At 64.2% G+C, this 57,671-nt stretch carries 38 protein-coding genes (1 of these 38 running past the window's edge); 25 read left to right on the forward strand and 13 right to left on the reverse strand.

Annotated elements, in window-relative coordinates; translation table 11 throughout:
- Window positions 1–73: 73 nt before the first annotated feature.
- A complete protein-coding gene (locus G0P99_RS23000) occupies window positions 74–3,478 on the reverse strand; it encodes an indolepyruvate ferredoxin oxidoreductase family protein (RefSeq protein ID WP_164132834.1) in 3,405 nt (1,134 codons plus the stop codon).
- A gap of 139 nt (window positions 3,479–3,617) precedes the next feature.
- On the opposite strand from G0P99_RS23000, the gene G0P99_RS23005 reads away from it, so the two are divergent.
- The 4 genes from G0P99_RS23005 to G0P99_RS23020 all read left to right on the forward strand — a co-directional run bounded on the left by G0P99_RS23005 (window position 3,618) and on the right by G0P99_RS23020 (window position 13,351).
- The gene (locus G0P99_RS23005) at window positions 3,618–4,076 is read left to right on the forward strand and encodes an Lrp/AsnC family transcriptional regulator (RefSeq protein WP_203583225.1); all 459 of its coding nucleotides are present in this window, start codon (window positions 3,618–3,620) and stop codon (window positions 4,074–4,076) included.
- Window positions 4,077–4,326: 250 nt separating this feature from the next.
- The gene (locus G0P99_RS23010; protein ID WP_164132835.1) at window positions 4,327–6,603 is read left to right on the forward strand and encodes a FecR domain-containing protein; all 2,277 of its coding nucleotides are present in this window, start codon (window positions 4,327–4,329) and stop codon (window positions 6,601–6,603) included.
- A 47-nt stretch (window positions 6,604–6,650) separates the two neighbouring features.
- The gene (locus tag G0P99_RS23015) at window positions 6,651–11,507 is read left to right on the forward strand and encodes a PKD domain-containing protein (protein ID WP_164132836.1); all 4,857 of its coding nucleotides are present in this window, start codon (window positions 6,651–6,653) and stop codon (window positions 11,505–11,507) included.
- 86 nt (window positions 11,508–11,593) lie between these two features.
- Entirely contained in the window at window positions 11,594–13,351 is a 1,758-nt protein-coding gene (locus G0P99_RS23020; protein WP_164132837.1) for an adenylate/guanylate cyclase domain-containing protein, read from the forward strand.
- Window positions 13,352–13,480: 129 nt separating this feature from the next.
- On the opposite strand, the gene G0P99_RS23025 is transcribed toward G0P99_RS23020, so the two are convergent.
- Entirely contained in the window at window positions 13,481–13,861 is a 381-nt protein-coding gene (locus G0P99_RS23025; RefSeq protein WP_203583237.1) for a DUF3307 domain-containing protein, read from the reverse strand.
- A 226-nt stretch (window positions 13,862–14,087) separates the two neighbouring features.
- Here G0P99_RS23025 and G0P99_RS23030 point away from each other — a divergent pair, with 226 nt between their 5' ends.
- The gene (locus G0P99_RS23030; protein ID WP_203583226.1) at window positions 14,088–17,084 is read left to right on the forward strand and encodes a cyclic nucleotide-binding domain-containing protein; all 2,997 of its coding nucleotides are present in this window, start codon (window positions 14,088–14,090) and stop codon (window positions 17,082–17,084) included.
- Between the two features lie 17 nt (window positions 17,085–17,101).
- Here the strand turns inward: G0P99_RS23030 and G0P99_RS23035 are convergent, their stop codons facing one another.
- Together G0P99_RS23035 and G0P99_RS23040 are read right to left on the reverse strand one after the other, a co-directional pair.
- Entirely contained in the window at window positions 17,102–18,259 is a 1,158-nt protein-coding gene (locus G0P99_RS23035) for an acyl-CoA dehydrogenase family protein (protein ID WP_164132838.1), read from the reverse strand.
- Window positions 18,256–18,885 (reverse strand): TetR/AcrR family transcriptional regulator, encoded by a 630-nt coding sequence (locus G0P99_RS23040; RefSeq protein ID WP_164132839.1) that lies wholly within the window; start codon window positions 18,883–18,885, stop codon window positions 18,256–18,258. Before G0P99_RS23040 ends, G0P99_RS23035 begins: the two co-directional genes overlap by 4 nt.
- Window positions 18,886–18,977: 92 nt before the next feature.
- Here G0P99_RS23040 and G0P99_RS23045 point away from each other — a divergent pair, with 92 nt between their 5' ends.
- The 7 genes from G0P99_RS23045 (at window position 18,978) to G0P99_RS23075 (ending at window position 28,355) form a co-directional block, all read left to right on the forward strand.
- Window positions 18,978–20,762 carry an acyclic terpene utilization AtuA family protein gene (locus G0P99_RS23045; RefSeq protein WP_203583227.1) on the forward strand — a complete coding sequence of 595 codons (1,785 nt, stop codon included), beginning with the start codon at window positions 18,978–18,980 and terminating at the stop codon, window positions 20,760–20,762.
- A gap of 13 nt (window positions 20,763–20,775) precedes the next feature.
- Window positions 20,776–22,395, forward strand: a complete 1,620-nt coding sequence (locus G0P99_RS23050) for an acyl-CoA carboxylase subunit beta (protein WP_164132840.1) — start codon at window positions 20,776–20,778, stop codon at window positions 22,393–22,395.
- Window positions 22,395–23,189: an enoyl-CoA hydratase/isomerase family protein gene (locus G0P99_RS23055; RefSeq protein WP_164132841.1), complete on the forward strand. Its 795-nt coding sequence runs from the start codon at window positions 22,395–22,397 to the stop codon at window positions 23,187–23,189. The genes G0P99_RS23050 and G0P99_RS23055 overlap by 1 nt, the downstream gene beginning before the upstream one ends.
- Window positions 23,190–23,193: 4 nt before the next feature.
- Window positions 23,194–25,176: a biotin carboxylase N-terminal domain-containing protein gene (locus G0P99_RS23060; protein ID WP_164132842.1), complete on the forward strand. Its 1,983-nt coding sequence runs from the start codon at window positions 23,194–23,196 to the stop codon at window positions 25,174–25,176.
- Window positions 25,173–26,300, forward strand: a complete 1,128-nt coding sequence (locus G0P99_RS23065; RefSeq protein ID WP_164132843.1) for a nitronate monooxygenase family protein — start codon at window positions 25,173–25,175, stop codon at window positions 26,298–26,300. The genes G0P99_RS23060 and G0P99_RS23065 overlap by 4 nt, the downstream gene beginning before the upstream one ends.
- A 2-nt stretch (window positions 26,301–26,302) precedes the next feature.
- Window positions 26,303–27,094 carry a TIGR03084 family metal-binding protein gene (locus tag G0P99_RS23070; RefSeq protein ID WP_164132844.1) on the forward strand — a complete coding sequence of 264 codons (792 nt, stop codon included), beginning with the start codon at window positions 26,303–26,305 and terminating at the stop codon, window positions 27,092–27,094.
- Window positions 27,095–27,197: 103 nt separating this feature from the next.
- Complete coding sequence (locus G0P99_RS23075; protein ID WP_164132845.1) at window positions 27,198–28,355, forward strand: acyl-CoA dehydrogenase family protein; 1,158 nt, start codon at window positions 27,198–27,200, stop codon at window positions 28,353–28,355.
- A 182-nt stretch (window positions 28,356–28,537) separates the two neighbouring features.
- On the opposite strand, the gene G0P99_RS23080 is transcribed toward G0P99_RS23075, so the two are convergent.
- Window positions 28,538–29,419, reverse strand: coding sequence for a LysR substrate-binding domain-containing protein (locus tag G0P99_RS23080; protein ID WP_164132846.1), 882 nt, complete (start codon window positions 29,417–29,419; stop codon window positions 28,538–28,540).
- An 82-nt stretch (window positions 29,420–29,501) separates the two neighbouring features.
- On the opposite strand from G0P99_RS23080, the gene G0P99_RS23085 reads away from it, so the two are divergent.
- Genes G0P99_RS23085 through G0P99_RS23100 form a run of 4 tightly spaced genes read left to right on the forward strand, consistent with a single transcriptional unit; the run spans window position 29,502 to window position 35,280 of the window.
- Window positions 29,502–30,680, forward strand: coding sequence for a pyridoxal phosphate-dependent aminotransferase (locus tag G0P99_RS23085; protein ID WP_370462869.1), 1,179 nt, complete (start codon window positions 29,502–29,504; stop codon window positions 30,678–30,680).
- 39 nt (window positions 30,681–30,719) lie between these two features.
- A complete protein-coding gene (locus tag G0P99_RS23090) occupies window positions 30,720–32,912 on the forward strand; it encodes a dehydrogenase E1 component subunit alpha/beta (protein ID WP_164132847.1) in 2,193 nt (730 codons plus the stop codon).
- On the forward strand, window positions 32,909–33,946 hold the full coding sequence (locus G0P99_RS23095) for an ACP S-malonyltransferase (protein WP_164132848.1): 1,038 nt from the start codon (window positions 32,909–32,911) through the stop codon (window positions 33,944–33,946). Before G0P99_RS23090 ends, G0P99_RS23095 begins: the two co-directional genes overlap by 4 nt.
- 47 nt (window positions 33,947–33,993) lie before the next feature.
- Window positions 33,994–35,280, forward strand: coding sequence for an FAD-binding oxidoreductase (locus tag G0P99_RS23100; protein ID WP_164132849.1), 1,287 nt, complete (start codon window positions 33,994–33,996; stop codon window positions 35,278–35,280).
- A gap of 8 nt (window positions 35,281–35,288) precedes the next feature.
- Here the strand turns inward: G0P99_RS23100 and G0P99_RS23105 are convergent, their stop codons facing one another.
- Window positions 35,289–35,993 (reverse strand): SDR family oxidoreductase, encoded by a 705-nt coding sequence (locus G0P99_RS23105; protein ID WP_164132850.1) that lies wholly within the window; start codon window positions 35,991–35,993, stop codon window positions 35,289–35,291.
- 86 nt (window positions 35,994–36,079) lie between these two features.
- The gene (locus G0P99_RS23110) at window positions 36,080–36,982 is read right to left on the reverse strand and encodes a LysR family transcriptional regulator (protein WP_164132851.1); all 903 of its coding nucleotides are present in this window, start codon (window positions 36,980–36,982) and stop codon (window positions 36,080–36,082) included.
- 74 nt (window positions 36,983–37,056) lie between these two features.
- On the opposite strand from G0P99_RS23110, the gene G0P99_RS23115 reads away from it, so the two are divergent.
- Window positions 37,057–40,275, forward strand: a complete 3,219-nt coding sequence (locus G0P99_RS23115) for a reductive dehalogenase (protein WP_164132852.1) — start codon at window positions 37,057–37,059, stop codon at window positions 40,273–40,275.
- A gap of 3 nt (window positions 40,276–40,278) precedes the next feature.
- Here G0P99_RS23115 and G0P99_RS23120 read toward each other — a convergent pair whose 3' ends face one another.
- From G0P99_RS23120 to G0P99_RS23145, 6 genes are all read right to left on the reverse strand, one after another.
- Window positions 40,279–41,640 (reverse strand): MmgE/PrpD family protein, encoded by a 1,362-nt coding sequence (locus G0P99_RS23120; protein WP_164132853.1) that lies wholly within the window; start codon window positions 41,638–41,640, stop codon window positions 40,279–40,281.
- Window positions 41,641–41,750: 110 nt separating this feature from the next.
- Window positions 41,751–42,599, reverse strand: coding sequence for an agmatinase (gene speB / locus G0P99_RS23125; RefSeq protein WP_164132854.1), 849 nt, complete (start codon window positions 42,597–42,599; stop codon window positions 41,751–41,753).
- The gene (gene nspC / locus G0P99_RS23130; RefSeq protein ID WP_164132855.1) at window positions 42,596–43,765 is read right to left on the reverse strand and encodes a carboxynorspermidine decarboxylase; all 1,170 of its coding nucleotides are present in this window, start codon (window positions 43,763–43,765) and stop codon (window positions 42,596–42,598) included. The genes speB and nspC overlap by 4 nt, the downstream gene beginning before the upstream one ends.
- A 105-nt stretch (window positions 43,766–43,870) precedes the next feature.
- Entirely contained in the window at window positions 43,871–45,082 is a 1,212-nt protein-coding gene (locus G0P99_RS23135; protein ID WP_164132856.1) for a saccharopine dehydrogenase family protein, read from the reverse strand.
- 25 nt (window positions 45,083–45,107) lie between these two features.
- Window positions 45,108–46,997 carry a biosynthetic arginine decarboxylase gene (gene speA / locus G0P99_RS23140; RefSeq protein WP_164132857.1) on the reverse strand — a complete coding sequence of 630 codons (1,890 nt, stop codon included), beginning with the start codon at window positions 46,995–46,997 and terminating at the stop codon, window positions 45,108–45,110.
- 232 nt (window positions 46,998–47,229) lie between these two features.
- Complete coding sequence (locus tag G0P99_RS23145) at window positions 47,230–47,898, reverse strand: GntR family transcriptional regulator (RefSeq protein WP_164132858.1); 669 nt, start codon at window positions 47,896–47,898, stop codon at window positions 47,230–47,232.
- Window positions 47,899–48,050: 152 nt separating this feature from the next.
- Here G0P99_RS23145 and G0P99_RS23150 point away from each other — a divergent pair, with 152 nt between their 5' ends.
- From G0P99_RS23150 to G0P99_RS23185, 8 genes are all read left to right on the forward strand, one after another.
- Window positions 48,051–49,001, forward strand: a complete 951-nt coding sequence (locus tag G0P99_RS23150) for a dihydrodipicolinate synthase family protein (RefSeq protein WP_164132859.1) — start codon at window positions 48,051–48,053, stop codon at window positions 48,999–49,001.
- A gap of 10 nt (window positions 49,002–49,011) precedes the next feature.
- On the forward strand, window positions 49,012–50,442 hold the full coding sequence (locus G0P99_RS23155) for an aldehyde dehydrogenase family protein (RefSeq protein WP_164132860.1): 1,431 nt from the start codon (window positions 49,012–49,014) through the stop codon (window positions 50,440–50,442).
- Window positions 50,439–51,683 (forward strand): FAD-binding oxidoreductase, encoded by a 1,245-nt coding sequence (locus tag G0P99_RS23160; RefSeq protein ID WP_164132861.1) that lies wholly within the window; start codon window positions 50,439–50,441, stop codon window positions 51,681–51,683. Before G0P99_RS23155 ends, G0P99_RS23160 begins: the two co-directional genes overlap by 4 nt.
- 6 nt (window positions 51,684–51,689) lie before the next feature.
- Window positions 51,690–52,691: a 4-hydroxyproline epimerase gene (locus G0P99_RS23165; protein ID WP_164132862.1), complete on the forward strand. Its 1,002-nt coding sequence runs from the start codon at window positions 51,690–51,692 to the stop codon at window positions 52,689–52,691.
- Between the two features lie 13 nt (window positions 52,692–52,704).
- On the forward strand, window positions 52,705–54,393 hold the full coding sequence (locus G0P99_RS23170) for an aconitase X (RefSeq protein WP_164132863.1): 1,689 nt from the start codon (window positions 52,705–52,707) through the stop codon (window positions 54,391–54,393).
- On the forward strand, window positions 54,393–55,418 hold the full coding sequence (locus G0P99_RS23175; RefSeq protein ID WP_164132864.1) for a proline racemase family protein: 1,026 nt from the start codon (window positions 54,393–54,395) through the stop codon (window positions 55,416–55,418). Before G0P99_RS23170 ends, G0P99_RS23175 begins: the two co-directional genes overlap by 1 nt.
- A gap of 157 nt (window positions 55,419–55,575) precedes the next feature.
- Window positions 55,576–57,309, forward strand: a complete 1,734-nt coding sequence (locus G0P99_RS23180) for an ABC transporter substrate-binding protein (protein ID WP_164132865.1) — start codon at window positions 55,576–55,578, stop codon at window positions 57,307–57,309.
- A 112-nt stretch (window positions 57,310–57,421) separates the two neighbouring features.
- Window positions 57,422–57,671, forward strand: partial view of an ABC transporter ATP-binding protein gene (locus G0P99_RS23185; protein WP_164132866.1) — the 5' end (the start) only. 815 nt of this gene lie beyond the right edge of the window; the window shows 250 of its 1,065 coding nt (coding positions 1–250); it begins with the start codon at window positions 57,422–57,424; its stop codon lies beyond the right edge, outside the window.

Genomic DNA, 57,671 nt, shown 5'->3' on the forward strand with positions numbered 1-57,671 from the left:
CGTTACTGCTTCTTTCTGGTGGAAAACACTCCGGGGGGTCTGGGGGGCTGGCCCCCCAGCGGTCAGTGCGGGATCAGCGGGTGCCTAGCAGGCGGGCCGCCTCGGCTCTCGCGCGCTGGGCCGAGGCGATGCGCACGGGGCCGTAGCCGCGGATCTCGTCGGCGGATTCGAGTGCCGCAAGCGCCGTTTCGGGGTCTGTACAAAACGGCACATTCGCCATCAGATCGCTGTACCAAACGGTCAATTCGCGGTGCAATCTGGCCTCGGCGTGATAGCCGAACGGATTGAACCGCGACCCGCGCAGTCCCTTCATCCGCGCAAGTCCCCGCAAGACAGGCGTCATCCAAGGACCAAACGCACGCTTTGCCGGCCGCCCGCGCGCATCGGTTTTCCGGCTCAGAAGCGGCGGCGCCATGTGGTATTTCACCGTGAAATCGCCGTCGAATTTGTCGGCCAGTTCGCGGGTAAACAGATCGGCGGTCATCAGCCGGGCCACTTCGAATTCATCCTTGTAAGCCAACAGCTTGAAGAGGTTTCTTGCGGCCGCGTGCAGCATCTCCTCGCTGGCCTGCGGCATCGCCGCGCGAAAGCTTTGCAACTGGTCGGTGTAGCGCTTGGCATAGGCCGCGTCCTGATACTCGGCCAGAAACGCGGCCCGGCGGGCAACCATTTGATCATAAGTCTCTTTTTCCGACTCAGCCTCGCCGTATCCGTCCAGTCGCGTTGGGTCCGAGGCCATCGCCCGACCCACCGCAAAAGCCAGGCGGTTCTTTTCCACCGCCACGCCATTGAGCAGGATCGCCTGACCCAGAGCGGTCAGGCTGACGGGCACCAACCCCTGCTGCCAGGCGTAGCCCAGCATCATGACATTGGCGAAAACCGCGTCGCCCAGGAGTGTTTCCGCTGCCTCGTTGGCATTGAAACCATTGACATTTTCTGACCCGACCACGGCGGAAATTGCCGTCTCGCGCGTGTCGATCTTCAATTGTGCGTCGCGATGCAGCACCAGATCGCCGGTCGGCATCTCGGCCCGGTTCAGCACAATCTTTGTGCCGTTGCGGTAATGCGCCGAGGCCTTGGGCGCGGAGCTGACCACCATGTCACAGCCGATCACCGCATCCGCGCCACCGGTGTCGATACGCACCTGATTGAGCGCGTCCGGGCGGGCGCCCAGACGTATGTAACTGAGAACAGTGCCGAATTTCTGCGCAAACCCGGTGAAATCCAGCACAGATGCGCCCAGCCCTTCGAGATGGGCGGCCATGGTGATCAGCGCGCCCACGGTAACAACGCCGGTGCCGCCGACCCCGGTGACCAGCAGGTCAAAAGGGTCGGACAGCGCGGGCAGGGTGGGCATGGGCAGGCCGCTTTCCAACTGCTCCAGATCCAGTTTGACCGCGCGCTTGCGCCGGGTGGCGCCCTCGACGGTGACGAAGCTGGGGCAGAATCCGTTCAGGCAGGAGAAATCCTTGTTGCAGGAGCTGAGGTTGATCTTGCGCTTGCGGCCCAGCGGGGTCTCGCGTGGCTCGACGCTGAGACAGTTCGAAGCGACCGAGCAGTCGCCGCAGCCCTCGCAGACCAGATCGTTGATCCAGGCAAAGCGCTTGGGGTCTTCGATCTTGCCACGCTTGCGGCGGCGGCGCTTTTCGGTGGCACAGGTCTGTTCGTAGATCAGCACGGTGACGCCCTTGATCTCGCGCAGCTCTTTTTGCACCGGCATCAGCTCGGCCCGGTCGTGGAACGTGGTGCCGGCGGGGAAATCGGCGCGCGAGAATTTCTCGATGTCGTCCGAGACCAGCGCGATGCGCGCGACCCCCTCGGCGCGGCAGGTCTGGGCGATGCCCGAGACGCTGACCGGCCCGTCGACCGGCTGGCCGCCGGTCATCGCAACCGCATCGTTATAGAGGATCTTGTAGGTGATGTTGGTGCCTGCCGCGACAGCCTGCCGGATCGCGAGCGAGCCGGAGTGATACCAGGTGCCTTCGCCCAGGTTCTGGAAAATATGCTTGCCGCCGTTGAACTTGGACGCCACCACATGCGGCACACCCTCGCCGCCCATCTGGGCGTATCCGTCGGTGTCGCGGTTCATCCAACTGGCCATCACGTGACAGCCGATGCCGCTGTTGGCGCGCGAGCCTTCGGGCACCTTGGTCGAGGTATTGTGCGGACATCCCGAGCAGAAATAGGGGGTGCGGGTGGCACCCGGCACCGCGATCACGGGGGGCGGCGTTTCGGTCAGCGCGCGGGCGCGGGAGGGCAGGTTCTCCTCAGGGAAGAACGCATCCAGACGCGCGGCCACCACGGGGGCCAGCATCAGCGGGCTCAGCTCGCCGGTCCAGGGGATCAGCGGCTCGCCTTGTTCGTCGTATTTGCCGACCATCCGGTGCGGTTTGTCGCCCGGCCAGTCATAGAAATACTCCTTGAACTGGCTCTCGATGATGCCGCGCTTTTCCTCGACCACCAGCACCTCCTGCTTGCCGCGCACAAAGCGCAGGGCGTTGCGGCGGGCCAGCGGCCAGACCATGCCGACCTTGTAGATGTCGATGCCAAGCGCGCGGCATTTGGCCTCTTCCAGACCCAAGAGGCGCAGCGCCTCCATCAGGTCGAGATGCCCCTTGCCGGTGGTGACAAAGCCGAAGCGGGCGTTGGGAAGGTCATAGATGCGCCGGTCGATCGGGTTTTCCTCGGCAAAGGCGCGCACGGCGCGCAGCTTGGCTTGGATGCGGATCTCGATCTCGGGGCTGGGCAGGTCGGCGCGTCGGACGTGCAGGCCACCGGCGGGTAGGTCGATCTGCGGCAGGGTGAACTGACGATCCGGGCGCAGCTCGACCGAGCGGCCGCTTTCCACTGTTTCGCTGATCGCCTTGAACCCGACCCAGGTGCCCGAGAAGCGCGACAGCGCCAGGCCATATTCGCCGAATTCCAGGTATTCCTCGACTGAGGCGGGGTTCAGCGTTGGCATGAACCAGGCCATGAAAGCCACGTCGGACTGGTGTGGCATCGAGCTGGAGACGCAGCCGTGGTCGTCGCCCGCCACCACCAGCACACCGCCCTTGGGTGCGCTGCCATAGGCGTTGCCGTGTTTCAGCGCATCGCCCGAGCGGTCCACCCCCGGCCCCTTGCCGTACCACATCGAGAAGATGCCCTCGTGCTGGCAATCGGGGTCCAGCACCGCCTGTTGTGCCCCCAGAACGGCGGTGGCGCCCAGATCCTCGTTCACCGCGGGCATGAAGGTGATGCGATCCTGCTCCAGCCGTGCCTTGGCGCGCCACATTTCCAGATCCAGTCCGCCCAGCGGCGAGCCCCGGTATCCCGAGACGAAGCCCGCGGTGTTCAGCCCGGCGGCGCGGTCGCGGCGGGCCTGATCCATCATGATCCGCACCAGCGCCTGGGTTCCGGTCAAAAACACCCGGCCGGTGATCTGGTCGTAACGGTCCTCCAGCGCATAGCTGCGCAGGGCGGGGGCGGGATGGGTCATCGCGAAATCCTGAAAGAGAGAGGCAAGCGGTAGAATAAGCCCGTCATTTTGAAAATTCTTGCCAGAATGAACTGCATACTCTCGACATGATGGTTATTTTTTCCGATTATTAGCTGAAAATCGAAGGGAATAACCAATTTTGCATCTGGATGACCGGGATCGCCGCATTCTGACCCTGTTGCAACAGGACAGCCGAATCTCGAATTCCGACCTTGCCGAAGCGGTCGGCATGTCAGCCTCGGCGCTTTGGCGCAGGGTTCGCGCATTGGAAGATACGGGGGTGATCGAACGTTATGGCGCGGTGGTGAACACGGCCGAAATGGGGTTGACCTTTGAGGCGATTGTTCACGTTCACCTGACCCGTCACGACCCGGACCGCATCGTAGAGTTCATCCGCGCGATAGACACCTGTCCAGAGGTACAGGATTGTTATGCCACGACGGGGCAGGCCGACTATCACCTGCGGGTCCTGTGCCGTGATCTTGCGGCCTATAACGTGTTTCTCGAAGGGTTTCTGTTCCGGTTGTCTGCGGTGGCGAGCGCGCAGACGAATGTCGTCTTGAGGACCGTCAAACGGAACCGGCCGGTCGCCGTCTGAAACGTTTATCGTTTCTAATCTCACAACAGATTTTGGAATCCGAATGAATTGAGGTACTATAGACGTATATTTTTTGAAAACTTTGAGCAGGGGTCGATTTTTGCTTGAGTGACGAGGGGGTCCGATCCGAGCATAGTTAACGACGCCTGAACAAAAGGCTCCGCGAGGGGGCGGACAAGGAATGGCACAGACCCGATTATCGGCGCGTCTCACAGTGGGAATGCGGCGGATTATCATCGGTATTGTTTTGATGATGCCAACGGCCGTGGTTTCGGCAACTCAGACCGATGCGCTCGACGCACCGATGGAAATCGTGACTTTTGGTCCCGATGACACCATTCGTGGCGTGGTCGAAAAATATCTGCGCGATCCGGACCTTTGGCCGACCATTCTGGCCCTGAACGGCATTGCGTCGCCCGCCGACCTGCGCCCGGGCGCCAAGTTGCAGCTGCCGGTGCGCCAGGTGTTCGCGGCGGACGAAGCGCTTTTGGGGTCGCTTCAGGCGATTCAAAAGGCAAACTCCGAAGGCGCACGCATTTTTGCCCCCGTCGAGATCGGCGAGGCGATCCGCAACCGGGATGAGGCGGTGCAGCAGCGCGAGGTCGGCGAATGGCGCCAGGTCGTCAGCTTTGCCGACGTTGCCACAGTCATTGCCCTGGAGGCGCTGGATATTTCCATCGCCCAACGGGATCGCTCGGCCGAAGCGGTCGTGTCGGATGTTCAGGGTGATGTCGAAGGGCGTGCGCCGATCGAACCAAGCTGGTCGGATCGTGAACTGAACGACGTGCTGGTCGAATTCGAGCGGGTCAGAACCCTGTCGTCGAGCACGACGCAGATCACGTTTCGCGACCTGAGCCGTCTGCGTCTGAACCCGAATTCCAACGCCACGATCCAGCGGATGCGTTCCGATCCCCTGACCGGGGGCGAGGTGACCAAGGTGTCGCTGGCAGAGGGCGATTTCTATGCGCTCCTGAACCAGCTGTCCGAAAAGACCACATTCGAAATCGAGGTTCCGGGGATCGCGACCAAGACGAACTCGGCCGATTTCTGGATCAAGAACGACCAGTCGGGGGCGCGGTTCGTGAACTACGATCAACCCGGGCTGGAGATCGAGGAGAACGGACGCAAGATCGACGTCGGTCAGGGAGAGGGTGTGGTGATCACCGGGGCGGGCGCGCAGCGGGCAACAGTGCTCAACAGCCCGCGGCTAAGCACGCCGGACCTGGGGGCGATCCTCTACACCCGAACCGCCGATCTGGACTGGGACAGTTTTGATGGGGCCGAGGCCTATTGGCTTGAGATCGCCGCCGATCCCGGTTTCAACCAGATGCAGGTGTCCGAATGGGGCATTCGCGATACCGCGTTTCAGGTCGAGCTTGCGCCTGCCCGGTACCATTGGCGCGTTGCGGCCCTGGATCGGCTGGGGTTGCCGGGGGCCTGGAGCACGCCGCGCGATTTCACCGTGCGTCTGGACGATACACCGCCTTTCCTTACGCTGCTGTCACCCGCGCCCGATGCAATGGTGACGGAACCCAAGATCGAGGTTCTTGGTGCGACCGAGCTTGATGCTGCGCTGATCCTGAACGGAAAGCCGTTGCAACAGGCGGCGGATGGCAGCTTTGTCCTCCAGGTATCGCTGGTACCGGGGCGCAATACGCTGAGCGTCTTTGCGACCGATCCGGCAGGGAACACCAGCACCCGTAGCCAGACCGTGATCTATCGGCCGGCCGCATCCGTCGAAATCACTCTGGCCGAGGATATCCCCCGGGTCGGCGCGGCGCTGGCGACGCGGTCGGATCAGCTGTCGGTCAATGCGCGCACGACAGCCGAACCGGGGGCGCCGGTCGCGGTACGCGACGCCGAGAGCAACGAGATTCTGCGGACCGGTGTCGAACCCGGAGGGCGGATCAGCTTTACCGTTCCGGTCGGGGCGCAGGAGACAGCCTTTCGTATCGAGATTCTGGCACCGGATGGCTCGGTCGAGGGCTCGACCGAGTTCGCGGCGCTGCGCGACCAGGTGCCGCCAGAGCTTGCCCTGGACGTTCCACCACCGCGTGCAACGGCCGAAACGCTGATGGATCTGACCGGCGACGCCGGGGATGCGCAGTCGCTGACCTTCAACGGTACCGCCGTGCCCCTCACCGAGGGCCGGTTTGATCTGTCGGTCACGCTGACTCCTGGGGTAAACGCGTTCGAACTGGTTGCGGCCGATGCCGTGGGCAACGTTACGGTCCGGCGGCTCGAGACGCTTCTGGACATCGAGCCGCCGGTGATCCTGGAGGTTGCCGTCACCCGGCCGCAGGGCGAGGACGGACCGATCACAATCGAAGCTCGGGCCGAGGATGCGTCAGGCTTGCGTCAGGCCGCGCCTTTCGTGCTGCGGGTCGATGCGGACGAGATCGAAGGGTTCTTGAGATGCGACGCGGCGACCGGTGTCTGCCGGACATCCCTGCCGCCTCAGGCAGGTGAGTTGGACCTGATCGAACTGATGATCGAAGACTACGCTGGCAACGCCGCGTTTCAATGAAATACGGCCGGTTTGGGGGCGCCGGATCGGCTATGGAGGGAAGGAACATGGGAGTGGTACGGAACGGAGCAGCGGTGACGCTGGCAGTTGTCTTGTCGGCCATTTCAACGAGCGTTCCCGCGCAGGTTGAGACCACCGAGGGGCTGCTTGTGGTCTATGGCCCCCAGGCCCCAAGCCGGGAGGGGGACACCGATCGCCGCGAGCAGGTGTTCTTTTCCTTGCCTGCGGGGCTGAAGGACCGGGTCTACGTTCGGGTCTTCGATCCCGAGACCGGCGGATCGGGCGATTTCACCTATGGTGGCGCGGGCGACTCGGAAACCACGTTTCGCCTGTTTGGAGGCGAGGGCGCCTTTAGCCGCGCCGACCGCCCGGAACCCATCAGCGACGGCGCGCGCGAACCGCGCCTGATCCCTTATGACCCGGTGACGCAACCGGGAACGATCATCCGCGAGGAGACCTGGGGCAGCGACAAGTCCACCGATGGCCGCTGGGTTTCGCTGGCGGCGGTTCGGGCCAATCAGGGCGAGGTCGTCGGCGACCGCGCCTATTTCCGGATCGACGTGCAGGGCAGCCGGGGTAACGACGGCAATAGCTTCTCCCTTGGGGTCAGCCTGGCCCGGGATCGGGACCGGGCGCCCGAGGGGCTGGAGATGTTCTCGTATCGCCCGACCGTCCGGTGGTCGGCTGGCAGCCCGGCCACACAGGTCTGGTTCCAGGCCCCGGCGCCGGGGGCATTGACAGTGCAGACATTCGACGGCGCCAATGGCGAGCTGGCGCTTGTGACCGACTATCGCGATCTGCCCTTGCGCATATCGGGACAGGATTTCTGGACCTCGGACGAGGTGGAGACCGATGAAACCAACCTGGCTGTCAGCCTGCTGGGCGGGTTCGAGACGCCAAACGACGTGACCCTGGCCGTTTTCGACGCCGAAGGCCGGCCTTTGCCGCTGTCGATGCCGCCGACACGCGCTCCGGAACCGCCACGTCCGACCGCGGTCGGAACCGGCCAGCCGCTGGCCGATTGCCGCTCGGTCGCTTTCGACGCCAGCGCCTCGACCGGGCTCACTCCGCTTGCCTATCTGTGGGACTTTGGCGACGGTAACCGCTCGACCGAACCGGTGATCGCGCATCGCTATGCCAATCCGGGGCGTTACGTGGCGCGGCTGAGCCTGTTGGAGCCGGGCAACCGGCCCGGGCGCGGCGACCGGATCGAGGTGCCGGTTCATGTGCGCAACGCCCCCGCAGCGGTTCCCGGCAGCGATATCGTGGTTGCGCCGGGACAGGTGGTGGAGTTCGACGGATCTGCCTCGCAACCCTCGGACAGCCCGATCACCGCGTTCCGCTGGACCTTTGGGGATGGCGGCGTGGCACAGGGGCCGCGCGCGCAGCATGTGTATGCGCAACCGGGCCAGTATCGCGCGGTTTTGCGGGTTCAGGACGAGGCGCAGCATCCCTGCAACTTTGGCACTGCCGTGCGTCGGGTTGTGGTCAACTTCCCCCCGGTCGCCGAGGCGGGCACGGATCAGACCGCGATCATCGGCCAGTCGGTGACCCTGTCGGGTGCGGCCAGCTATGACGTGGATGGCGCCATCGTGAATTATCGCTGGAGCATGGGGGACGGCACCGTGCTGGAGGGCGAAACGGTCACCCACCGCTACACCAGTTCGGGCAGCTATCAGGTTCTGCTGACGGTGACCGATGACAGCGGGGTGATCAACAAGATCGCCACCGATGGCATGCGGGTCGAGGTCAACGCCCCGCCCGAGCCGAGTTTCTCGATCCCCTCCCGTCCGGTGTCGGTGTCCGAGGTCGCGGTACTTGACGCCTCCGCCTCGATCGACGCGGACGGTCAGATCCTCAGCTATATCTGGGACTTTGGCGATGGGGCGATGGGCGAAGGTCCCATCGCCAGCTATGCCTGGACCCGGTCGGGCGAGTTTTCCGTCACGCTGACGGTCGAGGATGACAGCGGCACCGCCTCGGCGCTGCAATCGGTCACCCGGATCGTGCGGGTCGACGCCGCCCCGGTCGCGGATGCGGGGCCGGACCAGTACGTCACCGCAAGCGATGTGCGCTTCGACGGCGGCGGATCGGTCGATCCGGATGGCAAGGTGACGGAATGGCTGTGGGAGTTTGGCGATGGTGCGACGGCCAGCGGTCAGGGCGTGAGCCATGCCTATCTGCGACCGGGCCGGTACGAGGTCGCGCTTACAGTGCGGGACAACAGCGGTGCGCCGCTGAATACACATCGCGACACGATGTGGTTGACCATCAACACAACACCCATCGCGGATGCGGGACCGACCCAGACGGTGGCGCCGGGCGAGGAGTTTGTTCTGTCCGGGCGCGCCTCTGTCGATCCCGATGGCGAGATTTCCGACTATGTCTGGAGCTTCCCGGATGGCCAGCAGAAGCCCGGTCAGCGGGTTGCGCATGTGTTCGACGCACCCGGTCTTTATCCTGTCCGCCTGACGGTGGCCGACAATTTTGTCGGCGGCCCGGCCCAGGACGAGGCCGAAGTCCTGATTACCGTCAACGAGGCCCCGGTGGCCGTTGCCGGGCGTGATCTGCTGGTCGCCCCGGGTGAAACGGTGGTGTTCGATGCCGGGCAGAGCTTTGACCCCGACGGGCGGTTGACCTCGTTCCGGTGGGAGTTCGAAGACCTCGGCGCACCGCTGGAGGCCAGGATGGTCGAGCGTGCCTATGACTCGCCTGGTGTCTGGAGCGCCCAGTTGGTGGTTGCCGATGACAGCGGCGTGCTGAATTCCACGGCGACCGACGATCTGACGATCCGGGTGAACCATGCACCGGTCGCCGAGGCGGGACAGCCTGTGGTCACGGATCAGCTGTATGTGACCTTTGACGGATCGGGGTCTAGCGATGGCGACGGCGATCCGCTGGTGCATCGCTGGGATTTTGGCGATGGCTCGCCCCCGGTTCTGGGTGAAACCGTGACCCATGTTTATGCGCGTCCGGGGATTTTCCCCGTCACGCTCCGGGTCGATGATGGGACCGGCCTGTCCAACGCCCGTTCGATCGATGCCACCACGGTCACCATCAAATCGCGTCCGCTGGCCGTGGCCGGTGGCAACCGCGAGGTCTGCTCGGGCGAGCCGATCCTGTTTGACGCGTCGGGCAGTTCCGATCCCGACGGCGGGTTGCTGGCCTATGAGTGGAGTTTCGGCGACGGGTCGGAATCCGACCTGATCAACCCGACCAAGACCTATGAGTTCCCGGGCGTTTATCCGGTGACGCTGAGAGTACGCAACGAGACAGGCACCGAATATGGCACCGCCGTCGATCGAATTGCCGCGCTGGTGCGCGAAGGTCCGATCGCCGATGCCGGACCGGACCGGACGGTTTGTTCCAACAGCCAGGTTCGGTTCGACGGGTCCGGCTCGACCGACGCGGATGGCGCGGTCAACGCCTTTGCCTGGACCTTCGGCGATGGCGGCAACGGCAGCGGTGCGACACCGCAGCACGTATTCAAGACGCCGGGGACATATTCGGTCACTCTGACGATCACCGGTGATGCACGTGGCGCATGTAGCCCCCTGGATACGGACACTGCGGAAATCACGGTGGTCGCTGCGCCGGAACTGAGCATTCTGGGCAAGGGTCGCGCCGCGGCCGGTATGCCCGCGACCTTCTCGGCCGGTCTCGACAAGCTGGGTGGCGCCGAAGCCACCGGATTTTCGTGGTCGACGTCGGATGGCGGCAGCTATGAAGGCCGGGACATCTCGCATGTGTTTGCGGAGCCGGGAGATTATCTGGTGACGCTGCGGACCAGCCTGTCCGGCGGAACTGAGGCGTGCCGCGAATTGGAAGTTCAACGCAGGATCATCGTGAACGCGGCACCCGACCCCAAGATTCAGGCACCTGAACGGGTGTCGGTCGGACAATCCGTGCGCTTTGATGGGGGCGAGACAGCCGATAGCGACGGTGCGATCTCGGACTTCAGCTGGGATTTCGGCGATGGTGGCCGCGCACAGGGGGTGCAATCGGTTCACATCTTCGAAACCCCCGGAAGCTTTGACGTGACGCTGACGGTGACCGATGACGCAGGTGTTGGCAACAGCGTGCAGACAGCGGTTCACCGGGTTCTGGTTGCCCCATCCCCGGTTGCGGGACTTGAAGCGCGCGGCGCGGTCTGTCCCGGTGTCACCTTGCCTTGGGCGGTTGGGCCGGGGGCCGAGACGGCGGTCGCCTGGGCTTTTGGCGACGGCACGGTGATGGAGGGAGAAGAGGTTCAGCACGGGTTCGCGAAACCGGGCCTGATGCCGGTGCAGGTCACGCTCGACGACGGGCTCGGGCTGCCGGGCAGCCGCCGCGCCGAGGAAATCTATGTGCGGGTGAACGCGCAGCCGACAGCGCTGGCCGGGCCGGATCGGGTGGTGTGCCCGGGCGAGACCGTCTTGTTCGATGCCGGTGGGTCCGGGGACTTGGACGGCGACCTGACCAAGTGGATCTGGAAGTTCTCGGATGGAGTCACGCTTGAAGGCGCGCGGGTTGAACGGGCCTTTGACGGGGCTGCCGACCTAACCGTGGAGCTGAGCGTGCAGGACAACAGCGGTGCGCAGGGGTGTGACGTTGGGACCGACACCGCGCGGGTGCTGGTGAATGGCACACCGGTTGTGGACGCGGGGCCGGACCTGGAGGTGCCGGTTGGGGCGGCGCATGACGTGGTGCGGTTCGATGCAACCGGCGCAACCGACCCGGACGGGCACGGGCTGCGGCTGAGCTGGTCATTTGGTGATGGCGCCGAGGCGACCGGCGCCATTGCTCGCCACCGCTTTGCCAATCCCGGTACCTATACCGTGACCGTGCGGGCGCAGGACAGCACCGGGCTGGTTTGCGGCATAGGCCGCGACACGGCAACCATCACCGCCGTGCCGCGAGAGTGAGCGCGGTGCGCCCCGGAAAACGTCCGGGGCGTACCGCTGCCTGATTTGGCGCGACTGTTAACAGGTATTGCGATAGGCTGCGCAAAATGAGATTCCCGCTGCGCCTGAAATTCTTTGTGTTTGCAGTCCTGCTGGCCGTGGGTCCGCTGGCCTTGGTGGGGCAGAACCTCACCCAACTCAGCCGCGATGAACTCAAAAGCGCCGCCAACGAGGATTTGACAACGGTCGCGGCCGAGTTGCGCGGAACCTTCGACAATACGTTTCAGGGCCGGTGGTTGACGCCGCTGATGGTGATCCGCAACGCGGTCGACAGTGCTGAACTGGGCGTGCCGCAGAAGATTTCGCTGCTGACGCTGGGTTTGCAGGAACTCGGCCAGGTGGCGGCCCTGCAATTGTCGGTCGAAGGGTCCGACCTGCCGATCATGGTAACCAATGAGGGGTTTGCGAACAAACTGGTGGTGGCCGGGCTGGACCCGGTACAGGTGCTGGCCACGCCACCCGATCTGATCAAGGCGATCGCTGAGACCGGGCAATTCGGCCGCCCGGTCATCTCGCGACTGGAGGCCACAGGTGATTGGATGGCCACCCTGGCTCTGCCGCTCAACAGCAAGATCGCTGGCCGTCAGGTCACGATGGCCGCCAAGATCGACCTGTCTCTGCTGTCTGAGACCGTTCAAAGACATCCCTTCGCACAGCGCGGCGAGATCACGGTGGTGGATCAGGCCGGGCGCAGGGTTCTGACCGATACGCCTGAGCTTTTGATCCAGCGCGGGATCGTTGCTTCGACCCTTCCGCTGATCGTCGCCGGGGCACGGGCGGATGCGCTGGAACCCTATGTGCGTCCTGATGGAACCGCGATGCTGGGGGCCTATGCCTTTCCCGACTGGTTCCCCTGGGCCGTGATCACCGAACTGAGCGAAGACAATGCCTATGCTGTCGTCAATGCGATTACCCGCCAGATCCTGATGGTGGGCCTGATCGGTTTCGCGGCCGCGACCGCTGGTGCGCTGATCTTTGCCCGTCGGCTGAGCCGGCCGATCCTGCGGATCGGGCAGGTGGCACAAAAGGTCGGCGAAGGCGATTTCGGCGCCCGGGTCGAGGATGTGCGGTCGCGCGACGAGATCGGGGACCTTGCCCAGCGGTTCAACCGGATGATCGCACATCTGGGCGAACGGGTCGAATTGATGAAGTTCGTCTCTCACAGCACCATGTCAGCCATCCAGAGCGCCGAGCGGACAGGCATGGAGCGTGGCGGTCGCCGCCGTCGCGTATCGGTGATCTTTACCGATATCCGGGGCTATACCGAATTCTCCGAGCGGGTGCCGCCAGAGACGGTGATCGAAGTGTTGAACAGCTATTTCGATGTGCAGACCGAGCTTGTCGAACGTTTCAAGGGCGATGTCGACAAGTTCGTGGGAGATGCCCTGGTCGCCGTGTTCGAAGGCGAGGGGATGGAAGGTCGCGCGGTGGAATGCTCGGTCGGTATCGCCGAAGCCATGGTGCAGTTGCTGGAACAGCATCCCGAACACGGTTTGCATGTGGGGATCGGGGTCGCCTCGGGCGAGGTCGTCATGGGGGCGATGGGCGCCCGAGACCGGATGGATTTCACGGTGCTGGGGTCGACGGTCAACCTGTCGGCACGGCTGTGTTCCAAGGCGGCGCCGGATCAGGTGCTGGTCGATCGCGAAACCCGGGACGCCGCCGGGCTGGACGGTTTTGTCTATGATCCGCTGGAGCCGATTGCACTGAAAGGCTATGCCGCCCCTGTGCCGGCCTTTGCCGCGCGGCGGATTGCGGTTCTGGCTGAGGCGACTGCAAACCCAACGCCCGCCCAAATCGACTGAAGACTTTCTTGAGGTGCAGTGTGGCGCGAGGGCAGGTTGAACCCGAGCGGGTTACATTCCACGGTTGCCCGGTCGTTGGGCGCTGAACTATCCGGATGCCGGTTGAGCGATCCAATTCATGGCGCAGGGTCAATACGCGAAACTGGTCCAGGCCCAAGCCATGAAGATATAGGTCAACTGGTGCAGGAACTGGTCAAATCCCATCGCATGCCAGTATTTTGCCTGATTGGGCTGCAACGCTTTTCGGTCTGAATAGAAGCCCTTACCGAAATCAATATGGAAATGCGCAATCCACTCCAGGGCGACAATCACCCCGATGAAACCCAGCGGCGCCCCCATGATGACAAAAACGATAATTGATCCCAGCGCATGCACCGATGCGTGTTGTGCCCGGCCCATATGCCAGTAGCTGCACCGCCCGGCCAGCATCTTGGGCGTTTGCAGGAAGAAGTCGGCGAACATGTGCTTTACCTGCAAAAGGCAAAGCAACAGCAAAACAGTGCCGATCATTACTGGCAACAGACCTTCCTCCTTTTCATCCCCGGGGAGAAGCTTAGCGCAATATTCCCGCGCTGCAAAATGAACTCGTTCACATTCCAAGCTGCTTTTTTCGCCGTGAAATCCGTTGCAAGTCGATGAGCGGGCGCGCTAGCCTTGGGAACGCTCGCGGCGGCCGCGCACTGCCGAGACAAATTTTTTGCGACGCTTTCTGGGGGGCGGAGCCATAGAACGTACATTGTTTCAATTTATCTGGAAGCACTCGAAGCGCGACCAACTGATTCTGTTGGCCGTGACATCGACCTTGTTTCCACTTTTGTATCTGACGCTGGAACTGCCCAAACGGATCATCAACGATGCCATTGGCGCGGCGTCTTCGACGATCGAGGTCTGGGGCTATACCTTCGATCAGGTTACCTATCTGGCCATCCTCTGCGCGGCATTCCTGATATCGGTGTTGGCCCACGGGCTGATGAAGATGAAGATCAACACGATGAAAGGCGTGATGTCCGAACGGATGCTGCGCCGTTTCCGGTATCTGTTGATCACACGGATTCTAAGGTTCCCTCAGCCCTATTTCGAACGTGTCAGTCAGGGTGAACTGGTGTCGATGGTCACCGCCGAGAGCGAGCCAATGGGCGGGTTGATGGGGGATATGATCAGCCAGCCGGTCCTTCAGGCCGGCCAGATGATCACCATTTTGTCGTTCCTCTTCCTGCAAAGCTTCTGGTTCGGGTTGGCGGCCGTTGCGCTGATCCCGTTGCAGGCCTGGCTGATTCCGCGCATGCAACGACAGATCAACCTGCTCAACAAGAAACGCATACAAGAGGTCCGGATCCTGGCCGCCCAGATCGGTGAAAACGCCTCGGGTGCCGCAACGCTCCGGGCCAATGCCGGTTGGCCGTGGCGGATGAGCATGCTCAGCTATCAGCTGGGTCGTCTCTATCTGATCCGCTTCGATATTTACCAAAAGAAGTTCTTCATGAAGTTCGTGAACAACTTCATTGGCCAACTCACGCCGTTCTTCTTCTATTCGATCGGCGGCTTTCTTGTTCTCCAGGGGCAAGTGTCGCTTGGGGCTCTCGTCGCCGCGCTGGCCGCTTACAAGGATCTTTCGAGCCCGTGGAAGGAATTGCTGGCCTATTACAATCAGGCGCAGGACATGTCCTTGCGCTGGGATGTCATCCTGGATCGGTTTGCCCCGCCGGGAATGGTGGACGAAGACAAGTTCACCGGCTTTCCCGAAGAGCGCCCGCGCCTGACGGGGGATATCGTGCTCGACAAGGTTTCCGTTCGCGATGGGGACGGGAACCTTGTGCTCGACGATCTGGATGTCACCTTGCCGGGGGGCAAGGTCATCGGGATCGCGGCGCCCAGCGAACAGGACCGGCGGGCTTTGTCGGAATTGCTGACCCGTGAAGTTCTACCGGCAAGCGGCAAGGTCCTGATCGGCGAAAACAACCTGTCCGATCTTCACCAGATGGTGGTCGCATCGCGCATCGGGCATGCCACGTCGCGTCCGATCCTGTTTCAGGGAACCTTTGGTGACAATGTTATGATGCCCATGCGGGTGCGGCCGCAGAACGACTCCCAGGATCCTCAGTTCCATGACGAAACCCTGCGGGCAGGCAACAGCCCTGATGCCTATCACAGCGAATGGCTGGAGCCCGGGCTTGCAGGTTTTGACGATGCCGCAAGATTGCGGGACTGGTGGCTGAAACTCGTCGAAGGTCTTGGATCGGGGGCCGCGCTGTTCCGGCGCGGGGCCGAGCAGATATTCTTGGAGAAAGATCATCCAGATCTCGCGGCCCGACTGGTTGCGCTGCGTCCGATCGTGCAAGAGGCCGTCGAAAGGGCGGGATTGGGCGGGCAAGCCTATCTTTTCGATCCCGAGCAGTACAACCCGGCCCTGCCGGTGGCTGAGAACCTGCTGTTTGCCACGCCGCGTGAACCCTTCACGCCCGAGGTTCTGGCGGGGCAGACGGATTTTCTGGCCCAGATCAGGGATCTGGGTCTGGACGAGACACTTGTCGGTCTGACCCAGGATGTCATCGACATGCTGCGTCAGATCTTTGGCATCGACGGGACCGACCACCCGCTGTTTCGCAAGTTGAACCTTGAGGCCCGCACCTATGAGACAGCCCTGACCCTGGTGGAAAAGACGCGGTCCGAGGGCGCCAAGGCGTTGGACGATTCCCAGCTGGCCAGCTTGCTTGCGGTGCCGTTCCGGATATCTGCCGATCAGATCGGCCCGGCATTTTCGGACGAGATCAAGTTGCGTATTCTCGAACTTCGCAAGAGCCATTCCGCCCAGCTGATGAACAGTCTTGACGACGTGTTTTCACCACTGGACCCGGACAGTTTCGCGCCGGGCCTGAACGCGCTGGAAAACGCCCTGTTCGGCAAGGTCAGCGAAGTCGGGGGCGCACGGGCGGATGAGTTGCGCAAACTGATCGCGGACGTGTTGGCCGACCATGGCGTGCAGCCGCTGGTGATCCAGTTGATCTATGATGTCCCGGTGGCCCTGGGCGGGCAGAATGTTCCGGCGATCTTTGCAGAGCCGCTTGCGTTTACCCGCGCGACGATCAAGCGGCCGGATATCCTGGTGCTGGATCAGGCCTTGGCCAGTTACGACATGCAGACCCAGATCGCCGTCTATCGCAACCTGCGCGCGCTCTTGCCGGAAACGACGATCATCTATCTGAACGACGGATTCCAGAACCCTGCGGTCTTTGATTTTTTCGTAGAAGTGCAGCGGGGCAGGATCGTGACGGAAGAAGTTCCGCAGAAGCAGGAAGAAGACAGTGTCGCCTCGGCCGACCTGGCTCGGAAGCTGCGGGCGCTGGAACAGACGCCGCTGTTCTCAGGTCTCGACCGGCGGCAGCTGCGGCTGCTGGCCTTTGGTGCGCGCTGGTACAGCGCCAAGGCGGGCGAGGTGGTGTTTCTGAAGGACGACGAACCGACCGATGGCGCATATATGATGATCGAGGGTGAGGCCGGTCTTTATCTGCCGCGCGAGGGGGAGGAGGATCAGCTGATCGCCACTGTCGGGCCGGGCCGACTGGTGGGTGAACTGGGTCTGATCCGCAAGGTGCCGCGCGCGCTGAGCATGGTGGCTGAAACCGACATAACCTGTCTGCGCATCGGCGAGGAAGAGTTCCTGGCCGTGGTCGAGAATGACGCCGCGACCGCGTTCAAGCTGTTGCAGGTGGTCGCGGGCTACGTATCGAATTAAGGGCCGAAGAGGCGAGGCTATTGTCCCGCCAGCCCCATTTGACGAACGGCGAGGTCCCGCATGATCTCTTCGGAACCACCGCCGATCGCCATCACCTTGACCTCGCGCCAGACCCGTTCCACCGGGTTGCCCACCAGATAACCGGCGCCACCGAAGATCTGCATGCCCTCCGAGGCCACGAATTCCAGAGCCTTGGTCGATTGTACCTTGGCCTTGGCGATTTCGGCACTGGGCATCAGGCCCTGATTGATCGCCCAGCAGATGCGTTCCAGATAGGCCTCGGTCATGTCGATGCGCGCCGACATCTCGGCAAATTTGTGGGCGATCACCTGGTGTTCGATCAGCCGCTTGCCAAAGGTCTTGCGTTCGCGCGCCCAATCCAGAGCGGCGTCATAGCAGACCCGCATCATGCCCAAGCCACCGGCGATCATGGCAAGGCGTTCATAGTTGAAGTTGTTCATGATGGCGATGAAGCCCTTGTTCTCGGGGCCGATCAGCGCATCGGCGGGAACGCGGCAATCGTCGAAATGCAGCGTGGCCTGCGTCGAACAGTGCCAGCCCATCTTGCCGCCCAGCGGGGTGCGGGTAAAACCGGGCGTGTCCGCCTCGATCAGGAACAGCGAGATGCCGGCAAGGCCCGGCCCCCCGGTGCGGGCGCCGACCACGAACCACTGGGCGTCCATGCCCCCGGTGATATAGGCCTTGGCCCCGTTCAATACCCATCCATCTGCCACCCGTTCGGCCCGCGTGGTGAGGCTGGCCACGTCCGAGCCGCCTCCCGGTTCGGTGATCGCCAGCGCCGAGTTCATCCGCCCCTGCACGATCTCGGGCAGGATGGTACGGCGGAATTCTTCGGGGGCGAACCGGACCATCGGTCCGATCGAGATCGACCGCCCGCCCACCGCCGCCGCAACGCCAGAGGCGCCACAGCCAAAGGCCAGTTCGGCATAGTCGGCCCGCATGAAGGCGTCATCGAATCCCAATCCGCCATATTCCTCTGGGACGCCAAAGCCAAAGACCCCCATCTCGCCAAGCTTCTGGTGTAGGTCCCAGGGGACGGCCTGCGCGGCTTCCCAGTCCTCGACATGGGGTTTCACTTCGGCATCGAAGAAGCGCTTGAGCGTGCTGCGATAGGCCTCGCGTTCGGGGGTCATGAAGGGAGAGGGGCAGGTCATGGCATGTCCTTTGCGGGCAGGGGGATCAGCTGGGTTTCCATCAGGTCGGCAAAACGGGCGACCATGCGCGCTAGATAGGCGGGGTCCGAGACGAACTTGTCATGCAGAACCAGCCCGCGCAGGAAATTGCGTGTCATGCTCCACAAAAGCTCTGCATCGTCCGGATCAGCGCCCGATCCGCGATAGGCCCGGGTGATCGAGGTGCGGCTTTGTGCGTCCCAGTCATGCAGGCGTTGCTCAAGCAGATGAAAAAGCTCCTTGTCGGTACGGCAGGCCACAAGGATTTCAACCATCGCGCGCCCTCCGGCGGAGTTCACCACCTGACCCCAGGCGCGGGTGATGAGCGCGCGCACCGGTTCGGGTTGATCGGCGCTGGCGGCGCGGCGTTCGACCGGTCCCAGCGCGTTGGCCAAGAGCTCCATTGCGGTCGCCGCGACCAGCGCCTGCCGGGTCGGAAAGTGGTGGGTGATCGCCCCGCGCGACACGCCCGCCTTGGCCTGGATGCGGGCAAAGGTGGTTTCGGCGTAGCCGAGCCGGTCGAGACAGGTGATCGTGGCGCGCACGATCCGGGCCTGCATCGCCTTCGAGCGTTGATCTTGGGGGGTGGGTTTGTCGCTGTCGCTCATGTTCCGTCACGTCACGGGTTTTTCCGTTGACCAAGGCTTCGGTCGCAGGCAGCTTAAAAACAGAACGGGCGGTCTGTAAAGTGCCCATTGGGATGACGGGGAAAGGACGTGGCGTGACAGGTGTGTTGAGGATCGGCGGGGCCAGCGGGTTTTGGGGGGAGGCGCCTCATGCCACGGCGCAACTTCTCGATGCCGGGGTTGATGTGCTGGTCTACGACTATCTGGCCGAGATCACCATGTCGATCATGGCGCGGGCGCGGATGAAGGACCCCGCGCAGGGATACGCCAGTGATTTCGTGACCGAGGCGATGGGCCGGAACCTGCACTCTATCGCCGCACTAGGCGTGCGGGTTCTGTCGAATGCCGGTGGCGTCAACCCGGCTGCCTGTGCTGCGGCCCTGAGGGAGAAGATCTCTGCGGCTGGGTTGTCGCTCAAGGTGGCGGTGGTCGAGGGCGACGATCTGATGTCGCGTCAGGCCGAGTTTTCCGACTGTACCGAGATGTTCAACGGTGCGGCGATGCCGCCCGCGGATCGCATCGCCTCGATGAATGCCTATATCGGCGCGGGACCGGTGGTGGCCGCTCTACGGGCCGGGGCCGATATCGTCATCACAGGGCGTTGCGCCGACAGTGCGCTGACGTTGGCGGCCTGTATTCATCACTTTGGTTGGGACACGCGCGCCCACGACCTGTTGGCGGCGGGCTCGCTTGCCGGGCACTTGCTGGAATGCGGTCCGCAGTCCACTGGCGGCAACTTTACCGATTGGGAAGCTGCGGGGGGTATTGCGCGGATCGGCTATCCGATAGCCGAGGTTTCGGCGGACGGCGGCTTTGTCGTGACCAAGCCGGACGGAACGACCGGAATCGTTTCGCCAGCATCGGTGGGCGAACAGATGCTCTATGAAATCGGCGATCCGCGCGCTTACCTGCTGCCGGATGTGGTTTGCGATTTCACCGGCGTGACGCTTGCGCAGGATGGGACCGACCGGGTACGAGTCTCGGGCGCGCGGGGGCAGGCCCCGACCGGGCGGCTCAAGGTCTCGGTGACCTGGGCCGACGGATATCGCGGCGGCATGGTGTTCCAGATGACCGGGCGTGCCGCGCGTGAAAAGGCGCGCGCTTTCGCACAGGCCGGGCTGGACCGCGCGCGGGCGCGATTGAATGCGCTAGGCGCACCAGACTACCGCGAGGTCTGTTTCGAGGCTTTCGGTGGGGTGTCAGAGCATGCCGGTGCCGAAGAAATCGCGTTCAAGGCCGCCGTTCGGCATGACGATGCGCGGGCGGTTGGGCTATTTCTCAAGGAACTGGTCGGGGCGGCTCTGGCCACGCCGCCGGGACTTCATTTCTTTACTGGGGGCGGGCGCCCGAAACCGTCGCCGGTGGTCGCGCTGTTCTCCTGCCTGATCCCTGCGGCGGCGCTCACCTACAAGATCACAGTGGAGGGGGTTGAGGTGGTGTATGATGCGCCGGATCTGCCGCTGCGGGATATTGCCTTGGGGGCTCTGCAAGAGCCGGAGCCTGCCGAAGACGGGGTGGAGATGGTTTCGCGCCCGCTGGAGGACCTGGCCTGGGCGCGATCAGGCGACAAGGGAGACAGCGCCAATATCGGCGTGATCGCCCGCAACCCGGCGTATATGCCCTATATCTGGGCGGCCCTTGCACCCCAGGCGGTGCAGAGATTTTTCGCCGAAAAATCTCCGGCGGATGTCAGCCGTTATTACTTGCCCGGAACCCATTCGATGAACATCGTGATGACTGCGGTTCTGGGCGGCGGAGGCGTTGCCAGCCTGCGAAATGACCCACAGGGCAAGGCATTTGCCCAGGAACTCCTGTCCCTGCCGGTTGCCATCCCGGCCGGGTTGATCCCGAACGAATAAAGCGGAGAAACCAATGGGCTTTGTCAGTCAGGTTGTGAAAGACAGCGAAACCTATGCCCGCAACCGCGCCGACATGCTGGCGCTGGTCGACCAGTTGCGTGCGCTCGAGGCGCGCCCCGTGGGCCTGTCCGAAGAGCGGCGCGAGCGGATGGAGGCGCGCGGCCAGATCACTCCGCGCGACCGGCTGGCGCGCCTGCTCGACCCCGGGTTGCCGTTTTTGCAACTGCACAGCCTTGCGGGCTACATGGTCGACACCTCCAACCCCGAAAAATCGGTGCCTGGCGCCTCAATCATCGTCGGCATCGGTTTCATTGCCGGGGTGCGCTGCATGATCGTGGTCGACGATAGCGGTATCAAGGCAGGTGCCATGGTCGAAATGTCCGGCGCGGCGTTTCTGAGCGCGCAGGAGATCGCGCTGAAGCAAAAGCTGCCCTTTGTCCATCTGGTCGAAAGCGCGGGCGCCAACCTGATGGAATACCGGGTGGAGTTCTGGGCCAATGGTGGCAAGCTCTTTCGCAATCTTGCCCGGTTGTCTGCTGCGGGCATCCCGAACCTCGCCGTGCTGCACGGGCCGTCAACGGCGGGCGGTGCCTATATGCCGGGGCTGGCCGATTATGTGGTCGGTGTAAAGAAAAACGGCATGGCCGCGCTTGCCGGTGCCGCATTGGTGCACGCGGCGACGGGCGAGGTGGCGAACGACCGTGAGCTGGGCGGGTCTGAGATGCATGCCCAGACCAGCGGTCTGGTCGAATACCTGGCCGAGGACGATGCCCACGGGGTCGAGATGGCCCGCGAGGTGATTGCCGCGATTGACTGGAACAAGACGCTGCCGCCACGCCCCCAGCGTGCATTCGCCGCCCCCCGCTATGATATCGAGGATATCGCGGGGCTGGTGCCGACCGACTATCGCCAGCCCTATGACGTGCGCGAGGTGGTGGCGCGGATTGTGGACGGGTCCGAGTTCCGGGATTTCAAACCGCGCTACGGTGTCTCGAGCGTGTGTTTGCAGGCGGCAATCAACGGGATCGCCGTGGGGATCATCGGCAACAACGGGCCAATCGACCCGGCGGGCGCCACCAAGGCGGCGCAGTTCATCCAGCTGTGCGGACAATCCGACACGCCGCTCATTTTTCTCAACAACACAACGGGTTACATGGTGGGCACCGCCTATGAACAGGCGGGCATGATCAAACACGGCGCCAAGATGATCCAGGCGGTGACCTCGGTCGATGTGCCGCGCATCACGCTCTATATCGGGGCGAGCTTCGGGGCGGGCAATTATGGGATGTCGGGCTATGCCTATGAACCCGATTTCCTGTTCGCCTGGCCCAATGCGACCACAGGCGTCATGGGGGGCGAGCAGGCGGCGGGCACCATGGCGATGGTGGCGCGCGCAGGCGCCAAACGCAAAGGCGAGGAGATCGACGAAGATCGTCTGGCCAAGCAATCGGCGCTGATCGCGGCGCATTTCGACCGGCAGGCGGGCGCGTTCCATACCTCGGGCCGGTGCCTGGACCATGGGGTGATCGACCCGCGCGATACACGGCGGGTGCTCGGCTTTTGCCTTGAAACAGTGCGCGAGGCGCGGGCGCGCCGGGTCAAGCCGGGCAGCTATGGCGTGGCGAGGTTCTGATGCTTCCTGTGTCAAATCACTACGAGTTGGAGCAGACGGAATCCTGGCTGACCGTCTGGCTGAACGAACCGCAGGCGCGCAACCCGCTGACGGCGGCGCGGGTAAGTGACCTGCTGACCCTGTGTGCGGCGTTGCAGGGCAGCGACCTGCGCGGCGTAGTTTTCCGCGGACGCGGCGGTGTGTTTTGCGCGGGGGGTGACCTAAAGGCGTTCCAGGCTGTGATGCAGGGCAAGGCCGGCCATGCCGATGTGGTCGCGCTTAGTCTGCAAGCGGCGGACCTGTTCGATGCCGTGTCCGGGTTGCCTCAGTTCACCGTCATGGCGGTCGAAGGCGCGGCGATGGCGGGCGGCCTGGGCCTTGCCTGTTGCGGCGACATGGTACTGGCGGAGGAAACCGCACGCTTTGCCCTGTCCGAGGTGCGGCTGGGGCTGACACCTGCACAGATTGCACCGTTTGTGGTGGCCCGGCTGGGGATGCGGGCGGCACGGCGGCTGATGCTGTCGGGCGAAAGCGTCAGCGGCGCGACCGCGCGCGAGATCGGGCTGGTTGACCGGCTGCTAGCGGTTGGCGGCATGGATGCCGCCCTGTCAGACTTGCCGAGAGCGCTGGCCCCGGCTGCGCCCTGTGCGCTGGCCGCGATCAAGAGACAGCTCTCTGAGCTGCCGTTCCAATCGCGCGACGAACAACGCGCCGTTGCGGCTGAGAGCTTTGCGACGGCGCTGCTCTCGGCAGAGGCGCGCGAGGGCATCGGTGCGTACCTCGAAAAACGTAAACCCCTTTGGGCGGAGGGCTGAGACCATGGCATTCGACACGATACTGGTCGCCAACCGGGGCGAGATCGCGGCGCGGGTGATCCGCACGGCGCGCGCGATGGGGTTGCGCACGGTGGCCGTCTACACCAGTGCAGACGCCAGTTCGCCGCATGTGTTCCTGGCCGACGAAAGTGTCTGGATCGGAGAAGGCCCGGTCGTGGACAGCTATCTTGATGCGGGGCGCATTCTCGACGCGGCCCGACGGTCTGGCGCGGGCGCCATCCACCCGGGTTATGGCTTTCTGTCCGAAAACGCGGATTTTGCACAGGCGGTGGCCGAGGCCGGGATGGTCTTTATCGGGCCCGATGCCCGTGCCATCGCGGCGATGGGCAACAAGGCCGGGGCCAAGCGGATGATGATCGCAGCCGGTGTGCCCTGCGTCCCGGGTTACGAGGGAGCGGACCAGTCCGACAGCACGATGACCCGTGCGGCCGGGCAAATCGGGTTCCCCCTGATGGTCAAGGCGGCGGCGGGCGGCGGCGGCCGTGGCATGCGTCTTGTCGAAGGCCCCGATGCGCTGGCGCAGGCGCTGGCGCGCGCCCGGTCCGAGGCGCTGGGCGCCTTTGGGTCCGACGAGTTAATCCTTGAAAAGGCCATCATCGAGCCGCGCCATGTCGAGATTCAGGTGTTTGCAGATGCGCAGGGCAACGTGATCCACCTGGGCGAGCGGGATTGCTCGGTCCAGCGCCGCCACCAGAAAGTGGTCGAAGAGGCGCCTTGCCCGGTGATGACGCCAGAGTTGCGAGCTGAAATGGGGGCGGCGGCTGTGGCCGCCGCGCGCGCGGTCGACTATCGCGGGGCTGGCACGGTCGAGTTCCTGCTCGACGCCTCGGGCGGGTTCTACTTCCTCGAGATGAACACCCGGCTCCAGGTCGAACATCCGGTGACCGAGATGGTGACTGGTCTTGATCTGGTGGAATGGCAGATTCGCGTGGCGCAGGGCGAGGCGCTGCCGCTTGGGCAGGACGATGTGCGGCTCGACGGGTACGCGATCGAAGTGCGGCTCTATGCCGAGGATCCGGCCAACGGCTATTTGCCCGCGACAGGCCCGGTGCTGCGCTGGCAACCGGCGACAGGGGCCGGTGTTCGGGTCGATGCGGGGATCAATGAGGGGCAGGACATCTCGCCCCATTACGACCCGATGCTGGCCAAGATCATCGCCCACGGTCCCACGCGCGAGGTGGCACGCACCCGGCTGATCCGAGCTGTGAAAGAGACCGTTTTGCTGGGCACCGCAACCAACAGCGCCTTTCTGGCCGATGTTCTGGCGCTGCCGGAGTTCGCAGAGGGTAAGGCCACAACCGGACTTTTGGCACGTGCGTGGCCGGAGGGCTATGCCGGGGCGGCACACGATCCGGCGATGGTGGCGCTGGCGGTGGCCGTTTTGATGCAACATGACCGTGACGCTGCCCTTGCGCTGGCTGGCCACGTCGCCGCCGACCAGCTGGGTTGGTCGAGCGCGCCGGTGTTGCCGCGCGGACTGATGCTTGCGGTTGCAGACGATGTCATCTCTTGCTCTGCTGGCGCCTTTGTCGGGGGCTGGCGGATCGGCGTTGCAGGGGAAACGTTCGACGTTTCGCTGACCGCCATGGGCGCCCGGTTGCGTGCCCGGGTTGGCGAGGCGACCCATGACGTGATGGCCCATGTCGAGGGGGATGCCGTGTTCCTCGCGGCTGGCGCTCTGCGGTTTTCCGGGCGCCGCCTGCGCCCCGGCGCCCGGGAGGAAAGCGCACAGGCTGGCGGGAGAGTCACCGCGCCCATGCCCGGGTTGGTACAGTCGGTTGCGGTCGAACCCGACACACGGGTCGGCAAGGGCGAGACGCTGGCCGTGCTGGAGGCGATGAAGATGCAGCACCAGATCGCTGCCCCTGTCGCGGGCCGTATCAGGGCCGTGCATGTCAAGACAGGCCAGAGCCTTGCCGCCGGTGACATCATGATCGAGATCGAGGAAGAGGATACCGCCGAATGAACTCCGCACTTTGCCGCGAACTGGGGATTGATTTCCCTCTCTTCGCCTTCAGCCATTGCCGCGACGTGGTTGCCGCCGTCAGCCGGACCGGGGGTATGGGCGTGTTCGGGGCGGTGATGTACACGCCCGAGCAGCTCAGGACGGAACTGGAGTGGATCGACGCCAATTGTGGCGGCAAACCCTATGGCGTCGACCTGATCGTACCAACCTCGATCCAGCGACGGGGTGCCAGCCTGACCGACGACCAGCTGCTTGCCGGGTTGCCGGACGAACATCTGACCTTTGTAAAGGCAACATTGGCCCATGCCGGAGTTGGCAGCGACGATCTGGACGAACGACGCCGCGCGATGCTGCATTTCTCGCACAATCTCGACAGCGGCGGGGCCGAGGAGATGCTGGATGTCGCGTTCTCCTTTCCGATCCGCCTGATCGCCAACGCATTGGGCACGCCACCGCAGATCATGCTGGATCGGGCACGTGCCGCAGGCGTGCCGGTGGCGGCGCTGGTCGGATCGAAGAAGCACGCCGAGCGGCAGGTGGCCGCCGGTGTCGACATCCTGGTGGCCGCGGGCGGCGAGGCCGGGGGCCACTGCGGCGAAATCTCAACCATGGTGCTGGTGCCCGAGGTGGTTTCGGTCGCGGGCGACACCCCGGTGCTGGCGGCGGGCGGCATCGTCACCGGCCGTCAGATGGCGGCGGCCATGGCCATGGGGGCTTCTGGGGCCTGGTGCGGCTCGGTCTGGCTGACCACGGCTGAGGGAGAGCCAAGTCAGGTGGTCAAGGACAAGATGCTGGCGGCCACGTCGTCCGACACGGTGCGGTCACGCTCGCGTACCGGCAAGACCTCGCGCCAGTTGAAATCGGCCTGGACCGAGGCATGGGAAGCGCAAGGCCCCAGCCCGCTGCCGATGCCGTTCCAGTCGCTGATCTCGGAACCGGCGCTGGCCCGGATCGAGAAGCTGGCGCAGGGCGGGCACCAGGGCGCGGCGGAGCTCGCCACCTATTGGGTCGGGCAAGGGGTCGGGTTGATGAACCAGATGACCTCGGCCGCCGAGGTGGTGCAAGAGTTCAAGCGCGACTACCTTGAGGCCGCCGAGCGGCTGATGGCGACATTGGAGGAATAGGAATGGAACAGGCAGGCGATTTCCTGGCCGAAAGCGAAGCGCTGGATGCGGTACTGGCGGATGTCAACGGCTCACAGTGGGAGGTGGAGACCCAGTTCAAGGGCTGGACCCTGAACGACGTGCTGGTGCATCTGCATTTCTGGAACCAGATGGCGGACCTGTCGCTGACCGACGAGGCCGCGTTTCAGGCCCGATTGGCGGAAACCTTTGCCGGTATTGGCAAGAACGGTTTCCGCGCCACCGAAAACACGATGATCACTGAGCGCGGTGCAGACCTGCGCACCGCCTGGTGCGCGCTCTACACCGACATGGGCCGACGCTGGGCGGATCTCGACCCCAAACGCCGGGTGAAATGGGCAGGCCCCGAGATGTCGGTGCGCTCGTCGATCACCGCTCGGCAGATGGAGACCTGGGCGCATGGCCAGGAAGTCTTTGATATCCTGGGCGTCCAACGGCAGGAAGCGGACCGGGTCAAGAACATCGTGATCCTCGGCGTCAATACTTTCGGGTGGTCCTACAAGGTGCATGGCCGGGCCGTGCCGGAAACCATGCCCCGGCTGGACCTCACCGCGCCGTCCGGCGCGGTGTGGAGTTTCGGCGAACCGGGCGAGAACCGGATTTCCGGCCCTGCCGTGGAGTTTGCCCAGGTCGTGGCCCAGACCCGCAACATCGCGGATACGTCCTTGTTGGTCGAGGGGCCCGTTGCGGCCGAGTGGATGTCGATCGCGCAATGCTTCGCCGGTGGCGCTGAAACGCCCCCTTCCAAGGGCGCGCGTCACCAGGTGACGCGCTGACGCAAAAGGACGTTGCGTTGCATTCCCGGAACGCCGCGTCACCCCGATTGGCTTGAATCAGGTGTCAGCTTAGCCTGAGCGCAAATTCAGATCGGAGAATGATATGTCCCTTTTTTCCAGCACGGCGGCCTGGGTCACAGACGAACACCGCATGTTCGCCGAAGCGGCGGGCCGGTTCCTCGATGACGAACTGGTCCCCAATATCGAAACCTGGGTCGACAATGGCGTGGTCGATCGCGACTTCTGGCGCAAGGCAGGCGAGACCGGGCTGATGGCGGGCGCCATTCCCGAGGAGTTCGGCGGTGTCGGCGGCGGCATGGGCTTTGACGCGGTCACCATCTATGAACAGACCTCGCGCGGGGATGCGGGCTGGGGCTATGGCATCCAGTCGATCGTGACCCACTACATCACCGCCTATGGCAGCGAGGAGCAAAAGGCCAAATGGCTGCCTAAACTCGCCTCGGGCGAGATGGTGGGTGCCATCGCGATGACCGAACCGGGCACGGGCTCGGACCTTCAGGCGGTGCGCACCACCGCCGAGAAGGACGGCAATTCCTATCGCATAAACGGCTCCAAGATCTTCATCACCAACGGGCAGACCGCCGATCTGATCATCGTGGTGGCCAAGACCGACAAGACGCTGGGGTCCAAGGGCGTGTCGCTGATCGCGCTCGAAACCGAAGGCGCCGAAGGGTTCCGCCGGGGCCGCAACCTCAAGAAACTGGGGATGAAGGCCAACGACACCGCCGAGCTGTTCTTCGAGGACGTCAAGGTGCCGATGACCAACCTGATCGGACCGGAAGAGGGGCACGGGTTCTACCAGCTGATGAAGCAGCTGCCCTGGGAACGTCTGACCATCGGCATCATGGCGCTGGGCGCCATCGACTTTGCCATCGCCGAGACAGTGAAATACGTGCAGGAGCGCAAGGCCTTTGGTCAGCGGGTGATGGATTTCCAGAACACGCGTTTCAAGCTGGCCGAATGCAAGACCAAGGCTGAGGTGCTGCGCAGTTTCGTCAATGACTGCATCGGTCGGCTGGAGGCCGGGCAGCTCGATGCCGCCACCGCCTCGATGGTGAAATATTACGGCTCCGAGGTGCAGAACGAGATCATGCATGAATGCCTGCAACTCTTCGGCGGTTACGGCTTCATGATGGAATACCCGATCGCGCGGCTTTATGCCGATGCGCGGGTGCAGATGATCTATGGCGGTACCAACGAGGTGATGAAGGAACTCATCGCCCGGTCGATGGACGTCTGATCCGTTCGCAACCGAATCGTGCGCCTGCGGCGCGCACGATTCTTTGTTGAGGGACGCTGTCCCTCAAACTCCCTGGAGTATTTGTAACCAGAAAGAAACCAGAGCCGGATTTGCGCTTCTTTCTGGTCGGAAATACTCCGGGGTGAATTGCCCGCAGGGCAAGAGTGGCAGCGCCCCTGCTTTTATGCAAATGCCTCTTGCAGCCAGGCCCGGAACGAGGCGAGCGGCGGCGCGCTCATGCGTTCCTTTGGCCAGACCAGATAATAGCTCCCCAGGCTTACAGCGGGCCCGTCACAGGCAGTGACAAGTCTGCCCCGGGCCAGATCATCCGTGATCAGATAGCTGGGCAGCAGCGCTACGCCCAGCCCGTTGGCAACTGCCGGGATCATGGTCGAGAACTGATCGAACAGCATGCCGCGCAGCCCCGGCGCCGCAAGGTCTTGGGCCGCGAACCAGCGTTCCCAGGCATCCGGGCGGGTGTCGAGATGCAGGAGCGGCGCGGTGAGCAGCCAGGTGGGGTCGTTCGTCTTCTGCCTCAGTTCAGGGGCACAGACCGGCAGCACCTTCTCGCGCATGATCTTGAGGTAATCGACCCCGGCCCAGTCGCGCCGCCCGAAGTGGATGGCGGCATCGAAGGGTTCGCTGGCAAAGTCGAAGGGTTTCAGCCGGGTGCTGAGATTGACCGACACCTCCGGGTGGCGTCGTGCAAAATCCTGTAGCCGGGGCGCCAGCCAGTGCATGCCGAAGGCAGGCAGGATCGACAGGCTGAGCGTGCCACCGGTCGGGTTGGCCTTGAGCTTCAGTGAGGCCTGCGCCAGCTGGGTCAATGCGGCGCGAGCGGTCTGTACATATTCCTGTGCCGCAGGCGTCAGGTGCAGCCGCACCCGGTCGCGTTGGACCAGCTCGACTCCCAGTTGCTCCTCCATCGTTTTCAGCTGCCGGCTGATGGCACTTTGGGTCAGCGCCAGTTCTTCGGCAGCGGCCGAAGCGCTGCCCAGTCGGTCGACCGCCTCCAGTGCCAGTAGCGAGGAGATCGAGGGGAGAAAGCGGCGGGGGGCAATCACTTGATTTTTCCTCATACCTTTTGACCGGAATATCACTGGTTTTTTGCATGATCCAGCGCGATCTAGTGCGGGAAACTCCTGAGTGTGGGGCAAGGCTGTGAACATATCCGGCGAAATCGGTTTTCGGCGCGCGGGCAGGCTCGACGGGATCGAGCTGTCCGAGATCGTGCAGATCTCGGAACGGGCGTCGCAATTGCGGACCGCTGGCGCTGATATCGTCGCGCTCAGTACCGGCGAGCCGGATTTTCCGACCCCGGATCATGTAATTGAGGCCGCCCATCAGGCGGCGCTGGCAGGGCAAACCCGTTATCCTGCCACTGCGGGTACCCCGGCACTGCGCGCGGCCATCGCCACCGAGGCCGGGGTGGAACCTGCCCATGTGATCGTTTCGACCGGAGCCAAGCAGGTGCTGGCGGGCGCATTCCTCGCCACGCTCGACCCGGGCGACGAGGTGATCACGACTGCGCCGTTCTGGACCAGCTATGCCGATATGGTGCGGCTGTCGGGGGGCGTGCCGATGGTACTGGACTGTCCGGGTGAACAAGGGTTCAAGCTGACGCCCGCGCAGCTGGAGGCGGCGATCACCCCCCGCACCCGCTGGCTCTTGCTCAACACGCCATCGAACCCCACCGGTGCGATCTATTCGCAGGCCGAGTTGCAGGCGCTGGGGGCGGTGCTGGAACGTCATCCGCATGTCTGGGTGATCTCGGACGAGATCTACCAGCATCTGGCCTATGTTCCCTTTATCCCCTTTGTGCAGGCGGTACCGGCGCTGACCGATCGCACCCTGATCGTGAACGGCGTGTCCAAGGCCTATTCGATGACCGGCTGGCGGATCGGTTGGGGTATCGGCCCGGCACCGCTGATCAAAGCGATGGTGGCAGTACAGGGGCAGATCACCTCGGGCGCCTGTTCCATCGCGCAGGCGGCGGCGCTGGCGGCACTGACCGGGCCGCAGGACCTGCTGGCCGAGCGGCGGGTCGAGATGCTGGCGCGGCGCGATCTGGTGGTATCCGGGTTGAACGCGGCGGGGCTTGAGTGTGCGTCGCCCGATGGCGCGTTCTATGTGTTCCCGAAGACGCCCGCGCAGATGCCGGTCGATCATGAATTCTGCCACTATCTGCTGGACAAGGCCGGGGTGGCGCTGGTGCCGGGGCGGGCCTTTGGCATGCCGGGGCATTTGCGCCTCTCCTTCGCTTATGCGAGGCAGAGTCTTGAAGAAGGGCTTGCCCGTATCGCCCGCACTGTCGCAGCGTTGTAACCAGGGGGATCGCCCCCAAGCATAACAGAAGGCCGAGCCATGGACCGCGCCCAGATCGTACATGAGAACTTCCTCAGCCGGGTTGCCGCGGGCGACCTGCCCACGGGCGAGCCGCCGCGGCCGGGTTTGTCGCGAGAGCAGGCGGTGTCTCTTTACCGCTCGCAGGTGCTCAGCCGGGCGCTCGACCGGACCAGCCGGGCGATGCAGAAAGCAGGGCAGGGGTTTTACACCATTGGTTCCTCGGGCCATGAGGGGATGGCGGCGGTGGCTCAGGCCCTGCGCCCGACCGACATCGCGTTCCTGCATTACCGCGACGCGGCGTTCCAGATCGCGCGGGCCGAGCAGGTCCCGGGCCAGCAGATCGCCTGGGACATGCTGCTCAGCTTTGCCTGTTCCAAGGAGGACCCGTCCTCGGGAGGGCGGCACAAGGTGCTGGGGTCCAAGGCGCTGATGATCCCGCCGCAGACCTCGACCATTGCCAGCCACCTGCCCAAGGCCGTGGGCGCGGCCTATAGCCTGGGTGCGGCGCGGCGGCACCCCCCCGAACACCGGCAATTACCCGAGGACGGGATTGCCATGTGTTCCTTTGGCGATGCCTCGGCCAACCATTCCACGGCGCAGGGCGCGATCAACACCGCCGGCTGGACCAGCGTGCAGTCGATCCCGCTGCCGCTTCTCTTTGTCTGCGAGGATAACGGGATCGGCATTTCGACCAAGACGCCCCGGGGCTGGATTCAGGCCTCGATGGAGCATCGGCCCGGCATCCGCTATTTCCAGGCCAACGGGCTGGACATTTACGAGACCTATGCCGTGGCGCAAGAGGCCGCCGATTATGTCCGCACCCGCCGCAAGCCCGCCTTCCTGCATCTGAAAACCGTGCGGCTCTATGGCCATGCCGGGGCGGATGTGCCGACCACCTATCTGACCCGCGCCGAGGTCGAGGCCGAGGAGGCCATGGACCCGCTGCTGCACAGCGTGCGGCTGCTCGCCGAGGACGGCGCACTGTCGCCTTCGGAGGCGCTGGCGATCTATGAACAGACCTGCGCCCGCACCGACCGCATCGCGGCCGAGGCCGCGACCCGCCCGCATCTGGCCAATGTAGCCGAGGTGGCGGCCAGCCTGATCCCGCCGAAGCGGGACTGCAAACCCACCAATGGCCCCAGCGCCGAGGTGCGGGCCGCCACTTTTGCTGGCGACATGCGCGCCCTGGACGAGCCGCAGCCAATGAGCCGCCTGATCAACTGGGCGCTGACCGATTTGATGCTGGAACATGGCGAGATCGTGTGCATGGGCGAGGATGTGGGCCGCAAGGGCGGTGTCTATGGCGTGACCCAGAAGCTGCAACAACGCTTTGGCCCCGACCGGATGATCGACACGCTTCTGGACGAACAGTCCATCTTGGGGCTGGCCATTGGCATGGGGCACAATGGGTTCCTGCCGATCCCCGAGATCCAGTTCCTCGCCTATTTGCACAATGCCGAGGATCAGATCCGGGGTGAGGCCGCGACGCTGCCGTTCTTTTCGAACGGGCAGTTCACCAATCCGATGGTGCTGCGCATCGCGGGGCTCGGGTATCAAAAGGGGTTCGGCGGGCATTTCCACAATGATAACTCATTGGCGGTGCTGCGCGACATTCCCGGCGTGATCATCGCCTGCCCCTCGACCGGGGCGGATGCGGCGCAGATGCTGCGCGAATGTGTTCGGCTGGCGCGCGAGGAGCAGCGGGTGGTGGTGTTCCTTGAGCCCATCGCGCTTTACCCGATGCGCGATCTGCACGGGGCGCAGGACGGCGGCTGGATGACCACCTATCCTTCGCCCGACCGGCGCATCGCCTTGGGAGAGGTCGGGGTGCATGGGGACGGCACCGATCTGGCCATCGTCACCTATGGCAATAGTCATTACCTGTCCAAACAGGCGCTGCCCGAGATCGAGGCGGCAGGGGTCAAGGCGCGGATCATCGACCTGCGCTGGCTGGCGCCGCTGCCCGCTGAGGCGCTGCGCGCGGCCACGCGGGAGTGCAAACACGTGCTGATCGTCGACGAATGCCGCCGCACCGGCAGCCAGTCCGAGGCGCTGATGACTTTCTTCTGCGAAGAAAGTCGCGCCCCTGCGACCGCCCGCGTGGTGGCCGAGGATTGCTTCATTGCCACCGGCCCGGCCTATGCCGCCCCGCTGCCGTCAAAGGACGGCATCGTGGCCGCCGCGCTCTCGCTCACCGGAGTTGCAAAATGACACGTACCGCTGTCGTGATCTGCCCCGGCCGGGGCACCTACAATAAACCGGAACTGGGCTATCTGCACCGCCACCACGGCGCCCGGATGCAGATGTTCCACGCCTTTGACGCCATCCGGGCCGAAGCGGGGCAGGAGGCGGTGACCACGCTGGACGGGGCCGAGCGGTTTACGGTCGGCAAATACTCGCGCGGAGATGTGGCCTCGCCGCTGATCTATGCCGCCGCGTTGGCCGATGCGCAGGCGCTGGCCGAGGATATCGAGGTGGTTGCCGTCACCGGCAATTCGATGGGCTGGTATATCGCGCTGGCCGCCGCCGGGGCGCTGAGCCCGGAAAACGGGTTCCGGGTGGTCAACACTATGGGCACGCTGATGCAGGAACAGCTGATCGGCGGGCAGCTGGTCTATCCTTTCACCGGCGAGGATTGGGCGGACGATCCCGCGCGCAAGGCGGCGCTGCTGGCGGATGTGGCCCGGATCGACGCCATGCCGGGACATGACCTGGCCCTGTCCATCGAACTGGGCGGCATGCTGGTTTTGGCCGGAAACGAGGCAGGTCTGTCGGCCTTCGAGGCGGCGCAGCCGGTGGCCCAGGAACGCTTTCCGATGCGGCTGGCCAATCACGCCGCCTTTCACACCCGGTTGCAGACGCCTGTTGCCGCTGAGGGGCGGCAACGGCTGGGCGTCGATCTGTTTACCCAGCCCAACCGCCCGATGATCGACGGGCGCGGCAAGATCTGGTGGCCGGGCGCCACCGACACCGGGGCGCTGTGGGACTACACCTTGGGCCATCAGGTGACCGAACCTTATGATTTCACCCGCGCCGTGCAGACCGCCGCGCGCGAGTTTGCCCCTGACCTCTTCATCGTCACCGGCCCCGGCGCCACGTTGGGCGGTGCTGTGGCGCAGTCACTGGTCCTGGCCAATTGGCGCGGCATGGGTGACAAGGCGGCGTTTCAGGCGCGTCAGTCCGAAGCACCATTTCTGGTTGCCATGGGGCGTGAGGACCAGCGCGGGCTGGTTTGCGCGGGCTGAGATTTCAAGACCAACATCCCGACGTGTCGGGAAACACGCGGTGAAGCATGGCGAAGGTTTCGGAAAACGACAGCAACCTCTGGCACAAGACCTGCTTCGAACAGGTCTCGGCGCCTCCGCTGGATCTCGATACGGCGGTCGATCTGGTCATTGTCGGGGGTGGGTTCACCGGCCTGTCGGCGGCCCTGCATGCGGCAGAGGCCGGGGCCAGCGTTTGCCTGCTTGAGGCGCAAGAGATCGGATTTGGTGGCTCTGGCCGCAATGTCGGGTTGGCCAATGCCGGGCTATGGCTGCCGCCGGATGACATCCGGGCCCATCTGGGGCAGCAGGCCGGCGACCGGCTGATCGCTTTGCTGGCCGGAGCGCCGGCCTATGTCTATGACCTGATCGCGCGATATGACATCGCTTGTGAACCGGTCCGCAATGGAACCCTGCACTGTGCCCATTCCGCTGCCGGTCTGGCCGACTTGCGCAAACGGCATGCGCAGCTTGCCGCGACGGGCGCACCGGTCGCGTTGCTTTCGGCTGGGGAAACCGCGAAGCGCACCGGGTCGGATGCGTTCCACGGCGCGCTTTTCGATCCCCGGGCCGGAACCATCCAGCCCTTGGGTTATGTCCGGGGAGTGGCGCGCGCGGCTCAGGCGGCTGGCGCACGGATCCACGGCAATAGTTCGGTTGTGGAACTCAGCCATCAAAACGGTACCTGGTCAGCGCGAACTCAGGGGGGCACGGTTCGGGCGCGGGCATTGATCCAGGCCACGAATGCCTATCATCAGGGATTGAACACCCAGGTACCGGCCTATGTGCCGGTCCACTACTTCCAGTACGCCACCGCGCCCTTGCCTGACAAGTTGCGGGCAACCATCCTGCCGGGCGGCGAGGGGTGCTGGGATACAGCTCTGGTCATGTCTTCGTTCCGGATGGACGCGGCGGGGCGCATGATCATCGGGGCCATGGGCGATCTGGGGCACGCTGCGAGTGGCATTCATACCGCCTGGGTGCGCCGCAAGCTGGCGCAGCTGTTCCCGGTGCTGGCGGATCAGCCGTTACAGATGGGCTGGCACGGGCGGATCGCCATGACCTCGGACCATATCCCCAAGATTACGCGTCCGGGCCCCAATGCGCTGGCGGCGCATGGCTATTCCGGCCGGGGCATTGGCCCCGGAACGCTGTTTGGCAAGGGCATGGCCGAGGCCTTGATCAGCGGTGACGAAGGCAAATTGCCCCTCGCCGCCATCGGAGGCCATGCCGAGCGTATGACGGGCTTGCAGCAGGCATACTTTGAGACCGGCGCTACGCTGATGCATCTGATCAAGGCGCGGATCGGGTATTGACCGAAGCGTCAGACCGAACGGGTTATGCCGCCATCGACGCGGATGTTCTGCCCGGTGATGTACCCGCCGCCCTCTGATGCCAGCAAGGCGATGACCGAGGCGATCTCGTCATAGCTGCGGCCGTAGCGCCCCATCGGGATGCGGCTGCGGAACTCTTCCTTTTCCGGCAGGCTGTCGATGAAGCCGGGCAGGATATTGTTCATGCGGATGTTCTGGGCGGCATATCGGTCGGCGTAAAGCTTGCAGAATGCGGCCAGACCGGCCCTGAACACGCCCGAGGTGGGAAAGACCGGATCGGGTTCGAACGCGGCGAAGGTCGAGATATTGATGATCGAGCCGCCCCCCTGCGCCTGCATGATCGGGGTAACCAGCCGGGTCGGGCGCACGGCGTTGAGGAAATAGACCTCCATCCCCCGGTGCCAGTCTTCGTCCGAGAGATCCAGAATGGGTGCGCGGGGCCCGTGTCCGGCCGAGTTCACCAGAACGTCTATCCTGCCCCAGCGTTCCATCGCCGCGTCGACCAGCCGCTGCAAATCGTCGTTCGACTGGTTGGAACCGGTCACGCCCAGCCCCCCCAGGTCGGCCGCCAAGGCCTCACCCTTGCCGGACGAGGACAGGATGCCGACGTGGAAACCGTCGGCGGCCAATCGGCGTGCGGCGTCCGCGCCCATGCCGCTGCCGCCGGCGGTGATTAACGCAACTTTGTCTGTCATACCCAAACTCCATTTGGACGATGATCCAGCATAGCCAGTTGGGCCCCAATGGGCCAAGACTGTTCCGGGTTCCGGCGTCGTGCCATCTAGCTCTGAAGCCGTGCCGCGATTTCCTCGACCCGGGCGCGTAGCCAAAGGTGCGCCGGATCCGAGGCCGAGCGCTGGTGCCAGACCATGTAGATCGACACCGGCGGGCACTGAAACGGCAGCGGGGCGCAGTCCAGGGTCGCCAACGGCCCGCGCTTCATCAGCGCGGTGTCGGTTGAGATCAGGGTGCTGCCTTTGACAAAGGCCGGGATGGCATTGAAATGCGGCAGGATGACTGTTGGGGGGCGGATCTGACTCTGGTCCACACCCTGCATGACCGCGCGCGCGTTGCGTCCGTCGGGAAAGCGCACCTCGACATGGTCTGCGGCACAGTACTCTTCCCAACTCCTGGGCGGTTGCCCTTGGGCGGCGTCGTGGAACACCATGAGCGGGCTTGAAAACAGCCGTTTCTGAAAGATGTCAGGCCCGTCCGGCGGCAGGGGCGTCAGCATCAGTTGACAGCGGTCGCTGCGCAACAGATCGGGCCCCGGAACGCCCGAGGGCAGGAAACCCAGCCTGAGTTGTACCCCCTCGGTGCGGGCGACCCTGAACAAGTGGGGAAAGATCAACTCGCGCTGCAAGTCATTGACAGCAATATGAAACTCCATCTCCTCGGACATTGGGTCGAATGGACGACCATCGGTCAGCCCGCGCATGCCGTCGAGAACCCTTTGCACCGGCTCCCGCAGCGCCAGCGCGCGTTCGGTCGGGGTCAGCCCCTGACCGGAGCGGACGAACAGCGGATCCCCCAGCACCGCACGCAGTTTCGCCAGTGTGTGGCTGACTGCGGATTGCGTCACACCCAACCGGTCGGCGGCACGCGAGACCGAACTTTCTTCGAGTATGGTCAAAAAGGCGCGCAGCACCTTGCCGTCGAGATCAGTAAAATCGATTTCCTTCATGAAGTCTATGATTAGGCATGAATGGTTTTTGTGTCCATTCGGAGATAGGGCAGAGGAAAGATGGGAGGCGCGCGATGGGTATTCGTTTCATTTCGGACAAGAGACGTCCGGTGCATTTGGGTCCCTATCCGCTGGAACGGCTGGCCCGGCGTGAGCGGACGCCGGACCTGACGAACGTGCCAGGGATGCCCGCGCTCAGCTTTCACCGGCCGGAGCGGCCGGAAAGCATCGTCAACGCGATGGGCGAGTTTCAGGCGATGCTCGATGCGATCCGTGACGGGATTGTCAATCCGGCGCGGGCGGACATCCCAGCCGATCCACAAGAGCGCGCCAACCATCTGAAAGCATTCGGGTATTTCAACGACGCTTCAATGATCGGCTGCGGCCCGCTCCCGGCCGAGGCGCTGTTGCCGGTGCCCCGGCGCAACACCGATATCGACCGGCTGGCCGAGGCGCTTCGGACGCGCCAGACCAAGACGCTGGCCTCGGGTATCGACGTGATCATGGCGGACCTGAAAGAGAGCATGGAGGCAGATCCCACCGGTATCGACAGCCACCGCCATGCCATCGTTTTTCTCTATGAACACAACCGCGATCCTGCGCCGGAGGAGCCGGGAAGCGATTGGATCCTTGATGCGCAGGATCATCGCGCCTGTTTGCTGGCCACCGAGAATGCGGTGGTAATTGCAAATTATATCAGACTGTTAGGGTTCGATGCGCGAGCGCATTCGATGACCTCTACGGATGTGGATCTTGGTCGGCTGGCGGTGGCGGCGGGGTTGGTGACAGCCGAGGAAGGTCAGTTGGTCGCGCCCTGGCTGGGGACTCGTTTCGGTCTGGCGGCGGTGACAACCGAAATGGAGATCACCCACGATGTGGCCCTTGCGCCGATGGGTGCACAACCCTGGTTCAAAACCCAGGGTCCGGCCTGGTGGCTGGGCGCCGGATTCTCAAAAAACGCAATGAACCGAGATGTTTATGCGAAACGGCGCTATGTCGACGGGGCGCATCCTTTCGAAAAGCTGAAGCGCGCCGAAACTCCGACGACCTATATCGACGAGGCCAATGTTGCCCGTGTCCCAAAGCGCGCGGATATGTTCGCGCGGGCGCAATTCGGCGACATGGGCAAGGCGTTGCAAGAGGGGGCGAAGGGCGGCCATTATGTGCGCAAGGCAGCGCCCAGTTTTGCCCAAAGACGCGCACTTGGCGCTTTTGTACTGCTTCAGGATGGCGAAAGTGCTGTTTTGTACAAACAGGAAAGCGCCGCCCGCAACGCCGCCAACCTGAAAGCGGCGAGTTATTTCCTGGGGGTCGATGCGGTTGGGCTCAGCCGCTGCCCGGAGTGGGCGTGGTACAGCCATGACGCTACTGGCGAGGTGATCACCCCGCCGCATGATCAGGCGGTCAGCATGATCATCGACCAGGGATACGAGACGATGGAGGGGTCGAGTGGCGACGACTGGATCGCGGTGGCGCAATCCATGCGCGCCTATCTGCGTTTCTCGCTGCTGGGCGGCGTGATCGCGCAGCAGATCCGCAACCTTGGCTACAAGGCCAAGGCGCATACGGTGATGGATGGCGAGGTGTTGCAGCCGCCCCTTCTACTGCTTTCTGGCCTAGGCGAGGTCAGCCGTATCGGCGAGGTGATCCTGAACCCCTACCTTGGCCCGCGCCTGAAATCCGGCGTGGTGACGACCGACATGCCGATCACCCACGACAAACCCATCGACTTTGGTCTGCAAAAGTTCTGCGAGAGCTGCAACAAATGCGCCCGCGAATGCCCGTCGGGCGCGATCACCGCCGGGCCGAAGCTGATGTTCAACGGCTACGAGATCTGGAAATCCGACAGCCAGAAATGCGCCACCTACCGCATCACCACCCAGGGCGGCGCGATGTGTGGGCGCTGCATGAAGACCTGTCCCTGGAATCTGGAGGGGATATTCGCCGAACGCCCGTTCCGCTGGGCGGCGATGACCATTCCGGCGGCGGCCCCTGCGCTGGCGCGGCTGGACGATGCGGTGGGCCATGGCGGCCTGAATGACGTCAAGAAATGGTGGTGGGATATCGAGTTGCAGGCGGACGGGGCCTATCGGTCCTCGGCCCATCCGCTGAACAGGCGCGGCCTGCAAAAGGATCTGGACCTGAAATACGAGGATCAGACGCTGGCCGTCTATCCCGCGCCGCTGGCGCCGCATCCCTGGCCTTATCCGTTTCCGATGGATCGCGAGGCGGGGATTGCCGCCTATGAGGCGATGGTGACGGCAGACGAATACAGGTCGCGCATGTCGGCAGGGGATATGTCGGTGGTGCACCGCTATTCCGTGCCGGATGCCGAGAGCGCCCCGGTGATCCGCGTGGCGGTCAAGCGGGCCGAGAAGATGACCGGCGATGTGACGAAATACGAGTTCTCGGCGCTCGATGGTGCGCCCTTGCCGGAATGGACGGCAGGGGCGCATCTGGACGTGCTGGTCGCGCCCGAGTTCCTGCGGCAATATTCGATGTCGGGCGATCCGGCTGACCGGACGAAGTATCAGATCGGTGTCTTGCGCGAGGATGAGGGGCGCGGCGGGTCTAAGTTGATGCACCGGATCTTTGCCGAAGGGCGCAAGGTTTTCATCTCTAAACCGATCAACCATTTCGAGCTGGAGGAGGGCGCGACGCGCACCTTCCTGATGGGCGGCGGCATCGGCATCACGCCGATGATCGCCTTTGCCCATCGGTTGCACGCGCTGGGCGCGGAGTTCGAGCTGCATTATTCCGCCTCGACCCGGGCGGGGGCGGGATATCTGGCGGACCTTGCCGACATGCCGTGGGCCGGCCGGGTGCATCTGCATTTCTCGGACGAGGGCACGCGCGCCGATCTCGACACGGTGTTATCAGGCTATCAGCCCGGCTGGCATGTCTATACCTGCGGGCCGGATCGCTACATGGACGGGGTGATGCAGGCCGCCGAGCGGCAGGGGTTCCCCGAAGAGGCGCGGCATCTGGAGTATTTCTCGGTCCCCGAGCAGCCGGATTATGAGAACCATCCCTTTACCCTGAAACTTGCCCGGTCCGGTCGGGTGCTGGAGGTGCCGGCGGACAAGGACGCGGCGCAGGTGCTGAACGAGAGCGGGTTCCATGTCGACGTGAAATGTTCCGACGGGATCTGTGGCGTTTGCAAATGCGGGCTGGTCGCGGGCGAGGTGGAGCATCGCGATTTTGTGCTGTCGAAGAAACAGCGCGAGAGCGCGATCATCCTGTGCCAGTCGCGCGCGGCGAAACCAGATGGGGTGGTCGAAATCGACCTCTGAGGCTCAGGCCGGGTCCGCGATCTTATCGATGAGGTCGAGAAGGTCGGGCGCCGCGGGCCAGTCTAGCAGGGTATCGGCGAGGCCTGCGAGGCGTGGCGCGATATTGGCGTCCAGTTTGGCCTTGATCCGGTCCGCTGCAAGTGGGTTCTGCGGTGCACCAAGCGGATAGGTGCAGGTCGAGGTGAGGACCTTCCCGTCATCCAGTGTCACCACGGCCCGGTCGGGTTCCTCAGGGTCGAAGTTGAGTTCTGGCCGCCGGGGATGGAACGGGTGCACATGGGTGCGGCGGATCAGGGTGACGATCTGGGGATCGGTCCAGGCTTCGCGCGCGGTATCGGCCAGCGTCAGGTCGCCGTGAACCAGGGCCATGGCGCATGCGAAGGGCAGGCTGAACAGCGCCTCGCCATGGTCGCGGGGCTGGTGAAACGGTAGGATCGCGGCATGCACATCGGGCAGGTGCAGGTCGATGCGGGCGATGCTTTCGGGCCGCAGACCGTCGCGCAGGCCCAGTAAGGTGGTCATCAGGCGGTGGGTGTAGCTGCAATTTGGCCAGGGCTTGAGCGCGATCCCATGTTCGCTCAGCGCCAGCGGCTGGCCAAGCCGGTCGAGCGCGTCGCGCAGGCGCTGCGGATTGGCACCGCCGGTCAGCGCGGCAAAGCCGCCCGCGTGGTCGAGCGCATGCAACTGGCCTTCGGCCCCGGCCGCAGCCAGATAGGCGCATTCCACGGCGGCTTGCGCTGCGAAACCGGCCTGCAACGGTTTGGCGTTGCTGCCGAACTGGCAGGTGTATCCGGTGGCGCGGCTGATCGCCAGCGCCATCGCATGGGCGCTGTGTCGGGCGTCGAGCCGCATCAGGCGGGCGACGGCTGCCGTCGCCCCCAGAGTGCCCAGCGTTGCGGTTGAGTGCCAACCGGCCCCGTAATGTTCAAGGTTCAGCGCTTCGCCAAGCCGGGCGATCACCTCGAACCCGGCAAGGTAGGGCGCGATCAGGTCGGCGCCTGCCGTCCCGGGGCGTGTGCAGGCGAGCAGCGCGGGCAGGATCACCACTGTCGGATGGGTGTTGCCGGGGGCTTCCCAATCGTCGAAGTCGAGTGCGTGGCCGGCGGTCGCGTTCAGGAAGGCCGCTTGCGCAGGTGCCGTGCGCTGTCCCGTGCCCAGAACCGCTGCGGTGCCGCCGATGCCCATGGCGCGAACCGCGGCGCGGGCCTTGGCAGAGACCGGCATGCCGACGCCTGCGAGAATGCAGCCGAGGCAGTCGGCCACCGCGGCGCGTAACTGATCATGCGAGAGGTCGTCAGCCGTCAGCGCTGCCTCGGCGACAAAGGTGCCGAGGCGTGTGAGGGCGGGAGTTGACGCATCATTCATGAGCAGCCCCGGTCAGCGATGTGATCTGAGGCTAGGCGCTTTGCCTCTTGCGGGGAACGCAGAAAAAGGGAATGCCGATCATTCGTTTTCGGAATGGCCGGCGTTCTCTTTCACTCGGTGCAGGCGGCCATCAGGCGATAGACGATCTGGGCTGTGGTGAAATCCCAGGCGGCATTGCCGTCGGGCGCCAGTTCAACCACGTCGAGCCCGACACATTTGCGGCCCTTGAGTGCGTGCTCGACCAGGTGCAGCGCCTGATAGTAACCGAGGCCGCCGGGCACTGGCGTGCCGGTTGCGGGCATCTGGGCCGGGTCCAGACCGTCGACATCAAAGCTGACATAAACCAGCTCGGGGAAATCCTCGGGCAGGTCGATGGCTTGGATGTTGCCTGTGACCAGTTCCTCGGCATCCTTGTAGAACACGCCGTGTCTGGCGCGCTCGTCCATTTCCTGCTGGCAAAGGGCGCGGACGCCGAATTGCGCGAGGTGAATACCCTCTTCGGTGAGCAGGTGCATGACCGAGGCATGGCTGTGTTTCTCGCCCTGATAGGCGATGCGCAGGTCGGCATGGGCGTCGATTTGCACCAGTCCCAGCGGCTGACCCAGGGCGCGGGCCACGCCCATTACCGCGCCATAACTCAGCGAATGTTCGCCCCCCAGCGTGACCGGTACGCGGCCCGCGCGGATGGCGGCCTCGGTCCGTTGGGCGAGGCGCTCCATCACCTCGGGCATGGGGCCGTCGCAGTCGAGCGGCGGTTCGGTGAAGATACCCTGCGCGCAGGGTTCGGCGCCGTTGGTGATGCGTTCAAGCTCGTTTGACGCCTCGAGGATCGCCGCCGGACCGGCGGCGGTGCCCGAGCCATAAGAGACGGTGCGCTCAAGTGGAACCGGGATGATGCGGAAACGGGCGTCTTCGCCGCGCTCGGTCGCGGTCAGTTCGCTGTCGAGGAAGATGCTCATGAGAGACGGTCCTTGAAGTCGGAATAGTCGAATTGGCGGATGATGCGCAGCGCGTCGGTGTCGCTGTTCCACAGCGCGATCGTGGGCAGAGGCACGCCGTTGAAGGTGTTGGTCTTGACCATCGAATAATGCGCCTGGTCGAGAAAGGCGAAGCGTTGGCCGATGGTCAGCGGCTGGTCCCAGGTGTAATCCCCGATCACGTCACCGGCGAGGCAGGAAGGGCCGCCCAGACGGTAGGTGTGGCCGCTCTCGGCCTCGTCCATCAGGGCAGGGCGATAGGGCGCCTCGATCACGTCGGGCATGTGGCAAGTGGCCGAGATATCGGTGATGGCGAGGTCCATGCCATTGGTCGGCAGGTCGAGGATTTCGCCGACGAGGATACCGGCATCCAGCGCCACCGCCTCGCCGGGTTCGAGATAGACGTCCAGCCCGTGTTTTTCCCGGATGCCCTTGATGAATTCCACCAGCGCGTCGCGGTCGTAATCGGCGCGGGTGATGTGATGACCGCCGCCGAAGTTGAGCCATTTGAGGCCGGGCAGATAGGGGGCGAGCTTCGCCTCTACCGCAGTCCAGGTGCGCTGCAAGGGCTCGAACCCCTGCTCGCAGAGCGTGTGCATGTGCAGCCCGTCGACGCCTTTCAGGGCCTCAGGCGTCAACTGGCTGACCGGGGTGCCAAGGCGGGAGCAGGGCGCGCAGGGGTCGTATTTGGCGATCTCGCCCTCGGAATGTTCGGGGTTGATCCTGAGACCCACCTGCACACCCGCCGCCTGGGCGCGGGAGAGAAAGCGGTCCTTTTGCGCCGGGCTGTTGAAGATGACGTGGTCGCTGAGCGAGAGGATCTCGTCGATATCCTGCTCCTTGTAGCCAGCGCAGAACGTGGCGACTTCGCCGCCGTATTCCTCGCGCCCCAACCGCGCTTCGTAGATGCCGCTGGCGCAGGTGCCGCCGAGATATTGTCGCACCAGCGGGGCGAGGGCGAACATGGAAAATGCCTTGAGCGCCGACAGCACATGCGCGCCGGAGCGGTCGGAAATGTCGCGCAGGATCTTGAGGTTCCGCTCGATGGCGACCTCGTCCACCACGAAACAGGGCGTGGGCACGCGGGACAGGTCGAAGGCGCGGAAGGCGCCGGCATCACCGGCCTGAGTTTGCATCATGTCGGACATTGGGGTGCTCCAAGTGACGAGGGCAGCGCCCGAACCGGGGCGGAAGCGTAGCGCCCGCCCATGGGGCGGGTCGGGCGCTGCCCGGCGTTGCCGCCGGGCAATGTTTCAGAACTCGACCGGGCCGTCGAGTTCATGGACCTGCCAGGGCAGGCCGTGATTGTTCAGCATGTCCATGTAGTCATCGGGGTCGAGCTGTTCCATGTTCCACACGCCCGGTTCCACCCAGTTGCCCTTGAGCACCTGCGCCGCGCCGATCATCGCCGGCACGCCGGTGGTGTAGGAAACCGCCTGGCTGCCGACTTCGCGGAAGCATTCCTCGTGGTCGCAGATATTGTAGATGTAATAGGTCTTCTCTCCCGATCCGTCCTTGGCCTGACCCGTGGCGATATCGCCGATGCAGGCCTTGCCCTTGGTTTCCTCGGCCAGCGTGCCGGGATCGGGCAGCAGGGTTTTGAGGAACTGGATCGGGATGATTTCCTTGCCGTCATGCATGACCGGGTCGATGCGGGTCATGCCGACATTTTCCAGCACCTTGGCATGCATGATGTACGCGTCGCCGAATGTCATCCAGAAGCGGGCGCGCTCGATCTCGGGGAAGTGGGTCGAGAGGCTCTCCAGTTCCTCGTGATACATCAGGTACATGTTCTTGGGCCCGATGCCGGGGAAATCGAACTCGACCTTGTGAGTCATGGCGGGCGTGACCTGCCAGGCGCCATTTTCCCAGTGCCGCGCCTCGGCCAGAACCTCGCGCAGGTTAATCTCGGGGTTGAAATTGGTGGCGAATGCCTGATCGTTCGAGCCGCCATTGGCATCCAGCACGTCGATCTGCCGGATGGTCGAAAGCTTGTGTTTTTTGAGCCAGGTGGCAAAGACCGAGGTCACGCCCGGATCGAATCCCGAGCCGAGGATCGCGGTCAGGCCGGCGGCCTTGAACTTGTCCTGATAGGCCCATTGCCAGTGGTATTCGAACTTGGCCACATCCTCGGGCTCATAGTTCGCGGTATCAAGGTAGTGGCAGCCAGCCTCGAGGCAGGCATCCATCAGCTTGAGATCCTGGTAGGGCAGGGCGAGATTGACGAGGATTTCGGCGCCGGTCTCCTTGATGAGCGCAACGGTGGCGGCCACGTCCATCGCATCGAGCGCGGCGGTCTTGATCGTTACGCCGGTGCGCTCCTTGACCGAGGCGGCGATGGCGTCGCATTTCGCCTTGGTCCGGCTGGCCAGAGTGATCTCGGTGAAGATGTCGGAATTCATGGCCATCTTGTGAACGGCGGCGTGGCTGACGCCACCTGCGCCGACAACGAGTGTTTTGCCCATGGGAAAGTCTCCTCTGGCTGGTGGGTTATTCGTAATAGGTATAGCCGTTGATGCTGTCGCGATAGGCGCCGATGATCAGCTTGCGTTCGCTGGCCTTGAGGCAGCCGTTGGAAATGGCGCCATCGACCAGCTTTCGGAAGGCGGCGACGCAATCGGCCGGGTCGTATTCGACGTAAGACAGCACCTCGGAAATGGTATCGCCCTCCTGCTCGTGCAGCAGGTCGAACCCGCCATCGGCGCGCAGGTCGATGGTGACCACGTTGGTGTCGCCAAACAGGTTGTGCAGATCGCCCAGCGTTTCCTGGTAGGCGCCGACGAAGAAGACGCCGAGATAGTACTCCTGATCCTCGGGCAGCGAATGCACCGGCAGTGAGGGCGACACGCCATCGGCGAGGATGAAGCGGTCGACCTTGCCGTCGCTGTCGCAGGTGATGTCGGACAGGACCGCGCGGCGGTCGGGCGTCTGGTTCAGCATCTGAAGCGGCACGATCGGGTGCAGCTGGTCGATGGCCCAGACATCGGGCAACGACTGGAACAGTGAAAAGTTGCAGTGGTAGATATCGGCGATCTTTTCCATCTGCGCGTCGAGATCGGTCTCGGCCTCGACCTCGGCCACCATGGTCTTGATCCGGGCCATCAGCGACAGATAGATGCGTTCGGCCCGGGCCATCTGACGCAGGTCCACATAGCCGCGGCGGAAGAGGGCCCGCAATTCGTTGCGATAGAAGGTGGCGTCGTTCCAGCATTCCTGAAGCCGCGCGGGTGTCAGATAGCCGTTCACCGCAGCCAGATCGGCCACCAGATGGTGATCGTCGGGTTCCACACCAGGCGCGGTGGGCGCGTCGTACAGCGTGCTTTCGAGCACGTTGAACACCAGCAATGACGAGGTCGCCACCACTGCTCGGCCGCTTTCGGTGACGATGGTGGGATGCGCGATACCGGCCTCGTCCATCGCATAGGCGACGGTTTCCACCACGTTGGCGCAGTACTCCTCGACCGTGTAGTTGATCGAGTTTTCGGTGGCGCGTTTTTCGCCGGTGTAATCGACACCCATACCACCGCCCAGGTCCAGGTGGCTGAGCGGCACGCCTTCGGCGCTGAGTTCGGTGAAGTAGCGGCAGGCCTCGCCCACGGCGCGGCGCACGTCGTTGACGTCGGGCACCTGGCTGCCCAGATGCGAGTGTTGCAGTTTCAGGCAATGGATCAGACCGGCATCGCGCAGCTTGTCCACCACGCGCACCAGCTGGTCGGTATTCATGCCAAACGAGGAGCGGTCGCCCGAGCTTTCCTCCCATTTGCCGCTGATCTGGTTGGTGAGCTTCACGCGGACGCCCAGCAGGGGTTCGATCCCGAGCTCGTTATAGACCTCGATGACGGTATCGGCCTCTTTCGGGCTTTCCAGCACGATGACGGTGTTGAAACCCAGTTTGCGGCTGAGAATGGCAAGCCGGACAAACTCGGCATCCTTGACCCCGTTGCAGACGATCAGCGCCTCGGGCGCCAGCTTGTGCGCCAGCGCGATCACCAGTTCGGGTTTCGAGCCGGCCTCGAGCCCGTAATTGTAGCGGTGGCCAAACTCGACAATGCGGTCGATCACCTGCGCCTGCTGGTTGACCTTGATCGGGAACACGCCGCGATAGGCCCCCTTGTAACCCGAGCGGGCGATGGCGTCGGCAAAGCTGTCGTTGATATGGCAGATCTCGTTTTCGAGATAGGAACTGATCCGCAGCAGCATCGGCGCGCGGATACCGCGCTGTTCGAGGTCGCGCAGAATGTCGGGGAGGCTGACAGTAGCGGCCTCGGGCCGGAGTGGATTGCGGAGCCCGATTTCGCCCTCTTCTGTCACCACAATCAGGCCCTTGCCCCATTTGTCCACGCCATAGATGGAATGCGGTGCGTCAAGAAGATGTTTCAAGCGGTTCGGCCTTTCTTGCGGCTGGGGTCCGGTAACGGGTCGCCGTTTAACGGCGGGGTTCGATTCGTCCAAGGCCAAACTTGCGGTTGCCGCACAGGGGGCGCGAAATGCACTTTGGGCCGTTTGCTTCCAACGCCTTGGTCGGTTGTCGGGTCAGCATAGACAAGGATCGCAACAACTTGAAACCGTTTGTGGTGATTTTCCGGCAATCGGATTCTTGCGGTTTGCGGGCTTACCGGCTGCCTGCTCCCATATGTTCGGCCAGCGAGTCCCGGGCGCCCCGGATATGCTCGGCGGTCAGGCTGGCGGCGCGTTCGGCTTCCCCCTTGGCGCAGGCGTCGAGAATGACCAGATGCTCGCGCCGGGCGCGGTCCATGCCATCGCTCAGCACCAGTTGCGCGCGCAGATAGCGGTCGATCCGGTCCATCGCGTTTTCAATGACCCCCAGGTGATAGGGCAGGGCCGAGGCGCGGTAGAGCGTTTCGTGAAACTCGCGGTTCAGATCTCCATATTGCATCGGGTCGCTGCCGGCGGCGAAGCGTTCCAGGCAGGCGCGGGCGGTGTCCAGCACCTCGGTCGTCATGTTGGGTACGGACCGGCGCATCACCTCGGCCTCGACCAGCGCTCGGAAATCGAAGATCTCGGTCGCCTCGGCCATCGACAGGCCCGCCACCACGGCGCCCTTGTAGCGTTCGGTTTTCACCAGCCCCTGCTGCTCCAGCATGGTCAGCGCCTCGCGCACCGGGATGCGGCTGGTGTTGAAGCTGCGGGCGATCTCGTCCTGCCTGAGCGGTTCACCATCGGCCAGGTCGCCCTCGACAATGGCGCGGCGCAGGGCGGCAAAGATGATGCTGGCCGCCGAGGCCGAGCGCCCGATGTCAACGGTTTGAAATTTCGCCATTTTCCACGCTGTCAGCTACCGCTTTTCCCGCAGGCTAACGCAACACGGCGGGGATGTAAAAATTTTATATTGAATATTGGATCCAATATCCGATACCAAGAGAATATCTCGACTCAGGGCGGGTCCGGTGATCCGCGACGAAAGGACATTCCATGACCCAAACCGTTTTCTCCGGCACGATGCCGGCGCTGATGACCCCCTGCACCCCCGACCGCCGCCCCGATTTCGACGCGCTGGTGCGCAAGGGGCGCGAGATGATTGCCGCGGGCATGTCGGCGGTGGTCTATTGCGGCTCTATGGGGGACTGGCCGCTGTTGACCGATGCCGAGCGGATGGAGGGTGTCGCGCGCCTGACTGCCGCCGGGGTGCCGGTGATCGTTGGCACCGGCGCGGTCAACACCGCCTCTGCCGTTGCCCATGCCCGCCACGCGGCCGAGGTGGGTGCGCGCGGTCTGATGGTGATCCCGCGCGTGTTGTCGCGCGGCAGTTCGATGGCGGCGCAGCGCGCCCATTTCGCGGCGATCCTGTCGGCGGCGCCTGACCTGCCCGCCGTGATCTACAACAGCCCATATTATGGCTTTGCCACCCGTGCCGATCTGTTCTTTGACCTGCGCCGGGCGCATCCCAACCTGATCGGATTCAAGGAGTTCGGCGGCAAGGCCGACCTGCGTTACGCGGCTGAGGCGATCACCTCGCAGGACGATGGCGTGACGCTGATGGTGGGGGTCGATACCGCCGTCTATCATGGCTTTGTCAATTGCGGGGCCGAAGGGGCGATCACCGGCATCGGCAATGCGCTGCCGCGCGAGGTGCTGCATCTGGTGGCGCTCTGCCGCCGTGCGGCAGCGGGTGATCCGGTGGCGCGGCAGCGCGCGCAGGAGCTGGAAGAGGCGCTGGGGGTATTGTCGTCCTTTGACGAGGGGCCGGACCTGGTCCTTTACTACAAGCACCTGATGGTGCTGAACGGCCAGCCGGAATACAGCCTGCATTTCAACGAGACCGATGCGCTGAGCGACAGCCAGCGCGGCTATGTCGAACGGCAGTACGCCCTGTTCCGCACCTGGTATGCCGACTGGTCGCGGCAGATGGACCTAGCGGCCTGAGGCGACGGGGATGGAGTATCGCAATCTCATCGGCGGCGACTGGGTCGCCTGCGGCACGGCCCGCGCCAATGTGAATCCTTCGGATGTGGCCGACATCATCGGTCACGCGGCGCAGGCCGGAGAGGAGGAGTTGGACGCCGCCATTGCCGCCGCCCATGCAGCGGCGCCGATCTGGGCCGCATCGACCCCGCAACAGCGCTTTGATGCGCTTGATTTCACTGGCGCCGAGCTGTTGGCGCGCAAGGAGGAGTTGGGGCGGCTCTTGTCGCGGGAAGAGGGCAAGACGCTGGCCGAAGGGATCGGCGAGGTGGCGCGCGCTGGGCAGATCTTCAAGTTCTTTGCTGGTGAGGCGCTGCGCCAGACCGGTGATCGGCTGGCCTCGGTCCGGCCCGGGGTCGAGATCGAGGTCACCCGCACGCCGGTGGGCGTGGTGGGCCTGATCACGCCCTGGAACTTTCCCATCGCCATCCCGGCCTGGAAAATCGCCCCGGCGCTGGCGCATGGCAACGCAGTGGTGCTGAAGCCCGCCGACCTGGTGCCGGGTTGCGCCTATGCGTTGGTCGAGATCCTGTCGCGCGCGGGCTTGCCCGCAGGCGTGGTGAACCTTGTGATGGGGCGCGGATCCGAACTTGGGCCGCGTCTGGTATCGGATGCGCGGGTGAACGCGATTTCCTTCACCGGGTCGGTGCCCACCGGGCGCGGTATCGCGGCGGCCTGCGGCGCGGCGATGAAGAAGGTGCAGCTGGAGATGGGCGGCAAGAACCCGATGGTGGTTCTGGACGATGCCGATCTGGATCTGGCGGTGGCCGCCTGTCTCAATGGCGCGTTCTTTACCACCGGCCAGCGCTGCACCGCCTCTTCGCGGTTGATCGTGACCGAGGGCGTGCATGACCGCTTTGTGGCGGCGCTGACGGCGGCGATGCGCGGTCTGCGGGTGGGCGATGCGCTGGACCCGGCAACCCAGATGGGGCCGGTGGTGGATGCGCGGCAGTTGGAGCAGAACCTGGATTATGTGGAGATCGCGCGAAGTGAAGGCGGCGCTGTCACCGGCGGCGAGCGGTTGGCTCTGGACAAGGACGGGTTCTATATGACCCCGGCGCTGATAACCGAAACCACGCCCGACATGCGCATCAATCGCGAAGAGGTGTTCGGCCCCGTCGCCTCGGTCCTCCGCGTGCGGGACTATGACGAGGCGCTGGCGGTGGCAAATGACACCGAATTCGGCCTGTCGGCGGGGATCTGCACCACCTCGCTGAAACATGCGAGCCATTTCAAGGCCAATGCGCGCGTGGGCATGGTGATGGTCAACCTGCCCACCGCTGGGGTGGACTATCATGTGCCCTTTGGCGGCACCAAGGGGTCGAGCCACGGTGCGCGCGAACAGGGCGCCTATGCCGCCGAGTTCTATACCACCGTCAAGACCGCCTATACCCTGCCATGACGCGCGGTGCGGAGGTCATCGTCATCGGGGCTGGCGTGGTCGGCATCACCTGCGCGCTGGCCCTGCAAGGGGCCGGGTGTGCGGTCACGGTGCTGGACCGCAAGGGGGTCGCGGCCGAGGCGTCGGCGGGCAATGCCGGGGCTTTTGCCTTTGCCGATGTGATCCCGCTGGCGACGCCGGGGATCATGCACAAGGCGCCGAAATGGCTGCTCGATCCGCTGGGGCCGCTGTCGGTTCCGCCGGGTTACGCCGCGCAGATTGCCCCCTGGATGGTCCGGTTCTGGTGGGCCAGTTGGCGCGACCGCTATGACCGTGCGTTGGCGGCGCAGGCGGCGCTGATGCGACTGAGCGCCGAGGCGCTGGACACGCTGATTGCCGAGACCGGCGCGCGGGCGCTGGTCCGCGACGAGGGGCAGTTGCAGCTCTACGAAGGGCAGCGCGCCTATGAGGCGAGCCTGCCCGGCTGGGAGACCCGCGCCGCCCATGGGATCGCCTTCCGCCTGCTCGACCGGCCCGAGGCGATTGCCGAGATCCAGCCCGGCCTGTCGCCGCGCTTCACCCATGCCGGGTTCACTCCCGGCTGGCGCAATGTGACCGATCCGACGCAATGGGTCGCGCATCTGGCGGATGTGTTCCGGGCGCGGGGCGGTCGGATCGAGATCGCCGAGGTCCGCGCGCTGCGTCAGGATGGCGAGACGGTGGTGCTCGACTGTGCTGATGGCAACCGCCGGGCGGACCGGGCGGTGATCTGCGCCGGGGCATGGTCGCATCACCTGGCGCGGACGCTGGGCGACCGTATCCCGCTGGAAACCGAGCGTGGGTATAACACCACGCTGCCTGCGGGCGCCTTCGATCTGCGCACGCATCTCACCTTTCCCGATCATGGTTTTGTGGTCTCGCGCATCGGGCAGGGGGTGCGTGTCGGCGGCGCGGTCGAGCTGGGCGGATTGAAACGCCCACCCAACTGGCGCCGGGCCGTGGTGCTGCTGGACAAGGCGCGCGGTTTCCTGCCCGGTCTGCGGACCGAGGGTGGCACGCAGTGGATGGGGTTTCGCCCCTCGCTGCCCGACAGCCTGCCGGTGATCGGCCCGGCCCCGTGCGCGGATCGAGTCACCTATGCCTTTGGTCACGGCCATCTGGGCCTGACCCAATCGGCGGGCACGGCGGCGCTCGTCGCCGCGCTTGTCTCCGGGGCCGTTCCCCGGATCGACCTTTCCCCCTACGCTGCAACCCGTTTCTGAGGCACCATGACCCAGTTCACCTTTTCCTGTATCGACGGCCATACCTGCGGCAATCCGGTGCGCGTGGTCACCGGCGGCGCGCCGCGTCTGGACGGCGCCACCATGCTGGAGCGCCGGGCGCATTTCCAGGCCGAGTTCGACTGGATCCGCACCGGCCTGATGTTCGAGCCGCGCGGACATGACCAGATGTCGGGCAGCATCCTCTATCCGCCGACCCGCGAGGATTGCGACGTGGGGGTTCTCTATATCGAGACCTCGGGCTGCCTGCCGATGTGCGGGCATGGCACCATCGGCACGGTGACCACCGCCATCGAACACGGGCTGGTCACGCCCCGTGTGTCGGGTGTGCTGCGTCTGGATACGCCCGCCGGGCTGGTGGTGGCGGAATACCGGCAAGAGGGGCGGTTCGTCGAAGAGGTGCGGCTGACCAATGTGCCCGCCTATCTGCATGCCACCGATCTGAGCGCCTATGTCGAGGGGCTGGGCGAGGTCACGGTCGATGTGGCCTATGGCGGCAATTTCTATGCCATTGTCGAGCCGCAAGAGATGTTTCGAGACATTGCCGATCACCGGGCGCTGGATCTGGTTGGGTGGAGCCCGCGCTTGCGCGCGGCGCTGAACGCGAAATACGAGTTCATCCACCCCGAGAAGCCCGAGATCCGGGGCCTTTCGCATATCCTCTGGACCGGGCAACCGACCCAGCCCGGCGCCGATGCGCGCAACGCGGTGTTCTATGGCGAAAAGGCGATTGACCGGTCGCCCTGTGGCACCGGAACCTCGGCCCGGATGGCGCAGCTGGCGGCGCGGGGTGCGCTGCGTGCGGGCGACGATTTTGTGCACGAGTCCATCATTGGCTCGCTGTTTCATGGCCGGGTCGAGGCCACGGCAGAGGTAGGTGGCAGGCCGGGCATCATCCCCTCGATTGGTGGCTGGGCACGGGTGACCGGGTTCAACACCATCTTCATTGACGCGCGCGACCCCTATGCCCATGGTTTCGTCGTGGCCTGAACAGGGAGGCGGGATGGCACACTGCATCGTGGCGGCCGAGGCGTCGGGGCCGGTTCTGGTCTTTGACGAGGGGCTGAGTTTCTGGGGCGGGGTCGATCCCGAGACGGGCCAGGTGATCGACGCGCATCACCCGCAACACGGCGCCGCATTGGCCGGGGCTGTGGTGATGATGCCGACCAGCCGGGGGTCATGCTCGGGCAGTGGCGTGCTGTTGGCGCTGGCGCTGAACGGTCATGCCCCGGCGGCGCTGGTGTTCCGCGAGGGTGAGGATATCCTGACACTCGGTGCCTTAGTCGCGGCCTGGATGTATGATCGTCCTGTCGCGGTGCTGCGCCTGTCGGCGTCGGAGTATGACGCGCTGGCGAAGGAGCCTTTGGCCGAAATGACGCCCGAGCGCCTGACGGCAGGGGCGCTGTCGCTCAAGCTGGAACCGCTCTCGGGCGAAGCGCTGGACCTGAGCGATGCGGATCGCGCCATGCTCTCCGAGGCGGCCGCGCCGCCGGTGCGGCTGGCCATGCGGATCATCTGCGCCATGGCGGCGGCACAGGGGGCCGAGCGGCTGACCGATGTCAGCCGCGCCCATATCGACGGCTGTATCTATCATAGTGAGGCCAATCTGCGCTTTGCCGAGGATATGGCCGCGATGGACGGGCGGGTCTGTATTCCCACCACGATGAACGCGATTTCGGTCGATCATGTAAACTGGCGGGCGCAGGGCGTGCCGCCAGCGTTCGGCGGACCGGCCAGCCGGCTGGCCGATGCCTATCTGCGTATGGGCGCGCGGCCCAGTTTCACCTGCGCGCCCTATCTGCTGGAGGACATACCACAGGCGGGCGAGGCCATCGCCTGGGCTGAGTCGAACGCGGTTGTATACGCCAACAGCGTTCTGGCCGCGCGCAGCGTCAAACATCCCGATTACCTCGACCTGTGCATGGCGCTGACCGGACGCGCGCCGCTGGCGGGGGTCTATCTGGATGCCAATCGCAAGGCGCCGGTAGAAATCTGGGTGGAGCGGCCCGAGGGGGCAGACGACGCGTTCTGGCCGCTCTTGGGCTATCTGGCCGGGCGGCTGGCGCCGGACCGCATCCCTCTCCTGACCGGGCTGGAGGACAGCGCGCCGTCCGAGGATGACCTGAAGGCGCTCTGTGCGGCCTTCGGCACCACTTCGGCTGCGGCGATGCTGCATGTGGCGGGTGTCACGCCCGAAGCTGACGGAGCCCTAGCCGAAGGTGCTGCGCGCGTGGCCATTGCGCGGGGCGACTTCGCCCGTGCCTGGGCGCAGTTCAACCCCGGACCCGAGCGGGTGGAACTGGTCGCCATTGGCAGCCCGCATGCCTCGGCCAAAGAATGCCGGATATTGGCGGACTTGCTGGACGGGCGCCGGATCGCCAAGGGAACCGCCGCCATCGTCACAATCGGCCGGGGCGAGCGTGACAAGTTGGAAGGCGACGGGGTACTGGCGCGCCTGCAAGCCTCGGGTGTGCAGGTGATCCCGGACCTCTGCTGGTGTTCGGTGACCGAGCCGGTACTGCCACCCGCCACCCGCACCATCATGACCAATTCGGGCAAATACGCCCATTACGGGCCGGGCCTGTCGGGCCGCGCCATGCGGTTCGGCAGCCTCGCCCAATGCGCCGAAGCGGCCTTGACGGGGCGTGCGCCGGGCCGGCCCGGCTGGATCAACGGACAGGGCAGGGCATAATGCGCAGCAGCAAGACCATCCATGTGATCTCGGCCCATGCCGAGGGCGAGGTGGGCGATGTCATCGTGGGCGGTGTCGCGCCGCCGCCGGGCGAGACCCTGTGGGAGCAGCGCAGTTGGATCGCGCGCGACGGGCGGCTCAGGAACTTCGTGCTGAACGAGCCGCGCGGCGGCGTGTTCCGGCATGTCAACCTGCTGGTGCCGCCCAAGGATCCGCGCGCCGATGCGGCATTCATCATCATGGAGCCCGAGGACACGCCGCCGATGTCGGGGTCGAACTCGATCTGCGTGGCAACCGTGCTGCTCGACAGTGGGCTGGTCGAAATGGTCGAGCCGGTGACTGAACTGGTTCTCGAAGCCCCCGGCGGGCTGGTGCATGTGCGGGCCGAATGCCGGGGTGGCAAGGCCGAGCGCATCTTTGTGCGCAACCTGCCGTCATTTGTGGCTGAACTCGACGTCTCGCTGGATGTGCCGGGGGTGGGGCAGGTGAGGGTCGACACGGCCTTTGGCGGGGACAGTTTCGTCGTGGTTCGGCCCGAGGATGTCGGGATCGAAATCGCCCGCGATCGGGCGCGCGACCTGGCCGAGTTGGGCATTGCCATCACCAATGCGGCCAATGCGCAGCTGGGCTTTCACCACCCGGAAAACCCGGAGTGGCGGCATATCTCCTTTTGCCTCTTTGCAGGCGAGATCGAACGGCGGGACGGGGTCTTGCGCGCCGCCTCAGCTGTGGCGATCCAGCCCGGAAAGATCGACCGTTCGCCCACCGGCACCGCCGTGTCGGCGCGTATGGCGATCCTGCATGCGCGGGGCGAGATGGCGGAAGGGGAGCGGTTTATCGCGACCTCGATCATCGGGTCCGAGTTCACTGGCCGCATTGCCGGGTTGGCCACCGTGGGAGGCTGCCCAGCGATCCTTCCCGAGATTTCGGGCCGGGGCTGGATCACCGGGATTCACCAGCACATGCTGGACCCCGGCGACCCCTGGCCCGAAGGGTACCGCTTGCGGGATACCTGGGGTGTGTGATCCTTGTTTTCGTTTTGATTTCTGAAATGTCATTTAAAATCAATATGAAGAAAGATACTAAAAAATTAGTTTGACAAAATGCGCGCCCATGTGAAAGCTAAATGACAGTCAGGTGCCGCAGAGCATTTCTGGCATTGCAGACATCAGGGAGGAAAAGATGCGCAGGTATCTTTTGTCCGCAGCCGCGGTTTGCGCCGTGGTCGCGGGACAGGCAGCCTATGCCGATGAGGCCGCTGCCAAGAAATGGATTGACGAAGAGTTTCAACCCTCGGTCCTGTCCAAGGACGAGCAAATGGCCGAGATGCAATGGTTCATCAAGGCGGCCGAGCCCTATAAGGGCATGGAGATCAACGTGCTGTCCGAGGGAATTCCCACGCACAGCTACGAATCCGAAGTGCTGACCAAGGCCTTTGAGGAAATCACCGGCATCAAGGTGAACCACCAGATCCTGGGCGAGGGCGAGGTCGTTCAGGCCGTGCAGACCCAGATGCAGACCAAGCGGAACCTGTATGACGCCTATGTCAACGATTCTGACCTGATCGGCACCCATTCGCGCCTGCAACTGGCCTATAACCTGACCGACATGATGGCGGGTGATTTCAAGGACGTGACCAACCCCGGTCTCGACCTGGCCGATTTCATGGGCACCCAGTTCACCACCGGTCCCGATGGTGACCTGTACCAGCTGCCCGATCAGCAGTTCGCCAACCTCTACTGGTTCCGCAAGGACTGGTTCGACCGCGAGGATCTTAAGGCAGCGTTCAAGGCCAAATACGGCTATGAACTGGGCGTGCCGGTCAACTGGTCGGCCTACGAGGATATCGCCGAGTTCTTCAGCGAGGATGTCAAGGAAATCGACGGCACCGCGATCTATGGCCACATGGATTACGGCAAGCGCGCACCCGACCTGGGTTGGCGGATGACCGACGCCTGGCTGTCGATGGCCGGCGCCGGATCCAAGGGCGAGCCGAACGGTATCCCGATCGACGAATGGGGCATCCGCATGGAAGCGGGTTCCTGCAACCCGGCGGGCGCCAGCGTGACCCGTGGTGGTGCCGCCAACGGCCCGGCGGCGGTCTATGCGATCCGCAAGTGGGATGAATGGCTGCGCAAATATGCACCCCCGGGTGCCGCGTCCTATGACTTCTACCAGTCGCTGCCGGCGCTGGCCCAAGGCAACGTGGCCCAGCAGATCTTCTGGTACACCGCCTTTACCGCCGACATGGTCAAGCCGCAGTCCGAAGGCAACAACACCGTGGATGGCGATGGCAACCCGCTGTGGCGGATGGCACCCAGCCCGCATGGCCCCTATTGGGAAGACGGCCAGAAGGTGGGCTATCAGGACGTGGGGTCGTGGACCATCCTCAACTCCACCCCGCTGGATCGTGCACAGGCGGCATGGCTCTATGCCCAGTTCGTGGTCTCCAAGACCGTAGACGTGAAGAAAAGCCATGTTGGCCTGACCTTCATCCGCGACAGCTCGGTCAATCACGAGAGCTTTTCGGAACGCGCGTCGAAACTGGGTGGTCTGGTGGAATTCTACCGCTCGCCCGACCGGGTGCGCTGGTCGCCCACCGGCATCAACGTGCCGGATTACCCCAAGCTGGCCCAGATCTGGTGGCAGCAGATCGGCGACGTGAACTCTGGTGCCTTTACCCCGCAAGAGGCGATGGACCGTCTGGCGTTCGAAATGGACACCGTGATGGCCCGGATGCAGGCAGCGGACGAGGCAGCGAATGTCTATGGCGGCTGCGGCCCGCGCCTGAACGAAGAGAAGGACGCCGAATGGTGGTTCGCCAATGGCGGTGCCAAGCCCAAGCTGGACAACGAAAAGCCGCAGGGCGAGACCGTCAACTATGACGAACTGGTCGCGCGCTGGGCCAAGAACTGATCTGGCTTCCTGATGGGCGGGGTCGTGAGTGAACCTGCCCTTCCAGCCCCGGGGAACCTTCCGGTCTCCGGGGCCTCACTGACCAAAAGAACCGGCCGAAAGCTTTGGGACGATGGCACTCGAACTCAGAAACGTAACCAAGCGCGTCGGCGCCGACCTGCATATCAAGGAGACCTCGCTGGTCCTTGAGACGGGTCACTTCAATGTCCTGCTTGGCGCGACCGGCGCGGGCAAGACCTCGCTGATCAAGATGATGGCCGGGCTCGACCCGGTGGCCAGCGGCCAGATCCTGATGGATGGTCAGGACGTGACCGGGCAGAGCACCCAGAAACGCAACATCAGCCTGGTGCACCAGTTTTTCA

It is taken from the genome of Ruegeria sp. PrR005 (assembly GCF_010500245.1).
GTDB classification, from domain to species: Bacteria; Pseudomonadota; Alphaproteobacteria; order Rhodobacterales; family Rhodobacteraceae; genus Ruegeria_B; species Ruegeria_B marisflavi.

What these genes read in the sequence shown, in the direction of transcription:
- G0P99_RS23000 (WP_164132834.1), bottom strand. Translation starts at nt 3,478, where the DNA reads ATGACCCATCCCGCCCCCGCCCTGCGCAGCTATGCGCTGGAGGACCGT.
- G0P99_RS23010 (WP_164132835.1), top strand. Translation starts at nt 4,327, where the DNA reads ATGATGCCAACGGCCGTGGTTTCGGCAACTCAGACCGATGCGCTCGAC.
- G0P99_RS23015 (WP_164132836.1), top strand. Translation starts at nt 6,651, where the DNA reads ATGGGAGTGGTACGGAACGGAGCAGCGGTGACGCTGGCAGTTGTCTTG.
- G0P99_RS23020 (WP_164132837.1), top strand. Translation starts at nt 11,594, where the DNA reads ATGAGATTCCCGCTGCGCCTGAAATTCTTTGTGTTTGCAGTCCTGCTG.
- G0P99_RS23025 (WP_203583237.1), bottom strand. Translation starts at nt 13,861, where the DNA reads ATGATCGGCACTGTTTTGCTGTTGCTTTGCCTTTTGCAGGTAAAGCAC.
- G0P99_RS23035 (WP_164132838.1), bottom strand. Translation starts at nt 18,259, where the DNA reads ATGACCTGCCCCTCTCCCTTCATGACCCCCGAACGCGAGGCCTATCGC.
- G0P99_RS23040 (WP_164132839.1), bottom strand. Translation starts at nt 18,885, where the DNA reads ATGAGCGACAGCGACAAACCCACCCCCCAAGATCAACGCTCGAAGGCG.
- G0P99_RS23045 (WP_203583227.1), top strand. Translation starts at nt 18,978, where the DNA reads ATGACGGGGAAAGGACGTGGCGTGACAGGTGTGTTGAGGATCGGCGGG.
- G0P99_RS23050 (WP_164132840.1), top strand. Translation starts at nt 20,776, where the DNA reads ATGGGCTTTGTCAGTCAGGTTGTGAAAGACAGCGAAACCTATGCCCGC.
- G0P99_RS23055 (WP_164132841.1), top strand. Translation starts at nt 22,395, where the DNA reads ATGCTTCCTGTGTCAAATCACTACGAGTTGGAGCAGACGGAATCCTGG.
- G0P99_RS23060 (WP_164132842.1), top strand. Translation starts at nt 23,194, where the DNA reads ATGGCATTCGACACGATACTGGTCGCCAACCGGGGCGAGATCGCGGCG.
- G0P99_RS23065 (WP_164132843.1), top strand. Translation starts at nt 25,173, where the DNA reads ATGAACTCCGCACTTTGCCGCGAACTGGGGATTGATTTCCCTCTCTTC.
- G0P99_RS23070 (WP_164132844.1), top strand. Translation starts at nt 26,303, where the DNA reads ATGGAACAGGCAGGCGATTTCCTGGCCGAAAGCGAAGCGCTGGATGCG.
- G0P99_RS23075 (WP_164132845.1), top strand. Translation starts at nt 27,198, where the DNA reads ATGTCCCTTTTTTCCAGCACGGCGGCCTGGGTCACAGACGAACACCGC.
- G0P99_RS23090 (WP_164132847.1), top strand. Translation starts at nt 30,720, where the DNA reads ATGGACCGCGCCCAGATCGTACATGAGAACTTCCTCAGCCGGGTTGCC.
- G0P99_RS23095 (WP_164132848.1), top strand. Translation starts at nt 32,909, where the DNA reads ATGACACGTACCGCTGTCGTGATCTGCCCCGGCCGGGGCACCTACAAT.
- G0P99_RS23100 (WP_164132849.1), top strand. Translation starts at nt 33,994, where the DNA reads ATGGCGAAGGTTTCGGAAAACGACAGCAACCTCTGGCACAAGACCTGC.
- G0P99_RS23105 (WP_164132850.1), bottom strand. Translation starts at nt 35,993, where the DNA reads ATGACAGACAAAGTTGCGTTAATCACCGCCGGCGGCAGCGGCATGGGC.
- G0P99_RS23110 (WP_164132851.1), bottom strand. Translation starts at nt 36,982, where the DNA reads ATGAAGGAAATCGATTTTACTGATCTCGACGGCAAGGTGCTGCGCGCC.
- G0P99_RS23115 (WP_164132852.1), top strand. Translation starts at nt 37,057, where the DNA reads ATGGGTATTCGTTTCATTTCGGACAAGAGACGTCCGGTGCATTTGGGT.
- G0P99_RS23120 (WP_164132853.1), bottom strand. Translation starts at nt 41,640, where the DNA reads ATGAATGATGCGTCAACTCCCGCCCTCACACGCCTCGGCACCTTTGTC.
- speB (WP_164132854.1), bottom strand. Translation starts at nt 42,599, where the DNA reads ATGAGCATCTTCCTCGACAGCGAACTGACCGCGACCGAGCGCGGCGAA.
- nspC (WP_164132855.1), bottom strand. Translation starts at nt 43,765, where the DNA reads ATGTCCGACATGATGCAAACTCAGGCCGGTGATGCCGGCGCCTTCCGC.
- G0P99_RS23135 (WP_164132856.1), bottom strand. Translation starts at nt 45,082, where the DNA reads ATGGGCAAAACACTCGTTGTCGGCGCAGGTGGCGTCAGCCACGCCGCC.
- G0P99_RS23145 (WP_164132858.1), bottom strand. Translation starts at nt 47,898, where the DNA reads ATGGCGAAATTTCAAACCGTTGACATCGGGCGCTCGGCCTCGGCGGCC.
- G0P99_RS23150 (WP_164132859.1), top strand. Translation starts at nt 48,051, where the DNA reads ATGACCCAAACCGTTTTCTCCGGCACGATGCCGGCGCTGATGACCCCC.
- G0P99_RS23155 (WP_164132860.1), top strand. Translation starts at nt 49,012, where the DNA reads ATGGAGTATCGCAATCTCATCGGCGGCGACTGGGTCGCCTGCGGCACG.
- G0P99_RS23160 (WP_164132861.1), top strand. Translation starts at nt 50,439, where the DNA reads ATGACGCGCGGTGCGGAGGTCATCGTCATCGGGGCTGGCGTGGTCGGC.
- G0P99_RS23165 (WP_164132862.1), top strand. Translation starts at nt 51,690, where the DNA reads ATGACCCAGTTCACCTTTTCCTGTATCGACGGCCATACCTGCGGCAAT.
- G0P99_RS23170 (WP_164132863.1), top strand. Translation starts at nt 52,705, where the DNA reads ATGGCACACTGCATCGTGGCGGCCGAGGCGTCGGGGCCGGTTCTGGTC.
- G0P99_RS23175 (WP_164132864.1), top strand. Translation starts at nt 54,393, where the DNA reads ATGCGCAGCAGCAAGACCATCCATGTGATCTCGGCCCATGCCGAGGGC.
- G0P99_RS23180 (WP_164132865.1), top strand. Translation starts at nt 55,576, where the DNA reads ATGCGCAGGTATCTTTTGTCCGCAGCCGCGGTTTGCGCCGTGGTCGCG.